Annotated in this window: 55 protein-coding genes, 1 other RNA gene and 1 riboswitch (1 of these 57 running past the window's edge); of the genes, 24 read left to right on the top strand and 32 right to left on the bottom strand. The window is 58.6% G+C overall.

The features are described from left to right. Positions 1 to 1862, bottom strand: a 1862-nt coding sequence (locus IIA05_07065) for a TonB-dependent receptor (protein MCH9026859.1), incomplete at its 3' end; no start/stop codon positions are given. A 282-nt stretch (positions 1863 to 2144) separates the two neighbouring features. Here IIA05_07065 and IIA05_07070 point away from each other — a divergent pair. Genes IIA05_07070 through IIA05_07080 form a run of 3 tightly spaced genes read left to right on the top strand, consistent with a single transcriptional unit; the run spans position 2145 to position 6789 of the window. After that, positions 2145 to 3944 (top strand): FAD-dependent oxidoreductase, encoded by a 1800-nt coding sequence (locus IIA05_07070; protein MCH9026860.1) that lies wholly within the window; start codon positions 2145 to 2147, stop codon positions 3942 to 3944. Beyond that, positions 3917 to 5737 carry a 2-oxoacid:acceptor oxidoreductase subunit alpha gene (locus tag IIA05_07075; protein ID MCH9026861.1) on the top strand — a complete coding sequence of 607 codons (1821 nt, stop codon included), beginning with the start codon at positions 3917 to 3919 and terminating at the stop codon, positions 5735 to 5737. Before IIA05_07070 ends, IIA05_07075 begins: the two co-directional genes overlap by 28 nt. Then, on the top strand, positions 5734 to 6789 hold the full coding sequence (locus IIA05_07080; protein MCH9026862.1) for a 2-oxoacid:ferredoxin oxidoreductase subunit beta: 1056 nt from the start codon (positions 5734 to 5736) through the stop codon (positions 6787 to 6789). The genes IIA05_07075 and IIA05_07080 overlap by 4 nt, the downstream gene beginning before the upstream one ends. On the opposite strand, the gene rpiA is transcribed toward IIA05_07080, so the two are convergent. The 7 genes from rpiA to IIA05_07115 all read right to left on the bottom strand — a co-directional run bounded on the left by rpiA (position 6786) and on the right by IIA05_07115 (position 10030). Beyond that, positions 6786 to 7448, bottom strand: a complete 663-nt coding sequence (rpiA, locus tag IIA05_07085) for a ribose-5-phosphate isomerase RpiA (GenBank protein MCH9026863.1) — start codon at positions 7446 to 7448, stop codon at positions 6786 to 6788. The genes IIA05_07080 and rpiA overlap by 4 nt on opposite strands. A 133-nt stretch (positions 7449 to 7581) precedes the next feature. Beyond that, positions 7582 to 7917 (bottom strand): hypothetical protein, encoded by a 336-nt coding sequence (locus IIA05_07090; GenBank protein ID MCH9026864.1) that lies wholly within the window; start codon positions 7915 to 7917, stop codon positions 7582 to 7584. 223 nt (positions 7918 to 8140) lie between these two features. After that, a complete protein-coding gene (locus IIA05_07095; protein ID MCH9026865.1) occupies positions 8141 to 8605 on the bottom strand; it encodes an EVE domain-containing protein in 465 nt (154 codons plus the stop codon). Between the two features lie 16 nt (positions 8606 to 8621). Continuing rightward, complete coding sequence (locus IIA05_07100) at positions 8622 to 9233, bottom strand: 5-formyltetrahydrofolate cyclo-ligase (GenBank protein ID MCH9026866.1); 612 nt, start codon at positions 9231 to 9233, stop codon at positions 8622 to 8624. Positions 9234 to 9251: 18 nt separating this feature from the next. Next, a non-coding RNA gene (gene ssrS, locus IIA05_07105) (6S RNA) lies at positions 9252 to 9437 on the bottom strand. A gap of 48 nt (positions 9438 to 9485) precedes the next feature. Next, positions 9486 to 9800: a cell division protein ZapA gene (locus IIA05_07110; GenBank protein ID MCH9026867.1), complete on the bottom strand. Its 315-nt coding sequence runs from the start codon at positions 9798 to 9800 to the stop codon at positions 9486 to 9488. Further along, a complete protein-coding gene (locus IIA05_07115) occupies positions 9800 to 10030 on the bottom strand; it encodes a TIGR02449 family protein (protein MCH9026868.1) in 231 nt (76 codons plus the stop codon). The genes IIA05_07110 and IIA05_07115 overlap by 1 nt, the downstream gene beginning before the upstream one ends. A gap of 153 nt (positions 10031 to 10183) precedes the next feature. Between IIA05_07115 and IIA05_07120 the strand changes: the two genes are divergently transcribed. The 6 genes from IIA05_07120 to IIA05_07145 are packed head-to-tail and all read left to right on the top strand — an operon-like array spanning position 10184 to position 15358. Continuing rightward, positions 10184 to 10741: a UPF0149 family protein gene (locus tag IIA05_07120; GenBank protein ID MCH9026869.1), complete on the top strand. Its 558-nt coding sequence runs from the start codon at positions 10184 to 10186 to the stop codon at positions 10739 to 10741. Positions 10742 to 10764: 23 nt separating this feature from the next. Beyond that, on the top strand, positions 10765 to 12075 hold the full coding sequence (locus tag IIA05_07125) for an aminopeptidase P N-terminal domain-containing protein (protein MCH9026870.1): 1311 nt from the start codon (positions 10765 to 10767) through the stop codon (positions 12073 to 12075). A 9-nt stretch (positions 12076 to 12084) separates the two neighbouring features. After that, positions 12085 to 13314: a 2-octaprenyl-6-methoxyphenyl hydroxylase gene (ubiH, locus tag IIA05_07130; GenBank protein ID MCH9026871.1), complete on the top strand. Its 1230-nt coding sequence runs from the start codon at positions 12085 to 12087 to the stop codon at positions 13312 to 13314. Continuing rightward, positions 13311 to 14570 carry a UbiH/UbiF/VisC/COQ6 family ubiquinone biosynthesis hydroxylase gene (locus IIA05_07135; GenBank protein ID MCH9026872.1) on the top strand — a complete coding sequence of 420 codons (1260 nt, stop codon included), beginning with the start codon at positions 13311 to 13313 and terminating at the stop codon, positions 14568 to 14570. Before ubiH ends, IIA05_07135 begins: the two co-directional genes overlap by 4 nt. After that, complete coding sequence (locus IIA05_07140; GenBank protein ID MCH9026873.1) at positions 14567 to 15082, top strand: GNAT family N-acetyltransferase; 516 nt, start codon at positions 14567 to 14569, stop codon at positions 15080 to 15082. Before IIA05_07135 ends, IIA05_07140 begins: the two co-directional genes overlap by 4 nt. Before the next feature lie 12 nt (positions 15083 to 15094). Then, on the top strand, positions 15095 to 15358 hold the full coding sequence (locus tag IIA05_07145; protein MCH9026874.1) for a DUF4404 family protein: 264 nt from the start codon (positions 15095 to 15097) through the stop codon (positions 15356 to 15358). Here IIA05_07145 and IIA05_07150 read toward each other — a convergent pair whose 3' ends face one another. From IIA05_07150 to IIA05_07160, 3 genes are read right to left on the bottom strand one after another with little or no spacing between them, the layout of a single operon-like run. Further along, positions 15359 to 15697, bottom strand: a complete 339-nt coding sequence (locus tag IIA05_07150) for a 4a-hydroxytetrahydrobiopterin dehydratase (GenBank protein ID MCH9026875.1) — start codon at positions 15695 to 15697, stop codon at positions 15359 to 15361. Further along, a complete protein-coding gene (gene ispG, locus IIA05_07155) occupies positions 15687 to 16913 on the bottom strand; it encodes a flavodoxin-dependent (E)-4-hydroxy-3-methylbut-2-enyl-diphosphate synthase (protein ID MCH9026876.1) in 1227 nt (408 codons plus the stop codon). The genes IIA05_07150 and ispG overlap by 11 nt, the downstream gene beginning before the upstream one ends. Positions 16914 to 16923: 10 nt before the next feature. Then, positions 16924 to 18690: a DUF885 domain-containing protein gene (locus IIA05_07160; GenBank protein MCH9026877.1), complete on the bottom strand. Its 1767-nt coding sequence runs from the start codon at positions 18688 to 18690 to the stop codon at positions 16924 to 16926. 136 nt (positions 18691 to 18826) lie between these two features. After that, positions 18827 to 18912, top strand: a riboswitch (glycine riboswitch). A 147-nt stretch (positions 18913 to 19059) separates the two neighbouring features. On the opposite strand from IIA05_07160, the gene gcvT reads away from it, so the two are divergent. The 8 genes from gcvT to IIA05_07200 all read left to right on the top strand — a co-directional run bounded on the left by gcvT (position 19060) and on the right by IIA05_07200 (position 28437). Then, complete coding sequence (gene gcvT / locus IIA05_07165; GenBank protein ID MCH9026878.1) at positions 19060 to 20142, top strand: glycine cleavage system aminomethyltransferase GcvT; 1083 nt, start codon at positions 19060 to 19062, stop codon at positions 20140 to 20142. A gap of 10 nt (positions 20143 to 20152) precedes the next feature. Beyond that, complete coding sequence (gcvH, locus tag IIA05_07170; protein MCH9026879.1) at positions 20153 to 20545, top strand: glycine cleavage system protein GcvH; 393 nt, start codon at positions 20153 to 20155, stop codon at positions 20543 to 20545. 18 nt (positions 20546 to 20563) lie between these two features. After that, positions 20564 to 21937 carry an aminomethyl-transferring glycine dehydrogenase subunit GcvPA gene (gcvPA, locus tag IIA05_07175; GenBank protein MCH9026880.1) on the top strand — a complete coding sequence of 458 codons (1374 nt, stop codon included), beginning with the start codon at positions 20564 to 20566 and terminating at the stop codon, positions 21935 to 21937. A gap of 50 nt (positions 21938 to 21987) precedes the next feature. After that, entirely contained in the window at positions 21988 to 22488 is a 501-nt protein-coding gene (gene tpx, locus IIA05_07180; GenBank protein ID MCH9026881.1) for a thiol peroxidase, read from the top strand. A gap of 18 nt (positions 22489 to 22506) precedes the next feature. Continuing rightward, positions 22507 to 23970, top strand: coding sequence for an aminomethyl-transferring glycine dehydrogenase subunit GcvPB (gcvPB, locus tag IIA05_07185; GenBank protein ID MCH9026882.1), 1464 nt, complete (start codon positions 22507 to 22509; stop codon positions 23968 to 23970). A gap of 47 nt (positions 23971 to 24017) precedes the next feature. Further along, positions 24018 to 26855: a trypsin-like peptidase domain-containing protein gene (locus tag IIA05_07190; GenBank protein MCH9026883.1), complete on the top strand. Its 2838-nt coding sequence runs from the start codon at positions 24018 to 24020 to the stop codon at positions 26853 to 26855. Further along, complete coding sequence (locus IIA05_07195; protein ID MCH9026884.1) at positions 26842 to 27786, top strand: M23 family metallopeptidase; 945 nt, start codon at positions 26842 to 26844, stop codon at positions 27784 to 27786. Before IIA05_07190 ends, IIA05_07195 begins: the two co-directional genes overlap by 14 nt. Before the next feature lie 87 nt (positions 27787 to 27873). Next, positions 27874 to 28437 (top strand): hypothetical protein, encoded by a 564-nt coding sequence (locus tag IIA05_07200; protein MCH9026885.1) that lies wholly within the window; start codon positions 27874 to 27876, stop codon positions 28435 to 28437. On the opposite strand, the gene IIA05_07205 is transcribed toward IIA05_07200, so the two are convergent. After that, entirely contained in the window at positions 28438 to 30486 is a 2049-nt protein-coding gene (locus tag IIA05_07205) for a thioredoxin domain-containing protein (GenBank protein ID MCH9026886.1), read from the bottom strand. It lies immediately after the preceding gene. 74 nt (positions 30487 to 30560) lie between these two features. Between IIA05_07205 and IIA05_07210 the strand changes: the two genes are divergently transcribed. The 4 genes from IIA05_07210 to IIA05_07225 all read left to right on the top strand — a co-directional run bounded on the left by IIA05_07210 (position 30561) and on the right by IIA05_07225 (position 34766). Next, the gene (locus IIA05_07210; protein ID MCH9026887.1) at positions 30561 to 31349 is read left to right on the top strand and encodes a prolipoprotein diacylglyceryl transferase; all 789 of its coding nucleotides are present in this window, start codon (positions 30561 to 30563) and stop codon (positions 31347 to 31349) included. Then, the gene (thyA, locus tag IIA05_07215) at positions 31349 to 32143 is read left to right on the top strand and encodes a thymidylate synthase (GenBank protein MCH9026888.1); all 795 of its coding nucleotides are present in this window, start codon (positions 31349 to 31351) and stop codon (positions 32141 to 32143) included. The genes IIA05_07210 and thyA overlap by 1 nt, the downstream gene beginning before the upstream one ends. A 6-nt stretch (positions 32144 to 32149) precedes the next feature. Then, complete coding sequence (gene folA / locus IIA05_07220) at positions 32150 to 32656, top strand: type 3 dihydrofolate reductase (protein ID MCH9026889.1); 507 nt, start codon at positions 32150 to 32152, stop codon at positions 32654 to 32656. A gap of 334 nt (positions 32657 to 32990) precedes the next feature. Next, positions 32991 to 34766, top strand: coding sequence for a S9 family peptidase (locus IIA05_07225; protein MCH9026890.1), 1776 nt, complete (start codon positions 32991 to 32993; stop codon positions 34764 to 34766). A 15-nt stretch (positions 34767 to 34781) separates the two neighbouring features. Here IIA05_07225 and IIA05_07230 read toward each other — a convergent pair whose 3' ends face one another. The 10 genes from IIA05_07230 to rsmA form a co-directional block, all read right to left on the bottom strand. Further along, a complete protein-coding gene (locus tag IIA05_07230; protein ID MCH9026891.1) occupies positions 34782 to 36143 on the bottom strand; it encodes an FAD-dependent monooxygenase in 1362 nt (453 codons plus the stop codon). Next, positions 36140 to 37426, bottom strand: coding sequence for a kynureninase (gene kynU, locus IIA05_07235; protein MCH9026892.1), 1287 nt, complete (start codon positions 37424 to 37426; stop codon positions 36140 to 36142). Before kynU ends, IIA05_07230 begins: the two co-directional genes overlap by 4 nt. Positions 37427 to 37444: 18 nt before the next feature. Then, on the bottom strand, positions 37445 to 38470 hold the full coding sequence (locus tag IIA05_07240) for an amidohydrolase (protein ID MCH9026893.1): 1026 nt from the start codon (positions 38468 to 38470) through the stop codon (positions 37445 to 37447). A gap of 16 nt (positions 38471 to 38486) precedes the next feature. Then, positions 38487 to 38999 (bottom strand): 3-hydroxyanthranilate 3,4-dioxygenase, encoded by a 513-nt coding sequence (locus IIA05_07245; protein MCH9026894.1) that lies wholly within the window; start codon positions 38997 to 38999, stop codon positions 38487 to 38489. Then, positions 38996 to 39430, bottom strand: coding sequence for a RidA family protein (locus IIA05_07250; protein ID MCH9026895.1), 435 nt, complete (start codon positions 39428 to 39430; stop codon positions 38996 to 38998). Before IIA05_07250 ends, IIA05_07245 begins: the two co-directional genes overlap by 4 nt. Positions 39431 to 39455: 25 nt before the next feature. Continuing rightward, complete coding sequence (locus tag IIA05_07255; protein MCH9026896.1) at positions 39456 to 40904, bottom strand: aldehyde dehydrogenase; 1449 nt, start codon at positions 40902 to 40904, stop codon at positions 39456 to 39458. Positions 40905 to 40922: 18 nt separating this feature from the next. Next, positions 40923 to 41708 (bottom strand): SDR family oxidoreductase, encoded by a 786-nt coding sequence (locus IIA05_07260; GenBank protein ID MCH9026897.1) that lies wholly within the window; start codon positions 41706 to 41708, stop codon positions 40923 to 40925. 83 nt (positions 41709 to 41791) lie between these two features. Further along, on the bottom strand, positions 41792 to 42625 hold the full coding sequence (locus tag IIA05_07265) for a symmetrical bis(5'-nucleosyl)-tetraphosphatase (protein MCH9026898.1): 834 nt from the start codon (positions 42623 to 42625) through the stop codon (positions 41792 to 41794). Positions 42626 to 42655: 30 nt separating this feature from the next. Continuing rightward, entirely contained in the window at positions 42656 to 43099 is a 444-nt protein-coding gene (locus tag IIA05_07270; protein MCH9026899.1) for a universal stress protein, read from the bottom strand. 284 nt (positions 43100 to 43383) lie between these two features. Beyond that, the gene (gene rsmA / locus IIA05_07275) at positions 43384 to 44184 is read right to left on the bottom strand and encodes a 16S rRNA (adenine(1518)-N(6)/adenine(1519)-N(6))-dimethyltransferase RsmA (GenBank protein ID MCH9026900.1); all 801 of its coding nucleotides are present in this window, start codon (positions 44182 to 44184) and stop codon (positions 43384 to 43386) included. Positions 44185 to 44431: 247 nt separating this feature from the next. Here rsmA and IIA05_07280 point away from each other — a divergent pair, with 247 nt between their 5' ends. Further along, entirely contained in the window at positions 44432 to 45760 is a 1329-nt protein-coding gene (locus IIA05_07280) for a DUF222 domain-containing protein (GenBank protein MCH9026901.1), read from the top strand. Between the two features lie 19 nt (positions 45761 to 45779). Here the strand turns inward: IIA05_07280 and pdxA are convergent, their stop codons facing one another. From pdxA to lptD, 3 genes are read right to left on the bottom strand one after another with little or no spacing between them, the layout of a single operon-like run. Continuing rightward, complete coding sequence (pdxA, locus tag IIA05_07285; protein ID MCH9026902.1) at positions 45780 to 46814, bottom strand: 4-hydroxythreonine-4-phosphate dehydrogenase PdxA; 1035 nt, start codon at positions 46812 to 46814, stop codon at positions 45780 to 45782. Further along, positions 46786 to 48099, bottom strand: a complete 1314-nt coding sequence (locus IIA05_07290) for a peptidylprolyl isomerase (protein MCH9026903.1) — start codon at positions 48097 to 48099, stop codon at positions 46786 to 46788. Before IIA05_07290 ends, pdxA begins: the two co-directional genes overlap by 29 nt. A gap of 9 nt (positions 48100 to 48108) precedes the next feature. Next, complete coding sequence (gene lptD / locus IIA05_07295; GenBank protein ID MCH9026904.1) at positions 48109 to 50358, bottom strand: LPS assembly protein LptD; 2250 nt, start codon at positions 50356 to 50358, stop codon at positions 48109 to 48111. 44 nt (positions 50359 to 50402) lie between these two features. Here lptD and IIA05_07300 point away from each other — a divergent pair, with 44 nt between their 5' ends. Both IIA05_07300 and IIA05_07305 read left to right on the top strand, forming a co-directional pair. After that, positions 50403 to 51410, top strand: a complete 1008-nt coding sequence (locus IIA05_07300) for a phosphotransferase (protein MCH9026905.1) — start codon at positions 50403 to 50405, stop codon at positions 51408 to 51410. Then, complete coding sequence (locus IIA05_07305) at positions 51407 to 52078, top strand: nucleotidyltransferase family protein (protein MCH9026906.1); 672 nt, start codon at positions 51407 to 51409, stop codon at positions 52076 to 52078. Before IIA05_07300 ends, IIA05_07305 begins: the two co-directional genes overlap by 4 nt. Here the strand turns inward: IIA05_07305 and lipA are convergent. The 7 genes from lipA to mltB form a co-directional block, all read right to left on the bottom strand. Beyond that, positions 52069 to 52980 carry a lipoyl synthase gene (gene lipA / locus IIA05_07310; protein MCH9026907.1) on the bottom strand — a complete coding sequence of 304 codons (912 nt, stop codon included), beginning with the start codon at positions 52978 to 52980 and terminating at the stop codon, positions 52069 to 52071. The two genes, IIA05_07305 and lipA, sit on opposite strands and share 10 nt — an antisense overlap. A 65-nt stretch (positions 52981 to 53045) precedes the next feature. After that, the gene (gene lipB, locus IIA05_07315) at positions 53046 to 53672 is read right to left on the bottom strand and encodes a lipoyl(octanoyl) transferase LipB (GenBank protein ID MCH9026908.1); all 627 of its coding nucleotides are present in this window, start codon (positions 53670 to 53672) and stop codon (positions 53046 to 53048) included. Then, complete coding sequence (locus tag IIA05_07320; GenBank protein ID MCH9026909.1) at positions 53669 to 54007, bottom strand: DUF493 domain-containing protein; 339 nt, start codon at positions 54005 to 54007, stop codon at positions 53669 to 53671. The genes lipB and IIA05_07320 overlap by 4 nt, the downstream gene beginning before the upstream one ends. Further along, positions 53922 to 54770, bottom strand: a complete 849-nt coding sequence (locus tag IIA05_07325; GenBank protein MCH9026910.1) for a D-amino acid aminotransferase — start codon at positions 54768 to 54770, stop codon at positions 53922 to 53924. The genes IIA05_07320 and IIA05_07325 overlap by 86 nt, the downstream gene beginning before the upstream one ends. Positions 54771 to 54785: 15 nt before the next feature. Continuing rightward, positions 54786 to 55931: a D-alanyl-D-alanine carboxypeptidase gene (locus IIA05_07330; protein MCH9026911.1), complete on the bottom strand. Its 1146-nt coding sequence runs from the start codon at positions 55929 to 55931 to the stop codon at positions 54786 to 54788. A gap of 105 nt (positions 55932 to 56036) precedes the next feature. Beyond that, the gene (locus IIA05_07335; protein ID MCH9026912.1) at positions 56037 to 56801 is read right to left on the bottom strand and encodes a septal ring lytic transglycosylase RlpA family protein; all 765 of its coding nucleotides are present in this window, start codon (positions 56799 to 56801) and stop codon (positions 56037 to 56039) included. Positions 56802 to 56814: 13 nt separating this feature from the next. After that, positions 56815 to 57326: the 3' portion of a lytic murein transglycosylase B gene (gene mltB, locus IIA05_07340; GenBank protein MCH9026913.1), read on the bottom strand. Its footprint extends 376 nt past the window's final position; the window shows 512 of its 888 coding nt (coding positions 377–888); the start codon falls outside the window, past its right edge; it ends in the stop codon at positions 56815 to 56817.

Below are 57326 nucleotides of genomic sequence, written 5' to 3' on the forward strand. Positions count from 1 at the left end.
AACTCGAACTGGTTGGTCAGCGTCCATACCAGGCTGACCGGCACGCTCCAGCCGCGGTTGAACAGGTCGTCGAATTCGTAGCCAGCCGATAACTCGAAACCGCTGACCACGGCCTCGCCGCCATCGAACTGGTCGCCGATCTGGCCACCGCCGCCGGTCGAGGCGGTCACGGTGCCGACCAGGTTGTCGTAGGCGTTGTAAAAATAAACCACATCGACGGAGGCCAGCCCGCCGCGATAGCGGATGCCGGTTTCAAAGTTGGTGCTCTCTTCCTCGTTGGCCGTGCTACCGGGAGCCGGCGGGTTGTAGCCGCGGTAAACGCCGGCCAGCAGTCGCCAGTCATTATTTAACAGATAGGTCGCGCCCAGTCCGGGGATGACGACCTTGATGTTGTTTACGCGCCGGCGCAGCGGGTTGCCCTGTCTGCCCGGGTCCATCGTGTCGTAGTCCAGCCGTTCCAGCTCCATGCTTTCGAAGCGCACGCCCGGCTGGAAGATCCAGTTGCCGGTCTGGATTTCGTTGTCCAGCCAGACACTGAAGACTTTCGCAGAGCTGACACGGTTGGCCTGGCTGCCGCCGGGGTTGTCGGTGGTCAGCTCAAGCATGCCGGCGGTCATCCGATAACCGTCCTGGTCCTGGAAGCGGTCTTCTTCGTCCTCGTGATAGCCGGCGCCCAGGGTCGCCTGCCAGCGCGTAGCTCCGAGCCACTGAGTTTTGGTGACCGTGGAGCGGATACCGCGCGAATAATACTGGCGATTGTTGTTGCGCAGGGTGAACGCGTCATCGGGGCTGTCGCCACCGCGTATCCAGTCCATTTCCTGCATAAAGCTGCCCGGATCGGCCAGGATTTCGCTTATTCCGATGCCGTTGACATGGCCGAGTTTGAACCAGTTGCGGTTGAAATCGTTGTTATAGGCTGTCGTGATCAGGCTCCAGTCGGCGTTGGCCGGCTCCACGGTCCAGGTCAGCCGATACTGGCGGTTACGGCCTTCGAAGTGGTCGTTTTGCGAGGCTGCGTAACGTTGCAGCGGATCGCCGGCAAAGTCATCGGCGGTCAGGCCGAGATATGTTTCATCGGCAGCCTGGTCGGTGTAACCGAATTTGAACTCCAGCGCTTGAAAAAAGGTTGCGGAGGGGTCCGATGTAACCCGGAACTTGGCCAGGTAATCTTTCAGCTGGTAACCGGTGTTGCCGTCGGCAAGTCGCTTGAACCCATCGCTTTTCTGTTGCACCGTTTCGATCAGCCAGCCCGTGCGGTCGCTGCTGCCGCCGGCATAGCCATAGAATTCCTGGTACCGGTCGCTGCCCGCCACCAGGCTCAGGAAGACAGCCGTTGCGTCTGGAATAGCGGTCGAACGCAGGTTGATCGCGCCGCCGGTGGTTCTTGGTCCCACGCTGATCGCGGCCGGTCCTTTCAATACCTCCACGCCTTTCATGCGGCGCTGGGTCGGAAAGTAATAAGCCGCAGGCGCGGCATAAGGCGCCGGCGCGATCAGGATGCCGTCTTCGAGCACGGCGATCCTGGCGCTGCGGTCGAGGCCGGATCCGCGAATACCGATATTGGGCCGCAGACCGAAGCCTTCCTCTTCCTGTACATAGACACCGGGCACCGAACGCAGCACCCGGAGAATATCGTCGTAGTCGAATTCCGCGAGTTGTTTTTGGTCCACCACGTACGCCGAGCCCGCGATATTCTCGAATCGATCGAGACGGCCGAGAATACTGAACGGGTCGAGGGCGAGCGGTCGCTGGTCAGCAGTTTCCGGCTCGCTGGGCGGGGCAGATTCGGTTGGTGGCGCTGGTTGCGCAAAAACGGGCATGGCCAGCAGCAAAAATGCCCCCATGGTGGACACACGGTGCATCGGTTTCTCCGGATTTATCGAAAGAGGGACGGATTGTATGGGCTGCAGCAGCAAATGTAAATAGGAATCATTCGCATTTAAAAGGTATTATTACTTGTAAAACGGGCCTTCTGCAGCAAAATCAAAAGCGGCTTCCACTGGCTGCCGGTAGCTGCGAAAACCATCCCCCGTTGGCCCATGAACACCCGCAAACAGGCGCCAAAATCCGCCACTTGTTTGCCTCCCGCGGATGTGGCTATATAAGGCTCCTTGACTGTCGCAACCGTTGCCGGGAAAGGGATCATGGATCCTGTCGATACCAAAAATCCGGATTATTACCACAAAGTGGTCGATTGCCAGTGGGCGTGTCCGGCGCACACGGATGTGCCTGGCTATATCCGGCTGATCGCCCAGGGCCGGTTCACCGACGCCTACATGCTGAATCGTCAGTCGAATGTGTTTCCCGGCATCCTGGGCCGAGTCTGCGACCGGCCCTGCGAGCCAGCTTGTCGTCGTGTCCGGATCGAGGAAAAACCGGTCGCGATTTGCCGCCTGAAGCGTGTCGCAGCAGACCTTCGCGACGACATCAGCGACCGCCTGCCGAAAGCGCCGCAGCAAAAAAATGGCAAAAAGATTGCCATGATCGGTGCTGGCTGCGCATCGCTGACGGTGGCCAATGACTTGTTGCCGATGGGCTACGAAGTCGTGATTTTCGAAAAATTCGACACCACCGGTGGCCTGATGCGCACCAATATTCCGACGTTTCGTCTACCGCCCAAGGTGCTGGATGAAGAAATCGACATGATCGTGGACATGGGCGCGGACCTGCGGCTCGGTCACGAGATCACCAGCATGAAAGACCTGCTCGACGAGGATTTCGATGCGGTATTCGTCGGTTCGGGCGCGCCGCGCGGCCGCAACCTGGAAGTCCCGGGCCGCTACGACAGCGACCGTATTTATATCGGTATCGATTGGCTGGAATCGGTTGCGTTCGAGCACACCGAATCGATTGGCAAAAACGTGGTAATCGTTGGCGGCGGCAATACCGCGATGGATTGTTGCCGCACTTCACTGAGGTTGGGCGGTACACGGGTCATGGTTACGGCGCGTAAGCCGCGACACTTGCTCAAGGCATCCGACTGGGAACTCGAAGATGCCGAGGAAGAGCAGATCGAATTGTTGCTGAACCATGCGCCGCTGCGGATGATTATCGAAAAGGGCAAGCTGACCGGCATGGAGTTTGCGATAGTCGAGTGGCACGAAGATAAGAACGGTCGACTGCAGTCTACCGAACTCGACCGGGTCATCCTGCCCTGCGACGATGTAATCCTCGCGGTCGGTCAGGAGAATGCCTTTTCCTTCATGGAAAGGGATATCGGCATCGAGTTCGACCAGTGGGATGTACCGGTCGTCGACCCGGTAACCTTCCAGTCCACCCGCGCAGGCGTGTTTTTCGGTGGCGATGCGGCGTTTGGTCCGAAAAACATCATCTGGGCCGTCGCGCACGGCCACCAGGCCGCGATCTCCATTCACAAGTACTGCCATGACGAGGACATGACAGAGCGCCTGCCGGACCAGGTGACGATGGAGAGCACCAAGATGGGCATGCACGAGTGGAGCTACAGCAATGACTACGATATGGGCTCGCGCAGGCTGGTTCCGCATGTCAGCCTCAAGGAGCGTTTCAAAAAGCTCGATATCGAAGTCGAACTGGGGTTCACAGCCGACCAGGCAATCGCCGAGGTCGAGCGTTGCCTGAATTGCGACATCCAAACGGAGTTCGTGGCAAAGCGATGCATCGAGTGCGACGCCTGCATCGATATTTGCCCGGTAGACTGCCTTACGATGACTGAAAACGAGCCGGAAGAAGCATTGCGAACCCATCTCACCGCACCGAGCACTAACCTGGAGCAGGCGCTGTTTGTATCCGAAGCGCTGCCGCAGACTGGTCGCGTGATGGTAAAGGACGAAGACCTGTGTATCCATTGCGGCCTGTGTGCGGAACGTTGTCCGACCGCCGCGTGGGACATGCAAAAATCCCTGATTACAATTCCACAGGCCGCGGATCAACCGGTATGTCAGAAACAACGCCGCAGCGCGTAAACGATTTCGTTGTCAAGCTCGCCAATGTTAACGGCACCGGTTCAGCCAGTGCCAATGGGCTGCTCATGAAGACCATTTTCCGCATGGGCGTGCCGGTCACGGCGAAAAACTTTTTCCCATCGAATATCCAGGGTCTGCCGACCTGGTATGAGATTCGGGTCAGCAAGGACGGTTACCAATCGCGCACCGACCGCATCGACCTGATGGTGGCGATGAATGCCCAGACCTATGCCGACGACCTCGCCGAAGTCGCAGCCGGTGGCTACCTGCTGTACGACTCTTCCTGGCCGCGCGACCGGCAACTCAAGCGGGACGATATCCAATTGTTGGGTGTACCGCTGGCCATGATGGTCAACCAGCAGTACGACGATCCACGTTCGCGCATATTGTTCAAGAATATCGCCTATGTCGGCGTCCTCAGCGCATTGCTGGATCTTGATCTGGCGGTGATCGACGAGATTCTCGATGAATTGTTTGCCAGGAAACCCGGTTTGCTCGAGGCCAATCACCAGGCGGTGGGCCTCGGCCGGGATTATGCGCTCGCGCATTTTGCCTGCCCGTTGCCGATTCGCATCGAGCCGATGGATAAGACCAAAGGTCACGTGGTTATCGATGGCAACACGGCGGCTGCCATGGGCTGTCTGTATGCCGGCGCATCCGTTGGCGCCTGGTATCCGATTACGCCGTCCACATCGTTGATGGATGCGTTCAAAGCGCTGTGCGAGCGCCATCGCATCGATCCAGAGACCGGCAAGAACCGCTTTTGCATTATCCAGGCCGAGGACGAACTCGCGGCGATAGGCATGGCATTGGGCGCGAGTTGGGGTGGCGCGCGTTCCTTTACCCCGACCAGTGGCCCGGGCCTGTCTCTGATGGGTGAGTTTCTGGGCCTGGCCTACTTTACCGAACTGCCGCTGGTGGTGTTCGATGTCCAGCGCTCCGGCCCGTCTACCGGTCTGCCGACGCGCACCCAGCAATCCGATATTATTGCGGCCGCCTACGCCTCGCACGGCGATACCCGGCATGTACTGTTGTTTCCGAAAGATCCGGAGGAATGCTTTTACCTGACGGTCGAGGCCTTCGATCTCGCCGACCGTCTGCAGACGCCGGTGATGGTGCTCAGCGATCTTGATATAGGCATGAACGACTGGATGTGTCCGGAGTTCAAGTGGGACGATAACTACCGACCCGATCGCGGCAAGGTGCTGCGCAAAAAAGAACTGGAATCCGTGGATTCCTTCTCTCGCTACCTGGATGTGGACGGCGATGGAATCTGTTATCGCAGTTATCCGGGAGATCACCCGAGAGGCGCTTATTTTCTGCGCGGTTCAGGACACACGGCCCACGCGAAGTACACCGAAGACCCGGATGAGTACACCGAACTGGTGGATCGTCTCAGCCGCAAGTGGGAAACCGCAAAGAGCCATGTGCCCGAGCCCGTATTGCTGTCCCGTAACCAGGCGGTGGCCGGCGTGATCGCGTATGGCAGCAGCGACAGCGCAATGCAGGAGGCGCTGGACCGGCTGGAGGAGCAGGGCGTGCCGATCGATTACCTCCGCATCCGGGCGTTTCCGTTCAATGAGCAGGTCGACGAGTTCCTGGCCGGTCACGATCGTGTCTTTGTCGTCGAGCAGAACCGCGACGCGCAATTGAGGATGTTGTTGCTCACTGAAAGCGCGGCGAGACGGGAGCAATTGATTTCGGTGCTGCATTACAATGGATTCCCGATGAGCTGCGACATTGTAATAACGCGAATCCAGGCCGCGATGTCTGCCCAAGGGGCTGCCGCATGAGTTATATTTCCAAACCCAGGGTTGGCCACCCGGCGCTGCAGCGCAACGAGCTTGGCATGCGGCAACGCGACTACGAAGGCACGATCTCGACCTTGTGCGCCGGCTGCGGCCACGACTCGATATCGGCGGCGCTGATCCAGACCTTTTTCGAGTTGAATATCGAACCCTACCGCGTGGCAAAAACCAGCGGTATCGGTTGTTCATCGAAGACGCCGGCCTACTTTCTCAGCCAGTCGCATGCGTTTAACTCGGTACACGGTCGCATGCCATCGGTGACGATGGGCGCGAACGCGGCCAACAGCAGCATGATTTTTGTCGGCATATCCGGCGATGGTGATTCCCTGTCCATCGGTATGGGTCAGTTTTGCCATGCGATCCGGCGTAATCTGAACATGGCCTACATCATCGAGAACAACGGCGTGTATGGTCTGACCAAGGGGCAGTTCTCGGCTACCGCCGATATCGGCAGCACCGCGAAGAAAGGCGAGGTAAACAACCAGAAACCGATTGACGCTGCGCTCACTGCGATCAACCAGGGCGCCAGCTACGTTGCACGCGGTTTCTCCGGCGACAAGCAGCAACTCGTACCGTTGCTCAAAGGTGCACTGAGACACAAAGGCTTTGCGCTCGTCGACATTATTTCACCGTGTGTGACTTTCAACGATCACCAGGGCTCGACAAAGAGTTACGCGCATACGCGTGAACACTTTCACCAACTGGAGCAAACCGATTTCGTCGCGCCGGCGGAGGAAATAACCGCGAGCAGCGATGGCAGGGACCTGACGCCAGTCACCTTGCATGATGGTAGCCGGATTCTTTTGCGGAATGTGGAAAATGGTTATGATCCGCGCGACCAGGCGGCGGCTTTTGCCTATTTGAAGAACTGTCAGTTACGCGGCGAAATACCAACGGGTTTATTGTTTATCGATGAAAACAGCATCGATTTCCACGAACGCAACAACACGATCGAAACGCCGCTAATCGATCTTGCGCACGAAGACATTTGTCCGGGCGCAGACGCGTTGGCAGATATGCTCGGCAAATACCGCTAGCGATCCATGCGCCGTACCGAGTCGCGGCTGGCGATATAGAGCGTATCCGCCGGCCGATTCGCGAAAATCCCGACCGTGACAACGCCCGGTATCTGGTTGAACCGGCTTTCCATTTCAGGCGGGCTCATGATCTTGAGATTGTAGACATCGATGATGTGATTGCCGTTGTCGGTTACAAAATCCTGCCGCCAGACCGGCTGACCGCGTGATTTCACCATCTGCCTGGCAACAAAAGAACGTGCCATGGGAATCACTTCCACAGGCATCGGGAAACTGCCCAGCAGGCCGACCAGCTTGCTTTCATCGATAATGCAGACGAAACAGCGCGAGGCCTCGGCGAGGATTTTCTCCCGGGTCAGCGCGCCACCCCCGCCCTTGATGAGATGCAGGTGTTTATTCGCCTCGTCCGCGCCGTCAACATAGAGATCCAGCGTGCCGACGTCATTGAGGTTGCTGACGGCAAACCCGGCCTGTTCCAATAGTTTTGCGCTGGCGTCCGAACTGGAAACCACGGCGTCAATATGGGATTTGACGCTGGCCAGAGCCTCGATAAAGAAATTGACGGTGGAACCGGTGCCGACGCCCAGCAGGCAGCCAGGCTTGATAAGTTCCAGCGCTGCTTCCGCGGCAGACTTCTTTAATAAATCCTGTCCATGCATAGCGGGGACAGAGTATGCCGTGGTTTGTATCGCGGAGCAAAAAAAGTGCCCGCAATGCGGGCACACTATGACAATCCTTGTCCCGGATGATGGCGGGGGTTGGCCCGCCACACCGGTTATCCATAACTACGGCTTATTTTTTCCTTGCCGCAGTTTTTTTCTTGGTCCTTCTCTTAGCCTTTTTCTTGGCTACCTTGCGTTTGGCCTTTTTCTTGGCGACCTTCTTTTTACCTCTTTTCTTCTTGGCTACCTTTCTCTTGGCCTTTTTCTTGGTGGCCTTCTTTTTACCTCTTTTCTTGGTCGCTTTTTTCTTGGTAGCCCTTTTCTTCTTGGCTACCTTCTTTTTCGCTGTCCGCCGCTTGGCGACTTTTTTCCGGGTTACCTTCTTCTTGGCAACCTTTTTACGTTTCTTAGCTGCAGAAATCTTCTTTTTTACAGAAGTTTTCTTTCTCGCTTTCTCTTTAGCCATGGCTAGTTTATCTCCGTGTCGGGTGTCCGAGGCCGAGTATAACTATAAATTTGGAAAATTCCAGTTTGTCAAAGATATTTTTCCCACTGTTTTGTTGCGTAATAACATATTTTCATTTCTTCCTGTTTTTATTACTCGATAAATAATTTTTTGTAAACAGAAAAAACTCATCACGTCACACTTTTGCAAACTGAAATTGTTCGCGTTTTTGTTTAAGACATTCTTAAAGAAGGTTGTTTATAAAGTTCCAGTGCGCTTTTTTTACGGGCATAACTGAAAGTCGATTTCCACGCATTAGTAGCTGAAACCCTTGTAGTTCCTTGTCCTGGAACTGTTTGAGAAATGTTAGCGGCAGTTCTCTGGCAAACTTTCGTTTAAATTTTACGTCGACCATAAACCAGCGTGGATTTTCGGAATCCGATTTTGCATCGAAATGTTTGTCCATTGGATCGAACGCCGTGTGATCGGGATATCCTTCACCAACAACGATTACGGTTCCGACGATAGCGGGTTGATCGCAGTTGGAATGATAAAAAAAGGCGAGATCACCTTTCTTCATTTGATCGCGCATCATGTTTCGCGCCTGGTAATTGCGCACGCCGTCCCAGTGATTTGTTTTCCCGGGGGAGTTCGCCAGGTCATCAATCCCGAATTCTCCAGGCTCCGATTTGAACAGCCAGTAATTCATCAGCTTTCCTTCGCTTTCATTTTTGGTTTGCCGCAGCGCTCGAAGTGTAAAAAGCGGTTTCGGTTGCCACGGCGCTTAGCGAGACGTCCCATTCCCGTGGTTCCAGCTCAGTTACCCGCTGAAAATCGTACGCGAGTCCGATCAAGCGTGGCTTTATCCGGTTTTTGCGATGCCGCAGGAACGAGAAACAACGATCATAATAGCCGGCCCCCACGCCGATCCGGTGCAACGAGTGGTCAAAGGCCACCAGTGGTGTCAGCACCAGGTCCAGTTGATCGGTAGCAACGTAACGGCGGTCTTCACGAGCGGGTTCCGGAATGCCGTAGTGGTTGACCAACAGACGCTGCCCGGGCTTGTAGACCGCAAATCTCATATTTTTCCCGCGGTCGACCAATACCGGCACGCACACGGTTTTGCCTGCGTCGATTGCCATGGAAATCAATGACCCGGTGTCCACTTCGCCGTCAAATGGAAGATAAGCCGCTATTTTTATGGCTTGGCGAAACAAATCCTGGCTGCTCAGCCGAGCGGTGATGGCTTGTGCGGCGGCGGATTGTTCCGCCCGCGGGAGTGATCTGCGCAGGCCGCGCATTTTCTTGCGGAGTTCAGATCGCCGGTTATCAGTCACCATGGATTCGCGAAAAAAACGCACCCCGCCTGAGCCGTCACAAACCATTGCTCTCGAACCAGAGCAAAAAGTGGGACTGGCCGTGGTGTCGCAGGCTTTCCGCAATAGGCGGCCATGCTCAAAAACACCGACAGTACCTGGTCCCAGGATTGAGTAATTAGGGTCGAGAGGTATCCCGGTCCGTGTCGAACCCCGCAGGGTGCGCCCTGAACATCAGTATACATAGAAGGACCAGCTTGAAAAGCGCCGGGATCACAAATCCATTTGCTGGCCCTTTTGCAGGGCCGTTTCGACGCGCTCTGTCAGGTTTCGCAGCCTGATGCTTACAGTTTCGTCAATCGTTGTGCCTGCGCTTTGCGCCATCAGAAAGTCGTTGGTGATATTTAACGCGGCCATGACGGCGATACGGTCCAGACCCATGACCTTGCCGCTATCCTTGATTTCACGCATTTTGTTGTTTAGCAATTCCGCGGCATCGAGCAACGCAGCGCGCTCGTCGACCGGGCAGGAAACCTGGTATTCCTTTTCCAGGATGCGCACGTTTACCCTGGCAAATGTGTCACTCATCAGCTTTGCTCCATCGCTTTAAGGCGAGTGATCATGGATTCGACACGCGATCGTACCTGCTCGTTCTTCTGAACCAGGCTGGCCCGTTCGTTGATCAGGTTGTCCTGACGTTCGCGCAGGGAGCGGTTTTCGTCCTTTAGCTGGCTGGTTATGACCACCAGCTCGTCAAGGCGCTTTTCCAGCTTGCGAAGCTCATTTTCGAATAGTTTTAACGAGTCGTTTCTAGACATGGTGCAAATATAGAACCGCCGCATAGGCGCGGTCAATCTGAATGCTTGCCAAAAGCTTGCCGAAGGCGCCAAAACAGACCCCGAATTGCCGGCGATTTTTTGGTATTGGACCGCAGATGCCTGATAATCGGTATCTTGGACAGGATCATGAGCATGCCTGACTTTCACACGCTAAACGATGCCCTGGAAAACGCCGATGCATGCTGTGGAGCAGCCGAGGCGCCCGGTATGTTGTGCGGGATTTTGTGCGCCGAGGCGCAACAGTCTGGAACTCGCTGGCTTGCCGAGATTTTCCCGGCTAACGGGCAACAGGCGCAGCCGGGAGATTGCCGCGAGCCCCTGGGCGAGTTGTTCGCGCAGACCTATCGCGGGCTCGAAGAGGGGCAAATGGAATTCATGCCACTGTTGCCGGGGGATGGCGAAGCCCTGGACCAGCGAACGGACAGCCTGGGCAAGTGGTGTCAGGGGTTCTTGAGCGGGCTTGGTCTGGGTGGTCTGGGCGATACGCAGGACCGGCTGCCTGAGAGCGTCAGCGAAGTGATGACCGATCTCGCGCAGATCGCGAAGGCGATCAACGGCGGGGGCGATGCGGAAGAAGGGGAGGCTGCATTCACCGAGGTACTCGAGTATCTTCGGGTAAGCGTTCAACTCATCTACGAAGAGCTCGCCGGCCTGCGTGGCCCCGTGGGTGAACGGCCCGTGACACATTAGAACAGGGTGAAAGGTTCCAGGGAATGACGCCAACAGAATTTGCACGCCGCCGCCGGCAGTTGATGCGGATGATCGGCAGCGGCGGGATTGCGATCCTGCCGGCGGCGCCGGAGAAGATTCGCAACCGCGACACCACATATCCATTTCGCCAGGATAGCGATTTTATTTACCTGACCGGCTTTGACGAGCCGGATGCGGTTGCGGTACTGATACCCGGGCGCGCGCATGCCGAATACATCCTTTTTTGCCGTGAGCGGGACCCATCGCGGGAGACCTGGGACGGGCCAAGAGCAGGTCCTGAGGGCGCGCAGGCCGACCACGGCGCCGATGACGCGTTTCCGATATCGGATATCGATGAGATTCTTCCCGGCCTGATGGAACACTGCGAGCGTGTTTATTACACGATGGGCGCACACCCGGATTTTGATACGCAGGTTATGGGCTGGTTCGACGGCTTGCGCAATCGCGGGCAAAGCGACGGGCTGATACCGCGGGAATTCGTCGCGCTCGATCATCTGTTGCACGATATGCGCCTTTACAAGAGTCGCCGCGAAATCAGCGCATTGCGCAAGGCCGCGCGCATCGCCGCCGCCGCCCACAAAAAACTGATGGCAGCGTGCAGGCCCGGGATCATGGAATACGAACTCGAGGCAGAACTGCTCCACGAGTTCAAGCGGAACGGATGCGAAACGGCTTATCAGCCCATCGTCGGATCCGGGCCAAACAGCTGCGTTCTTCATTATGTGAAAAATAACCGCCGCATGGAGGACGGGGAAATGCTGCTGGTGGACGCCGGCTGCGAGTATCGCGGTTATGCGTCGGACGTTACTCGCAGCATGCCTGTCAATGGCCGCTTTTCGATCGAGCAGAAGGCGGTCTACCAGATAGTCCTGGACGCGCAAAAGGCCGCGATCGAAAAAGTCTCACCGCGCTGTCACTGGAACGAACCGCATGACGCAGCAATCAAAACCATCACCCGCGGCCTGGTAAAGCTGGGCCTGTTGAAGGGGCGTGTACCCTCGCTGATCAAATCCGCTGCCTACAAGAAATTTTTCATGCACCGCACCGGCCATTGGCTGGGAATGGATGTCCACGACGTTGGCGATTATCGCGTCGGTGAAGAGTGGCGTCACCTGGAGCCCGGGATGGTCATGACCGTGGAGCCCGGAATTTATATCCCGCCCGGGACCAAGGGGGTCGCCAGGAAGTGGTGGGGGATCGGCGTGCGTATCGAAGACGATGTCCTGATAACCAAGGACGGTTGCGAAGTCCTGAGCCGCGATGTGCCCAGGGAAATTGCCGACATCGAGGCCTTGATGAGCGGCGGGATCTGAGCACGGGTCATGCAAATTGAGCAGACAGAATTTGATGTCATTATTGTCGGCGGCGGCATGGTCGGTGCATCGCTGGCGGTCGCACTGGCGCCGTTGCCGTTGCGGATTGCAGTGATCGAAGCATTCGATCCGCGACAACGCGGTGTTTCCCAGCCCAGCTATGACGATCGCTCGACCGCAATAGCGAATGGATCGCAGCAAATACTCGAGACCATCGGTGTCTGGGCGGGCATGGCTCAGGATGCGACCGCGATTACCGATATACACATTTCCGATCGCGGTCATTTTGGTATCGGCCGCATCAGCGCCGCGGAAGAAAAGGTCCCGGCTTTGGGATATGTCGTTCCCAACCGTGCGCTGGGCCGGTCGTTGTGGGCGGCGCTCGAGTCTTTTGACAACATCCGGGTGTTCTGCCCGGCGCGTCTGGAGTCGCTGGTCAACGAAGGTGATTCGGTTCAGGTTGCGCTCATCGAAGAAGACGGCAAGACCATCCAACTGCAGGGGCGGCTGGTCGCCGCCGCCGATGGCGCACAATCGGTGGTTAGAAAAATACTCGGCATCGATGCCACTGTCTGGGACTATGACCAGACTGCGATCATCAGTAACGTGACCACGGAAAAGCCGCATCGAAATGTCGCCTACGAACGGTTTACGGCGCATGGGCCGATGGCGGTGTTGCCGATGACCGAAGGCCGCAGCGCGCTGGTATGGACCGTACCGAGCGAGCAGGCTGAGGAAATCCTGCAACTGAGCGACCGGCAGATTCTCGACCGCCTGCAGGAACTGTTTGGCTATCGTCTCGGGCACTGGCAAAAAATCGGCGCGCGGGTCTCCTATCCGCTGAGCATGAGCAAGGCAAAAGAGCAGACCCGGCACCGGGTGGCGATTATCGGCAACGCGGCCCATGGTCTGCACCCGATCGCCGGGCAGGGATTCAATCTCAGCTTGCGGGATGTCGCGGTCCTGGCCGAGGTGATCGCGGGTGCGGACGACCCCGGTGGCCCGCAGGCACTCGAAAAATATCGCCGCTTGCGCGCGGGCGACCAGGCCAGAGTCATGAGTTTCACCGATGCGCTGGTCAGGGTGTTCGGTAACCCGCTGACCTCTGTCCAGCTCGTACGCAACCTCGCGCTGCTCATGTTTGATTTGTTGCCCGGTGGCAAAAGCCTTTTGGCCAGGCATACCATGGGCCGCGGCGGCGATCTGCCCAGGTTGGCGCGGGGTGTCCCGTTGCTATGAAAACGCCCACGGTCTGCATTGTTGGCGGTGGCATGGTCGGTTGCGCGCTGGCCGCGTTGCTTGGCCGCGATCAGCGCTACCCAGGCACCGTGGTGTTGCTCGAAGCCGGCGATCCGCCGGTGCTAAACGACGACTACGATCTTCGCGTCGTCGCGCTTGCCACCACTTCTCAGCGCGTACTGGAAGCCGCCGGGGCCTGGCGAGAGATCGCCGCGACGCGCATTTCACCCTATCGCGAGATGCAAGTCTGGGATGCCGGCTCGAAGCCGGGGTTCCCCGGTTCGGTGCATTTTTCCGCCGCCGAAGTGGGCGCGGCAGCGCTTGGCCACATCGTCGAGAATCAGTTGATTCGCCACGCCTTATGGCAGTCGCTGGCTGGCATGGAGCGGGTCATTGTTCGTTCGAACTGCCGGGTCGGCGATCTGCGGCTGGGCGATGAGACAGCCAGATTGGTGTTGGCTGACGGGGAAGTGATGGATTGCACATTGGTGGTGGCCGCTGACGGCGCTTCGTCGCCGATCCGCGAAATGGCGGAAATCGAAACCACCGGCTGGTCTTACCGGCAAAAGGCGGTCGTTACCCACGTGCAAAGCCAGCTCCCGCATCGGGAAACGGCCTGGCAACGATTCCTGCCATCCGGTCCGCTGGCTTTTTTGCCGCTGGCAGATGGGCGCAGTTCCGTGGTTTGGTCGAATACGGTTGACGGCGCCGATCGGCTGCTCGGGTTGAACGACCGGCAATTTCTTGGCGAACTCGAGGTCGCCAGTGACGGAACTTTGGGCCGGATGCTGGCCTGCGGTAAGCGGGCCGCGTTCCCGCTGCGTTTGCTCCATGCACGAAACTATTGCCGGCAGAGGCTGGTATTGATCGGCGACGCGGCGCACGCGATTCATCCGCTGGCCGGACAGGGCGCCAACCTGGGATTCCTCGATGCGGCGGCGCTCCACGAAACATTGGTCAAGGCGTTGCAGGCCGGGGAGGATCCCGGGGACCGTTCGGTTTTGCGCCGCTACGAGCGCTGGCGTAAGAGCGACAACCTGGCCATGCTGGCGGCGATGGATGGTATCAAGCGACTGTTTGGCAACGATCTGCCATCGCTGGCGCGGATTCGCAGTCTTGGGTTGAGCCTGGTCAACGCCTTGCCACCGGCCCGCAAGGCCTTTGTCCGGCGGGCGATGGGAATGAGCGGAGATCTGCCGGAGTTGCTCACCAGGCCGGCACATTCCGGGCGCGGATTAGGCGAGGAGATTCGATGAGCGCGGGTCGTTTCCGGTTGCGCGCGGCCGAGCGGAAAGATGCTTCGTTGATCCTCGCTTTTATCAAGGAACTGGCCGATTACGAGGAACTGGGCGACCAGGTAAGCGCCACCGAGGAAAAACTGGTGGCCAGTCTGTTTGCCGAGCCAGCTTTTGCCGAAGTGCTGATTGCCGAGGCGGTTGCGGATAAAGGCACCATGGAGGCGGCTGGCTTCGCATTGTATTTCTACAATTACTCGACCTTTCTCGGCCAGCCCGGCATCTTCCTCGAGGATTTGTTTGTTCGCCCGGCGTTTCGCGGCCTCGGGATCGGCATCGGCCTGTTGCGCGAGCTGGCGAAAAAAACCATCGAAGAAAATTGTGGGCGTCTGGAATGGATGGTGCTTGACTGGAACGAACCCGCCATTGATTTTTATCATTCCATCGGCGCGCGGCGGGTGGATGGATTCGTGCCCTACCGGCTTAGCGGAGACGCCTTGCAAAGGCTGGCGCAAAGCGGGCAAGATGGATAAAGGAGCAACAGCATGCCGCACGCCGAACTGGAAAAACTACTCGATGAGTTGCAGCAGGAGCTGGCCGAGGGGAGCAGCCTGGATGACGATGCGAAGGCTCAGCTGGCAGAGTTGCATGCCAGCATTGGCCATCTATTGGCCGAAGGCGCGCAGGAAACGCCGGCCAACCTGGCCGAGACGGTTAGCGGAAATATCGATCGCTTTGAAACCAGCCATCCCGCGCTGACGATGGTACTCGGTAGGATTGCCGATATTCTCAACAAGCTCGGTATCTGATCAGGCTCCTAGCGCGTCTATTTTTGCCGCGCAAATAAAATCATTCTCAGAAAGGCCGTCGATCGAGTGGGTCGTGTAGCGTACCAGGCAATGGCCATAGCCGAGTTCGAGGTCCGGGTGGTGGTTTTCCGCATTGGCGATCCAGGCCACGGCATTGGCAAAGCTCATGGTCTGGTAAAAGCCGCCAAAGGAATAATCGCGGCGGATTTCCTTGCCATCGGCTGACAACGCCCAGCCATCCTCAAGTTGCCCGACCATCGCGGTCGCGGCCTCATGCGACAGCGGTTCCACCCCGCCTTCACAGGGCTTGCAGTGCCTGTTTTGCAGCTTATTGTCCATGTTTTTCCGAGTAGTGACTGCGAATATAGTCGGCTACCAGTCCCTTGAATTCCCCGGCGATATTATCGCCTTTAAGCGTAACCGTTTTCTTACCGTCTTCGTATACCGGCGCCACCGCTTTTTCGCCGCTGCCCGGCAAGCTGATGCCGATGTTGGCGTGTTTGCTTTCGCCAGGGCCGTTAACGACGCAGCCCATCACCGCGACGCTCATGTTTTCTACGCCAGGGTAACGTTCCCGCCATTCGGGCATGCGTTGCCGGATATCGGCCTGGATTTCCTGGGCCAGTTCCTGGAAAATCGTGCTGGTGGTGCGTCCGCAACCCGGGCAGGCGATGACCACCGGCGAGAACGCGCGCAGGCCCATGCTTTGCAGTATTTCTTGTGCGACCTGGACTTCCCGGGCGCGCGAAGCGCCCGGTTCCGGCGTCAGCGAAATACGTATGGTGTCGCCGATGCCTTGTTGCAGCAGCACGCCCAGCGCGGCGGTCGAGGCAACTATGCCCTTGCTGCCCATGCCTGCCTCGGTCAGGCCCAGGTGCAACGGATAGTCGCAACGTCCCGCCAGGTCCTGGTAAACCGCGATCAAGTCCTGAACGCCCGACATCTTGCAAGACAGGATAATCTGTTCGTGCCCCAGGCCGATCTCCTCGGCACGGCTGGCGCTGCGCAGGGCGGATTGCTGCATGGCCTCCAGCACGACCCGGCGCGCATCCAGCGGCTCGCGGCGGGCCGAGTTTTCGTCCATCAGCGAGGTCAGCAAATCCTGATCCAGGCTGCCCCAGTTGACGCCGATGCGCACCGCTTTGTTTTTCTTGCAGGCGACTTCGATCATCTCGGTGAACTGGGGGTCGCGCTTTTTGCCGCGGCCGACGTTGCCGGGGTTGATGCGGAACTTGGCGAGCGCATCGCCGCAGGCGCCGACTTCGCGCAGCAGCTTGTGGCCGTTGAAGTGAAAATCGCCGATCAGCGGCGTATCGCAATCGAGTTGATCCAGGCGCTCGCGAATCTCCGGCACGGCTTTGGCTGCCTCGATATTGTTGACGGTGATTCGTACCAACTCGGAACCGGCCTGGGCCAGTTCAAGAACCTGGCTGACCGTCGCCTCGATATCGGTGGTATCGGTATTGGTCATGGACTGGACCACGATCGGCGCGTCACCGCCGATGCTTATTCCGCCGACCCGGCAAACCGTGGATTTTCTACGATCGATACTCATGCTATGGCTTTCATTGCTTTAGCGAGTTTCGGCCAAAGCGGTTTTTCTCCGCCGTTATCCAGGCGTCGATCTGGCTTTCCAGCACATCGAGCGGTACCGCGCCCTTTTCGAGCACCGCGTTGTGGAAGCGCTTGATATCAAAATCTTCACCCAGCGCATCCTGGCTTTGCCGGCGCAGTTGTTTGATTTTCAGCTCGCCGATCTTGTAGGCCAGGGCCTGACCGGGCATGACGATATAGCGATCTATCTCGTTGACGATGTCGAACTCGGTTTTCGCCGCATTGTCCTTGAAAAAAGTTATCGCTTTTTGCCGGCTCCAATGCTTCGCATGCATGCCGGTATCGACGACCAGGCGTACGGCACGCCACATTTCATAGGTGAGCTGACCGAACTCGGAATAGGGGTCCGCGTACAGCCCAAGGTCTCCGCCCAGGCTTTCGCTGTACAGGCCCCAGCCCTCGATGAAGGCGGTAAATCCACTATAGCGCCTGAACGCGGGCAGCTCGCCCAACTCTTGCGCGAGCGCGATCTGGAGGTGATGGCCGGGTACCGCTTCGTGCACGCTCAATACTTCCATTTCGTATTTCGGCCGAACTTCCGGGCGGTACAGGTTGACAAAATATGTGCCCGGCCGGCTGCCATCGGCGGCCGGCCGCGAGTAATACGCGGTCGTGGTGTCAGGCGCGATCGCGGCAGGAATTGCTTTGACCACGTAAGGCGCTTTTGGCAACCGGCCAAACAACCGTGGCACCTCCGGATCGATCCGTTTGGTGATCGCAATGTACCCGGCCAGCAGTTCGTCCGAACTGTCATAGTAAAATTGCGGATCTGTGCGCAAAAATTTAAGAAAATCGTCAAAACTGCCGCTAAAATTCAAGTTCTTGATGATTTCCATCATTTTGCCGCGAATTCTGGCGACTTCCCGCAGGCCGATTTCATGGATTTCATCGGCGCTTAAGGATGTGGTTGTGTAGTGCTCGACCCGGAATTGGTAAAAGGCCTCGCCATCGGGCTGTGCATCTGCGCCGACCTGGTCGCGGGTCACGGGCAGGTAGTCATGGTCGATGAATTTAGCCAGGCGCTTGAAACTCGGCAGGACTGCGCGCGCGATCGCCTTGCGCGCCCGGGCTTTCAGCTTGCCCTGGCGGTGCTCGGATATGCTCTCGGGCATATCGTTGAAGGGTGCGAAAAACGAGCTGGCGAACGGATCGTCAACGAGCTGGGCGGTGATCTGCGCCGGTAAACGCTGCATGATGATGGTCGGGTGGACCCGGCCCTCCTTGATCCCCCGTCGCATCAGCTTGATGGTCTGGTCCATGTAAACATCAAAGGACTGCAGACGGGCTATCCAGTCTTCATAAGCCCTTGCATTATCGAATTTCAGGCGGTCGGCGAGCTGATCCGCGGTCTGGATACCGCCACGTTGATTTAACGGCAGCAGGAATTGTCTGAACCGGTAGGCTTTGACCTGGTCCTGCGTCTGGCGCATGAACAGGTCATAGTTGATCCGGTCCGTCTCAGACAGCGCCGAACGGTCGATCTGCCTGATCCTGGCCAGGTCGCGCCGGTCCTCGGCGTGAGAAACAGCGATGGCGCCGAGGCTGCGATCGGGCCATTGCCGGTTATAACGCAGATCGCCAAAGCTGGATGCGACGGTGGGGTTTTCGCGCAGCGTCCGTTCCCAGGATTCCGCAAACAATTGATGCAGATCGGAGCTTGCATCGGCTTTGACCCAGCCCGGCTGGCCGGCCAGCATGAAGGCAGCGGTGGCGATCATGAAAACTTTGCCTGCGATCACGTAAATCTCCTGTCCTGGTGCGCGGATGGCTATTCTCGCCGCTAGCGGATGCGATCGGCAAGTCCGGATCGATTACAATCGACGGGGCGATGGGCTATTATTCTCAGCCCGATTCAAAGTATCCGCTGGAGAGAACCCGACAGGGTCGCCGAAGGCGCAACTTGCCCGGAAACGCTCAGGCACACGGACAGTGGGTACGTATCGGCTCTGGAGAGCGGCCGCGATGCGGTCCACCGAAGGGGTGCGGCCAGGATTTTCCCGGCCCGATCTCTCAGGTCTAAGGACAGAGGGGCGGCAGATTTATGGTCTGCCGCCTTTTTTTATTGCCAGGGCTACGAGAGGAGTGGCATGCCAGACCAGACCCCATTATACGACGCACATGTCGCTCTCGGCGCCCGGATCGTCGATTTCGGCGGCTGGAACATGCCGGTCAATTATGGCTCGCAGATCGAAGAACACCACGCGGTGCGCAACGATGCGGGTATGTTCGACGTGTCGCACATGACGGTCGTCGATCTGCAAGGCGCGGCGGTGCGTCCTTTCCTGTCCCGGCTGTTGGCCAATGACGTCGGCAAATTACGCGAGCCGGGCAAGGCCCTGTATTCGTGCATGCTGAATCACGATGGTGGCGTGATCGACGACCTGATCGTGTATTACCTGGCCGAGGACTGGTTCCGGATGGTGGTCAACGCGGCTACCCGCGACAAAGACCTGGCCTGGATCATGGCACAGGCGTCCGCTGACGGGCCGACGGTCAGCGAGCGCGACGACCTGGCCATGATCGCGGTCCAGGGGCCAAACGCGCGGCAAAAAGCGGCGGGGGTGCTGCCACCGGAACAGGCGGCGGCGGCGCTGGCGCTGAAACCCTTCAGCGCAGCCGGGATCGGTGAGTTGTTTATCGCACGGACCGGTTATACCGGTGAGGACGGTTGGGAGATCATGCTGCCGGCGGCTGCCGCGGCCGAATTCTGGGGCAGGCTGAACCAGGCTGGCATCCATCCTTGTGGTCTGGGCGCCAGGGATACATTGCGTCTGGAAGCCGGCATGAACCTTTATGGAAACGACATGGACGAGAGTACGACACCTCTGGAATCTGCGTTGTCCTGGACGGTCGCGTTCGAGCCGCGAGACCGTGATTTTATCGGTCGCGCCGCGTTGGAAAAACAGCAAGCCGAAGGCGTGGACCGGAAGCTGGTTGGCCTGCTGCTCGAAGGCAGGGGGGTACTCCGGGCGCACCAGAAAGTCACTTGTGCCGCTGGCGAAGGCGAGACCACCAGCGGCAGTTTCTCGCCGACGCTTGGCGGTTCGATCGGCATGGCAAGAGTGCCGGCCGGGTGCGGCAGCGAATGCGAGGTCGAAATTCGCGGCAGAGTCTTGCCTGCGAAAGTCAGCAAAACCACCTTCGTGCGCAATGGCAAGGCAGTTGTATAAGGAGTACACGATGAGCAATGTACCTGCGGATCTCAAATACAGTAGCGACCACGAATGGGTGCGCGTGCAAGACGATGGTTCTGCCGTTATCGGCATCACCGATCACGCCCAGGACGCGCTCGGCGACCTGGTCTTTATCGAGGCGCCGGAGGCTGGCAGCGTCTTTGCCAGTGGCGACGCCTTCGGCGTCGTCGAGTCGGTGAAGGCTGCGTCCGATGTACTCAGCCCGTTCAGCGGCGAGGTGCTGGGAGTTAATTCCGCGCTGGACGATACGCCGGAATTGGTGAATACGGATCCTTACGGCGATGGCTGGTTGATCCGCATGCAGCCTGGCGACGCGACCGAGCTGGATGGGCTGATGGACGCGGCGGCCTATGAGCAGTTCCTGGAAAAAGAAGCATAAAGGGCGGCCGGAGCAAAGATGCCATTCATACCGCACACCGATGATGACGTCGGCAAAATGCTCGCTGTAATCGGCGTCGAGTCGGTTGAAGATCTTTTTGACGAGATTCCTGACGAGCTGCGGATAAAGTCGCTGGATCGCGTGCCCGAGGCCGTCAGCGAAATGGAAATTGCGCGCCTGATGCAGGATCGGGCACGGATGGATAGCGGCGCGCTGAATTTCATCGGCGCGGGCGCTTACGAACACCATGTGCCGGCGGCGGTCTGGGAGATCGCCACCCGCGGCGAGTTTTACACCTCATATACGCCGTATCAGGCCGAAGCCAGCCAGGGGACGCTGCAGCTTATTTACGAATACCAGACCATGATGACCGGCCTGACCGGCATGGAAGTCTCCAACGCTTCGTTATATGACGGCGCCTCTGCGCTGGCGGAAGCCTGCCTGATGGCGGTGCGCGCCAACCGTGCGTCAAAATCCCGTCGCATTCTGATCGCCGGCGCCTTGCACCCGATGTATCGGCAAGTCGCCGAGGCGATCTGTGCCGCTCAGGAAATCGAGTTCATCGGTCTGCCGTTTTGCAGCGAAGGCGGCCACGCCGTCTTGCAATCGCTGGACGAATACAGCGGCGAAGACCTGACCGCCGTGATCGTGCAACAACCGAATTTCTTTGGCGTGCTGGAGGAGGTCGACGCGATCTCCGACTGGGCCCGGGCGCAAAAGGCGCTGACCATCGCGGTCGTCAACCCGACTTCGCTGGCCTTGCTGACGCCGCCCGGTGAATGGGGCGCAAAGGGTGCGGATATAGTCTGCGGCGAGGGCCAGCCGTTGGGCATTCCGTTGTCATCGGGCGGGCCATATTTTGGTTTCCTGACGACGCGCCAGGCGCTGGTTCGCCAGATGCCGGGCCGCCTGGTGGGGCGCACCGTCGATCTCGATGGCAAGCGCGGATTTACGCTGACCTTGCAGGCCAGGGAACAGCACATAAGGCGTTCCAAGGCTACCTCGAACATCTGCACCAACCAGGGGCTGATGGTCACCGCCGCGACCATATACATGAGCTTGCTGGGTGCGGAAGGCCTGGCCAGGGTCGCCGGCGCTGCGCACCGAAGAACTGGCGAGCTCTGTGCTGCATTGTGCGAACTGCCAGGCGTGGAACGCGTATTCAACAGGCCGTTTTTTCATGAAGTGGTCATTCGCCTGGACCGCCCGGTCGCACCGCTGCTGGACATCCTTGCGGAACAGGGAGTTCTCGGCGGACTGGATTTGAGCGCGTCACACCCGCAGCTGGGCAATGCCTTGTTATTGTGCGCGACCGAAACGAAAAGCGAAGCGGACATCGTCCGCTACCGCGATTTACTCGCGGAAATTATCGACCAGGAGTGTGCCGCTTGATTAAAAAGCACGCAAACCTGGCGAGTGTCGGATATTTTAAGGAGAGAAAAATGGCAACAATTACATTGAAGGGCAACGAGATTCATACCGCTGGCGATTTTCCGGTGGTTGGCGGCAAGGGTCCGGATTTCCACCTGACCAACGGTGACTTGCAGGAAGTATCGGTAGCGGATTTTTCGGGTTCCAAGAAATTACTCAATATTTTCCCGAGCGTCGATACGCCGGTCTGCGCAATATCGACAAAGAAATTCAATGACTATGCGCGTGAGCACGAGGACACTGTCATGCTGATGATTTCGGCGGACCTGCCGTTCGCGCAGAAAAGATTTTGCAGCAATGAGGGTCTGGAAAATGTCGTGGTGCTTTCGACGATGCGCTCGCCGGATTTTGCCAGGAGCTATGGCGTCGAAATGATTGACGGCCCGCTCCGCGGGCTCACTGCGCGCGCTGTCGTGGTACTGGATGAGAACAACACGGTGCTGCATGCAGAGCTGGTCGCGGAAATCGCCCAGGAACCCGATTACGAAACGGCGTTGAAAGCGCTAGGCTGAGCAGAGGCAAACCGGGGTATGAGCGACAAACTGATTTTCGAACACTCACGCAGCGGCAGGCGGGCAAGCGCTCAGGCGCCCCTGAGCTCATCGGCAAATGATTTGCCGGAGAAGTTTCTTCGCCGGTCGCCGCCGCTGTTGCCCGAGGTGTCTGAATTGCAGACCGTGCGTCATTATACGCGCCTGTCGCAGAAAAACTTTTCCATCGATACCCACTTTTACCCGCTGGGCTCGTGCACGATGAAGTACAACCCGCGTGCCTGTAACCAGCTTGCGATGCTGCCGGGCTTTTTGTCGCGTCACCCGCTCGGTCCGGAATCCCACGGCCAGGGTTTCATGTCGTGCATGTATGAACTTCAGGAAATGCTGAAAGCGGTTACCGGGATGAAAGAAGTATCGCTGACGCCGATGGCGGGCGCACAGGGTGAGTTCGCCGGGGTCGCGATGATCCGCGCGTATCATCGCTCGCGGAACGACAAAGGTCGCAGCGAGATCCTGGTTCCCGACGCGGCGCACGGAACCAACCCAGCGACTGCGACCATGTGTGGTTACAGCTTGCGCGAAATACCCACCGGCAAGAACGGTGACGTCGATATCGAGGCGCTGAAAGCGGTGGTTGGACCGCAGACGGCCGGCATCATGCTGACCAACCCATCGACGGTCGGCGTGTTCGACCGAAGTATCCAGGAAATGTCGCGCATCGTTCATTCAGCGGGCGGCCTGCTGTACTACGACGGCGCCAATCTGAATGCCATCCTCGGCAAGGTTGCCCCGGGCGACATGGGGTTCGACGTGATCCACATGAACCTGCACAAGACCTTTTCCACGCCGCACGGTGGTGGCGGGCCCGGCTCGGGCGCGGTTGGCGTCGGCGACCGCCTGAAGGAATTCCTGCCGTTACCGGTGGTCGGAAAGGATGGTGACCGCTACCGTTGGCTCACGGAGCCAGATTTTCCACGAAGCATCGGTCGGCTGTCAGCCTTTATGGGAAATGCCGGCGTGCTGCTACGCGCTTACGTTTACATGCGTTTGCTGGGTCGCAATGGCATGCAACGAGTGTCGGAAAATGCCGCGCTTGGCGCCAACTACCTGATGAAAAAACTGCAGGACGCGGGTTTTGAACTGGCCTACCCGGAAAGACGTGCGAGCCATGAGTTTATCGTGACATTGAAGAAAGAAAAGAGTGAACTGGGCGTGACCGCAATGGATTTTGCGAAATGCCTGCTCGATCATGGTTACCATGCACCGACCACTTATTTTCCGTTGCTGGTGCCTGAATGTCTGTTGATCGAGCCGACCGAAAGCGAGGCAAAAGAAGATCTGGATGGCTTCGTTGCAGCCATGATTGCGATCCGCGAGCAGGCGAAAACCGACCCGGAAAAAGTGAAGGGCGCGCCTTATACCATGCCGGTCCGGCGTCTCGACGATGTGCGGGCGGCCCGCCAACTCGATTTGCGCTGGCAGCCAGGCGCAAAGCACTGAAGCCGGCGCAGGCGTCTGCGGGGCAGATGCGGATAAACAGGAGTTTCATGAGACACAGGCCTATAGTTGTGCTGACCCGGGTGTTGGCAGTATTCGTGCTGGCCGGCGCCGCGAACGCCCAGGACAGCGATCAGTGGAAAAATACGCTGGGCAAAGTCAGTAGTGGGATCGTGTCGATCCGCATTGACGGAACCCGGGCATTCGACACCGAATGGAACATGTCCAGCCAGGCCACCGGTTTCGTCGTGGACGCGAAACGCGGCCTGATCCTGACCAACCGCCACGTGGTGACCGCCGGACCGGTGACCGCCGAAGCGGTCTTTGCCAACAACGAAGAGGTCGAGCTAAAGCCGGTATACCGGGACCCGGTCCATGACTTCGGGTTTTATCGCTACGACCCGGATCAGCTCTCCTATATTCAGCCCCACCAGTTTTTGCTGGCGCCCGAGTACGCGCAAATCGGGCGGGAAATCCGGGTCGTCGGCAACGATGCGGGCGAGCAGCTTGCAATACTTGCCGGCACCATCGCGCGGCTGGATCGTGCCGCGCCCGATTATGGCCGTGGCAATTACAACGACTTCAATACCTTTTATATTCAGGCCGCCTCCAACACCTCCGGTGGCTCGTCGGGTTCCCCGGTGATCGACATCGATGGGCGGGTGGTTGCACTCAATGCTGGTGGCACCAGTTCCGCTGCCTCGAGCTTTTACCTGCCGCTGGATCGCGTGCAACGGGCGCTGGATCTTATCCGGGCCGGTGCCGCGGTTAGCCGCGGTACGCTACAAACAATTTTCTCGAGTAAGCCTTACGACGAGCTGCGTCGCCTCGGTCTAAGCCCGGATATCGAGGCCGAGGCCCGCCAGGAGTTCCCCGGCCGGACCGGCATGCTGGTCGTCCAGCAAGTCGTGCCGGGTGCGGGTACGGAGGTAGTCCTGCAACCCGGCGACATCCTGGTTCGCGTGAACGATGCGATGGTTACGGATTTTGTGACCCTAGAGGAAGTTCTTGATTCCAGCGTCGGCGAGCTGGTCAAATTATCGATCAGCCGTGGCAGCAAGGTGCTGACATCGAAGCTCGAGATTCAGAATCTTCACGACATCACCCCGGATCGATACATCGAATTTGGCGATGCGGTTATCCACGATCTTTCCTACCAGCAGGCGCGTCATTTCAATATGCCCCCGCGTGGTGTGTATATCGCGAATCCAGGCTATGTATTCGGTACCCAGGCGATACCCCGGGCGTCCGTGATTACAGAACTGGGTGGCACGCCGGTCAGCAATATAGACGAATTCGAGGCGGTGCTGAATGAGCTGGCGGATGGCGAGCGGGCCAGCATCCGCTTTATTACTTTCGAAGACCCGACCAATTCAACCTTGCGCGTGATGCGCATGGATCGGCGCTGGTTCCCGGCGCAGTATTGCATTCGCGATGACAAGCTGGGTGTGTGGCCCTGCCGTGACCTGGCAAGCGGCCCGCCGGCAAAGCCGCTGCAGCCGGCGAGTACCCGGATCGCCGGTAACGGCGACCCGCGTTCACGGCGGCTGGCGCCCTCGCTGGTCATGGTCAATTTCGATATGCCATACACAGTTTCCGGCGTCGCCGATCGCTTTTATCACGGCACCGGCCTGATCGTCGACACCGAACGGGGGCTGGTGGTCGTCGATCGCAATACCGTCCCGGTCGCGATGGGCGATGTCAGCCTGACTTTCGCCGGTAGCCTGGAAATACCGGGTCGCGTCCTCTTTATCCATCCGCTGCACAACTTCACCGTGGTTTCCTATGACCCTGCGTTGATTGGCGACACACCGGTCAAGGCGGCGCGTTTCAGCGAGCGGGAGGTGGCCGCGGGAGACCCGGTCTGGGCGGTGGGTCTCAAGGGCGATCACAAGCTGGCCGTGCAGGCCACCGAGGTCGCTTCGATCGATGCACTGGTTTTGCCGTTGTCGCGCACGATGCGTTTTACCGACAGCAACCTGGAAACGATTTCGGTGGTCAATCCGCCGAGCGAATTCGATGGCGTGCTGGCCAACCGCAAGGGCGAAGTGGTGGCCATGTGGTCGAGCTTTGCATATCAGGCGGGGCAGGAACTCGGCCAGCGAGCCGAGGGCGTATCCGCCGAGCTGATCCTCGAAACCGTGGAACTGGCACGCAGCCAGCGGCCGTTGCATTCGCTGGAAGTCCGGTTCAACCTGATACCGCTGGCCAGCGCACGCAAGCTCGGGCTGCCGGATGGTTGGGTATCGCGGCTGGAAGCGCATGACGGCAAGAGGCGGCAGGTACTCAGCGTCAGGCGTACGGTTGCGGAATCGGCGGCCTCGGAGCTACTGAAACCGGGTGATCTGTTGCTCACGGTCGATGGCCGGATGGTCAGCAGTTTTCGTGAAGTCGAGCGGATGGTTCGGCAATCGCGGGTCACCGTCGAAGTCTGGCGCGACAACGAACTGCTCGAACTTGAACTACAGACGGCGGCGTTGGACGGGCGCGGCCTCGACCGGGTCGTGATGTGGGCGGGCGCCTTGTTGCAGGCGCCGCACCGGGCCATGTCGGTACAACGGGGCATATCGCCGGATGGCATTTATGTCGCTTTTTTTGCCTATGGTTCCCCGGCGAACCGCTTTGGCCTTTGGGCCGGGCGCAGGATACTGGCGGTCGATGAAATCGAGACGCCGGACCTGGACAGTTTTATTGCCGTTGTCAGCGGCAAGAAAGATCGGGAAGCCGTGCGTCTGAAAACCGTGACCTGGAACAACCGCATCGAGGTCATTACGCTGAAACTGGATAACCGCTACTGGCCCGCATACGAGATCAACCGGACGGAACAGGGCTGGCGACGCAGCCCGTTACCCGCCACCGGCGAGGAGCACCAACATGCGGGTCGTTAATTTTCATCGCGCGCTCTGGCCATTGGCATTGCTGGTTTTGCTGGCGCCACTTTTGGCTGCGACCGAGTTGTACCGCTATAAGGACGAGCAGGGCAACTGGGTCTATTCGGATCGGCCGCCGCCCGGACGGCAGGACGTAATCAGCCAGGAAATGAGGGTCGAGCGCCCGCGGCCGACGATCCGGATGACCGATAGACGACGGGCCGGTGAAGTTGACCTGGTCGCGATCAATACTTTTGAGGTTCCGATCGAAGTGATCCTGCAGATCACCGAGGCTGACAACCTGAACCACAAGGTTGGCGACGTCATCCGTCATGTGGTCGCCGCGACGGCCGATGAAGTCGTCGCTACGGTTACCTCCGCTCAACCCGGTGGCTGGTCGTTTGCCTACCAAACCCGTTTCGTCATCGGTGACCCGCAGGCCAGGCACCGGCCGCCGGTACCGTATCGAGCGCCTTTTGCGGCTGCTTCCCAGTACCCGATCAGCCAGGCTTTTCCCGGGAAATTGTCCCATTTCGATGCCGCGAACCGGTATGCGGTCGATATTCAAATGCCGGTCGGCACGCCAATCTACGCAGCGCGTGGCGGCACGGTAATCGACCAGGCGACGCATTTTTTCGCCAACGGCACGGATCTGGAAAAAGACGGGCCCAGGGCCAACCTGGTGCGTATCGTTCACGACGATGGCAGCATCGCGGTCTATGCACACCTCAACTGGGACTCGATCCGGGTCCGCATCGGCGATGAAGTGGACGAAGGTGAGTACATCGCAGATTCGGGCAACACCGGTTTCAGCACCGGGCCTCATTTGCATTTCGATGTGCAGCTCAACCGCGAAATGGAACTGGTGTCGGTGCCGTTCCGGTTTCGCAACGAAAGGGGTGACGGCGAAGTACCCCGCGCCGGCCAGATGCTGCAGAACCTTCCCTGAACTGCCGGCGCCGCCGACAGCAAACGGCGAAATACTGAACTACACTAAGGCACGGCCAATAAAAAAAGATCAAAACGGAGGCCTCCGATGAAAGAGCTTTTGCTGGGTAGCGTGATCGCTGCGGTCGCGTTATTTTTCTGGGGTTTTGTCTATTGGGCCGTAAGCCCGCTTCCCTATACCGCGCTAAAAACAGTGGCCGACGAGCCGGCGGCGGGGCAGGCCCTGCTGGAACATTTTCCGCAATCGGGAACTTATTACTTGCCTGACCCGCAGAATCCGGATATCGACGAAATGAACGCGCTGCACCGGCAAGGCCCGGTCGCGATGGTCGATATCGATGTCGATGGCGCCGTACCCCAAAGCCCGATCATGATGCTGGCAGGCTTTGCGCACATGTTGATAACGACCCTGATGATAGCGCTGTTGATGAGGTTGACCGGCAACGCGCTGGCTACTTACGGCGACCGCGTGTTGTTCGTGTTTCTGGCCGGTGTGATCGTGGCTTTCTGGACGCGGATCTCGGGTGTCATCTGGTGGGGTCTGGGGCTCCCATGGCAAATGTATAACGCGATTTACGATGTCAGTTCCTGGCTGATTGCCGGGTTGATACTGGCGAAGTTTGTCGGGCCAAAACCAGCGCCGGCTCTTTGACTAGCCCTGGGCGATCGCTGCCAGCATTGCGTCCATCGTCGTCAGCGGTTCGCTGCACACATGGCCGGTGCAAAGATAAGCGATGGTGCCTGGCCCGGCCCGCTTATCGGCAAACGCATCCGCTAATTCCTCGTCGTCCCCGGTCAGCAGATAGACCTGCCTTTTTGGCGCATAAACCAAGGTGGCAGCTTTGCGCCAGCGGGCTGCATCCTCCGCTTCGCCCCGGATGACGATGGTCTCGCCGGGCTGCAAATGTTCCTCGAGGGCGTCCAGCATGGTCGCGTGGCCCGACGGGAATCGTTCAATCGCCGTCTTGCCGCTTTGCAGCGTATTTAGCGCCGCTTGCAGGAAACGGGGGTCCCCCAGCAGATAACCCAGGCGCTGCAGCGCGAACGCTGCGACGCCGTTGCCCGCGGGTATCGCCTCGTCGGCAAAGGTCTTTGGCCGGAACAACAGTTTCTCGTGCTGGTGGGCGGTGAAAAAGAACCCACCGCGATCGCGGTCTTCGAAATCGTCGACCAGTCGCCGGGCCAGCGCCAGGCAGAAGCTGAACAGTCGTGAATCCCAGCGAGTCTGCAACAATTCAAGCAGGCCATTGAGCAAGAAGGCGTAGTCGTCGAGGTAGGCGGGGAAGCGCGCTCGGCCATCTTTGTACACGGACAGCAAGCCGGCTTCGTCATCCCAGAGTTTCTCGCGCACGAAATTCGCGGCGCGCATGGCCGACTTCGCCAGTTCATCGCGGTCGAGCGCGCGAGCGGCGATTGCCAGGCCCTGGATCATCAGCCCGTTCCAGCTGCAGATGATTTTTTCGTCGCGCGCCGGCCGGGTTCTTTGCCCGCGCGCCTTCAGTAATTTCTTTCGTGCGTCGGCAAGCAAACCGGCGTCGTGCGAATGGCCCTGCTGCAGGTTCAAGTGCCAGCGGCTGTTTTCGAAATTGGGCGGCTGGTCCAGGCCATACGCGGTCTCGATCGCCAGGAATTCATCGTCATCCAGCAAGCCCTGTATTTCGCCGGGTGTCCAGGTGTAGAAAGCGCCCTCGGTTTTCTGGCCATCGCCGTCTTCGCTGTCGGCATCCAGCGTCGCGTAAAAACCGCCATCGGGCGATTGCATTTCGCGTATCGCCCAGTCCGCGGTTGCGCTGGCGATATCCCGGTAGTACGGGTCGGCGCTGGCCTGCCAGGCTTGTGCATACAGCGATAACAACTGGCCGTTGTCATAGAGCATTTTTTCGAAGTGTGGAATCGCCCAGTAAGCATCGACGCTGTATCTGAAAAACCCGCCCCCCAACTGGTCGTAGAGGCCGCCGCGGGCCATTTGCCCCAGCGTGTGGCTGACCATGTACAGCGCCTGCACATCCGGATTCGGGTCCTTGGCCGTGGCGCGCCAGTGGCGCAATAATCTCTGGCAGAAGCTTGGGTGCGGGAATTTCGGCGCCTGGCCAAAGCCGCCGTAGCGCCGGTCAAAATCCTGCTCCAGGGTTTGCCGCGCCTGCGCAAAAACCGTCGCCGCCGGCAGGTCTTCGCCCGGCGGCGCCTCGATCCGCGTCAGGACCTCCTGCAAGGATTCCGCTTGTTCGCGCAGGCCCTCGTGTTCCTTGCGATAAAACTCGTCGATGCGCATTAACACATCGGCAAACCCCGGCATGCCTTGGCGGGTGGTTGGCGGGAAGTAGGTGCCGGCGAAAAATGGCATCTGGTCTTTGGGGTCGAGGAATACGGTCAGCGGCCAGCCACCCGCCCGTTGCGCCAGGACCTGGTGTGCGGTCTGGTAAACGCGGTCGAGATCGGGTCGTTCCTCACGGTCCACCTTGATGTTCACGAACAGCCGGTTCATTTGTTCCGCGATCTGTGGGTTTTCAAAAGACTCGTGGGCCATGACATGGCACCAGTGACAGGCCGAGTAGCCGATCGAAAGCAGGATCGGCTTGTTTTCTTTCCTGGCTTTGGCCAGCGCTTCGTCGCCCCACGGGAACCAGTCCACCGGGTTGTCCGCATGTTGCAGCAGGTATGGACTGGTTTCGCCGCCCAGCTTGTTTTGCCCAGGTTTCATGATCTCTTTTCCATGTCGGTGCCTACCTTATCATCGCGAATCCCCGGGTCCATCCTTTGTTACACTTACACCCCATGTGGACTTATCCTGGTTTCGATCCCGTCGCCCTGTCCCTGGGCTCGCTCAAAATTCGCTGGTACGGCCTGATGTATTTGCTGGCGTTCGCGACCGCCTGGTGGCTGGCGCGGCGGCGGGCCAAAAGGCCGGACTCCGGCTGGACGCCGGTACAGGTCGATGACCTGATTTTCTATGGCGCCATGGGGATCATTCTCGGCGGCCGCATCGGTTACATGCTGTTCTACGGCGGCGCGCAAATCCTGGAAAATCCGCTGTCGATACTCAAGATCTGGGAAGGCGGCATGTCTTTCCACGGCGGTCTGCTCGGCGTAATCATCGCGCTGATGCTGTTTGCCCGGAAAAGCGGCCTTGGTTTCTGGCAAATCGGCGATTTTACCGCACCGCTGGTGCCGCTCGGGCTCGGCTTTGGCAGGATCGGCAATTTTATCAACGGCGAACTGTGGGGCGGGCCGGCCGACCCGAGCGCGCCCTGGGCGGTCATGGTCAACGGCCAGGCGCTGCACGCATCGCAACTCTACGAGGCTTTCCTGGAAGGATTCTTGTTGTTCGGCATCCTCTGGGTTTATACGGCAAAACCGCGGCCGCTGATGGCGGCCGGCGGCCTGTTTTTGCTGTTGTATGGCAGTTTCCGCGTCCTGATCGAGTTTGTGCGCGTGCCTGACGAGCACCTGGGGTACCTGGCTTTCGGTTGGGTCACGATGGGGCAGATTTTATCCCTGCCGATGATCATAGCGGGCGTCGCTATCGTCACAATTGCCTACACCCGCAACCGGGCGGCCGCCTGATGAAACAGTACCTGGATATGCTGCACCTGGTGCGCGACCACGGCGCGGTCAAGGATGATCGTACCGGTACCGGTACCCTCAGCATATTTGGCCACCAGATGCGCTTCGATCTTGGTGCTGGCTTCCCCCTGCTAACGACCAAGAAGCTGCACCTGAAATCGATCATTCATGAGTTGTTGTGGTTTTTGCAGGGTGACACCAATGTGGCTTACCTGAATAAACATGGTGTGAAAATCTGGGACGAGTGGGCCGATGACAACGGCGATCTCGGCCCGGTGTATGGCAGGCAATGGCGCTCCTGGCCCACGGCGGGCGGTGGCGAAACAGACCAGATCAGCAAAGTGGTCGAGCAAATAAAAAATGAGCCGGATTCAAGACGAATCATCGTTTGCGCGTGGAATGTCGGCGAGCTCGAGCAAATGGCCCTGTTGCCGTGCCATTGCCTGTTCCAGTTCCACGTCGCCGATGGCCGTCTGTCCTGCCAGCTCTACCAGCGCAGCGCCGATATTTTTCTCGGTGTGCCATTCAACATCGCCTCTTATGCCTTGCTGACGCACATGCTGGCTCAGCAATGCGATCTCGAACCGGGCGATTTCATCTGGACCGGTGGCGACTGCCACCTGTACAGCAATCATCTCGAACAGGCGGACCTGCAATTGACACGCGAGCCCTTGCCCCTGCCAAGGCTGAAAATCAAACGCAAGCCGGCCAGTATTTTTGACTATCGTTACGACGATTTCGAAATAGAGGGCTACCGCTATTACGAGCGTATTCCTGCAGCCATCGCTGTCTAGGCGATTATGAAAATCTCCCTGATACTGGCGATGGGCAGAAATCGAACGATCGGCCGCGACAACCAGTTGCCATGGCATTTACCCGCCGATCTCGCCCACTTCAAAACGACGACCCTGGGAAAACCCATCCTGATGGGGCGCAAAACCTGGGAGTCGATCGGCAAGGCGCTACCGGGTCGGCTGAATATCGTGCTGACCGGGCAAGCCGGTTACCAAGCCGATGGCGCAACCGTCGTCCACAGCATCGACGATGCGATTTCAATCTGCGGATCGGCGGACGAGCTGATGGTCATCGGCGGAGCCGGCGTGTACGAGGCGTTTCTGCCCAGGGCGCAGAAAATCTACCTGACCCTGATCGACGAAGATTTCGAAGGCGATACATTTTTCCCCGAGCTCGATGAGCAAAAGTGGCGCGAAGAAGCCCGCGAGGATCACCTGGCGGGTGACAAGAACCCACACGATTATTCTTTCCGGGTCCTGAGAAAAACGGCCGGCATTAATCCATATCCTTGACAAAGGCGCAGGTGAGCATTGCAAATGTTGACTCGCGGGCATCCAGTTGCCATGGTATTGGCTGGCTGTGGTTTGACCAGCCCATCTCCGGGCATTATCCGGATGGACTGGCAAAGGGTATCGCTCAGGGGGTGTAATGATCCGGTCAATTTTTCTGCCGCTTATTGCAATGATTGCAGGGTTGGTTGCCACGACCGGCATTGCGGACGCAAACACGATCGAAGATTTTTTCCGTAACAGGGAAATCAGCAACGTACAGTTGTCACCTGACGGAGCATACCTGGCCGCGCTTGTCAGAACGGAAAAAGATCCGGATGCGAAAAACCTCGTGGTAATGGACGTCGTCACCGGGAAATCGGAGGCCATTACCGGGTATAAAGTAGCAGATATTGTTTGGTATTACTGGGCCAGCAAGGACCGAATCATTTTCAGGCTCACCAGCGATAGTGATGAGCCATTCGTAAGATCGACTGGCAGGGGCGTTTTCAGTATCAGCCCAGATGGAAAAGATTTCAGACAGTTATACGGCTCGGGCGTCGCGCAAATCAAATATGAGCTCGGAGGACTTGACAGCTTGCCGAACGACGATGATCACATCCTCGTTCAACGGCGGGGCAATCGACCTGCGTTTCCCGACGTTTATCGGATGAACATAAAAAACGGAAAGCTCAAAAAGATCATTCGAAACAAAAACCATGTTTTTACTTGGATCACGGACAATAAAGGAGTCGTGCGTGCGGGTATATCCGCTGGTTCCGTGATCGAGGATCTGAACTACGAACTGATCTACAGATCAGACGCGAAAAGTCCCTGGAGAACTCTGCTCGAGTTTTATGACAGTGATACTTTTACGGTTTTCGGCTTTGATGAAACGAACAGCAAAATGTTTGTGGCCGCCCGCCTGGATGGTGGTCGCTACAAACTCTATGCGATGGATCCCGAGACCGGGCAACTGGGTAAACCGATCCTCGAAGATGCTGAGTACGATATTTACTACGAGTATTCAAACACTCCCCACCTGGTGACGACGGATGAGGGCAATCCTGTCTATTTCGAATACATGCGGGATCGCCCAAGACGAAAGTTTTTTGATGCGAAATGGCAAATGCGTCAAAAAACAATCGATCAGGCCTTGCCGGGGTTAGAGAATCGAATGGTGGGTTGGGACCGGGATGAAACGCGGTTCCTGATTTTTCGATACAGCGATCGCGACGAAGGGTCTTACTATTTGTATGACGAAAAAGAAAAGAGCATCAGGTTCCTGCTTGCGATCTCCCCGTGGCTGAACAGCGAGAATCTTGCCAGTACGAAACCATTTGAATATGAAGCGCGCGACGGCTTGAAACTGCACGGATATATCACCAGAAAGACGGGTGACTCAGAGGGACCCGCTGCGACCATAATACTGCCGCATGGCGGTCCCTGGGGCATCAGGGATCAGTGGGGTTTTGACAGGGAGGTCCAGTACCTGGCCAGCCTCGGATACACCGTGATCCAGCCCAATTTCCGCGGGTCCGGTGGCTATGGGTACGACTTCGAGGTTTCCTCTTACCGCCAGTGGGGTCTGCAAATGCAGGACGACTTGACGGATGCGACTTATTGGGCGATTGAAAACGACATCGCGGATCCACAGCGCATATGTATTTTTGGGGCGAGTTACGGGGGTTATGCCGCGCTGATGGGTGTGGCGAAGGAACCGGATCTGTATGCCTGCGCTATCGGTTATGTCGGTGTCTACGATCTCGAATTGAAAGTGCGGGGGCTTACTCGCGGACGCAGATTAAAAGGTTACGGACGTATCAAAACATGGGGCAAGGAAGCATTTGGTGATTATAAGAAGGATGTCGAACGATTGAGAAGTACATCGCCTGTTTACCTGGCTTCAGAAATCAAAGTGCCCGTATTCATTGTAATAGGGGACAATGATCGTGTTGTTTCGGCTATCCATGGCTATAACATGATCAGTCAGTTAAAACGCTACAAAAAAGACTATCGGTTTATGATACGGAGGACGGAAGGCCATGGCTTTTTTGCGGAACAAAACGTGATCGATCTTTATTCTGCGGTCGGCGATTTCCTTGGCGCCAATCTTGATAACGATGGGCAATAGGCCGGATTGGCTCCTTCACTCCATACGCTCCAGTTTCTCCGATATCAGCTTTCCCGCATGCTCAAAATCCACTTCGTCCAGCGAAGTCTTGCCGGCGGTCAACTCACGCAGGATCCTTGTTTGAATTTCGCCGCGGCGTTTGGCTTCGGCGTAAGGTATTTCATGATGGAACATGACCATCGAGTAGCGCGGTACGAACCGGTCCGCGTATTTGTTTTCCAGTTCGAACGACAGTTTTTTCTGTAGCAGGAAAATCGGATCGGTCACGCTGTCGCGCATCTCCAGGTAGTTTTCCAGCGCCATGTCGGCAATCGCATCGCAATTGGGTTTGCGTTGCTTGCTAAACGCGGCGAACGCATCGCCCCAGTCGTCGTTGCACTGGTCGAGTATGCGGTCCAGCTCCAGACAATCTTCGAAGGCGCAATTCATGCCCTGGCCATGGAAGGGCACCACGGCGTGCGCGGCGTCGCCGAGCAGCAGGATTTTGTCCTTGTAGTGGTAGGGGTAGCTTCGGATCGTGCCGAGTTCTCCGGCCGGGTTGGCGAAGAAATCCTTTTCCAGGTCCGGCAACAACTCAACGGCGTCGGGAAAATGCGCCTGGAAAAAAGCGCTGACTTCCTCACGCCCATCGAGTTCGACAAAGCTGATTGGTCCTTCGCTCGGCAAAAACAGCGTTACCGTGAAGTCGCCACCGGGATTGGGCAGCGCGATCAGCATGAACCCGCCGCGGGGCCAGATGTGCAAAGAATTTCCATCGATCCGGTGTTTGCCGTTCTCATCCGCCGGTATGCGCAGCTCCTTGTACGCGTGTGGCAGTATTTCCTCGTGCGAATCGTAGCCGGTGTAAGCCGACATCGTGCGCCGGACGATGGAACCGCCGCCATCGGTCGCCATCACCCGATCGGCCGCCACCCGAACGATGCTGTCGTCATGCGACCTTTTGAATTCCATTTCGCAGCTCTCTGGCTGAAGCGCATGCAAGCGGTGATCGAAATGAAATTCGACGCCGTGGTCTTGCTCGGCCAGGTCCATCAGCCGCTTGTTCAGTTCGCCGCGCGATACCGAGTAAATGACCTCGCTCTCTTTTTGCCCGTACGGTTGCAGTATCTGGCTGCCATCGTGGTTGTGAATCATGCGCCCGCGCATGGTGATCAATTGGTTTTCAATCAGGGACAGTGCACCCGCTTCGCGTAGCGCGTTGATGCCGCGTTCGGCGAGCGCCAGGTTGATGGAACGACCTGCCGGTATATCCCGTTTGCGCATATCGGCGCGCAATTCATAGACTGCAACCTTGTGCCCCCGTCTTGCCATGTAAATCGAGAGCAACGGGCCGGCCAGACCGGCGCCTACAATGACCAGTTCCTTGCGCTCGCTCATTGCAGGCATGCTTCCAGGCGTTCGACGAATAGCCAGACATCTTCGTGGCTGTTGTAAAGGGGAACCGGCGCGGCACGGATCACATCGGGTTCGCGCCAGTCGCAGATAACATCTTTTGCGGCCAGCGCATCGAAAACCTCGCGCCGGCTCTCTCGGTCGTTGCGCTTACCGGTCAGGCGAATGGAAAGCTGGCAGCCTCTTTGCCGCGGATCATCCGGCGTCAGAATCTCCAGCCGGCTGCCGAGGCGTTCGTGCAACAGTCTTGCCATCAACGCGGTCAGCGACAGGGACTTCTCGCGCAACCTCCCCATACCGGCTTCGTGGAATATTTCCAGCGAGGCGAGTACGGGCGCCAGCGCCAGTATCGGCGGGTTGGACAATTGCCAGCCCTCTGCGCCGGTCATCGGCTTGAATTCCGGCCCCATCTCGAAACGCGATTCCTGGTCGTGACCCCACCAGCCGGCAAAACGCGGCAATTCCCGGTCGCTGGCATGTCGTTCGTGGACAAAACAGCCGGCGACCGAGCCGGGCCCGCTGTTGAGATACTTGTAGCTGCACCAGGCGGCGAAATCGACGCCCCAGTCGTGTAATTGGCAGGGTATATTGCCGGCCGCGTGGGCCAGGTCGAACGCCGCCAGGCAGCCCTTCTTGTGCGCCGCTTCGGTGATCGCCGCCATCTCAAAAACCTGGCCGGTGTAATACTGCACGCCGGGCAATAGGATCAGCGCGATCTGCTCGCCTTGTTCGTCGATGATGCGCAGCAGGTCATCATCGCGAACGGTGTACTCGCCGTCGCGGGGCGCGATTTCCAGCAGGTCCGTGGCCGGGTCCAGCCCGTGAAACAACACCTGCGATTCCACGGCGTGACGGTCGGAGGGGAAAGCGCCTTTCTCGATCAACAATTTGCGGCGTTCGCCCTGCGGCCGGTAAAAACTGACCATCATCAGGTGCAGGTTGACGGTCAGGCTGTTCATGTTGACCACTTCGGATGGCAGCGCGCCGACGAGCTCGGCCGTGTACTCGGTCAGGAAACGGTGATACGGCATCCACGGATGCCGCGAGCGGAAATGGCCCCCGACGCCCAGCCGTTGCCAGTCATCCAGTTCGTCGGCGACAACTTGCGCCGTGGTCTTTGGCTGCAGGCCCAGCGAATGCCCGCAGAAATAAATCTGCGGTTTGCCGTCTTTGCCCGGCGGCAAGTGGAACCGGTCGCGAAATGCCGCGAGCGGATCGTCGGCATCCAGTTTCCTCGCGTCATCGACGGTGAAAGACTGCTTTTCCATTGGCGGCTGTGCCTTAGGTTATTGTTTTCCGGCGGCTTGCAGGAATTGTTTCTGGTCCAGGTTGAGCCAGCGCAGTGCGGTGCCATGCAGCAGCCTCGCCGCGGTTTTTTCGTCGAGGCCCATCGATTCGATCATGCTGCCGGGCACGTGCTCGCCAAGCGGGAACGGGTAATCGCTGCCGAGCGCTATTTGCTCGGCGCCCATCAGCTTGATCATATAGCGCAGCATCTCGGGATCGTGCACCAGCGAATCGATAAAAAACCGGTCGATGTACGAGCGCGGGTTGATGTCGTTATCGACCGCGACCAGGTCCGGTCGTACATTGAAGCCGTGCTCGATGCGGCCAAGCGTCGCCGGGAAAGCGCCGCCGCCGTGGGCAAAGGCGACCCGCAGGCGGGGCAGCCTTTCGAAAACGCCGCCGAAAATCATCGAGCAGATGGACAGCGAAGTTTCCGCGGGCATGCCGACCAGCCACGGCAGCCAGTACTTGGACATGCGTTCCCGGCCGAGCATCTCCCAGGGATGGACGAAAATCGCGGAGCCCAGTTCCTGGGCTGCCTCGAAGATCGGGAACAGCCGCGGGTCGTCGAGGTTCCAGCCGTTGATGTGGGTGCCGATTTCAATCCCGGCCAGCCCCAGTTCTTTCACGCAGCGCTCCATTTCACCGATCGCCAGGTCGCAATTTTGCATCGGCACGGTACCCAGGCCGATGAAACGCGCCGGGTTGCCGGCAACCACGCCGGCGATGTGATCGTTCAGCAGGCGGGACAGGTCGAGGGTGTCTTTTGGCCGCGCCCAATAGCTGAACATGACCGGAACCGTGGACAGTACCTGCACATCGACGCCATGCTCGTCACACTCGGACAGCCGCTGCTCTGCACTCCAGCAGTTCGACTCGATGTTGCGAAACGGCTTGCCTTCCAGCAGCATGCGCGCACACCCGGGGCCATGGTGTTCGAGCTGCACAAAGCCACCGTAGCCATACCGTTCCTTCAGGTCAGGCCAGTTCTCCGGCAGCACGTGGGTGTGTATATCGATCTTCAGCATAGTCGCCGGGGCGTCATGGCTTTTGCATAACCGTGCCGCATTGATCGCAGGTACGGTTTTTTTCGTTCGACCAGAAGCGGTCGAATACGGGCGTGAGCTGCGTCTCGATATTGCTCACGTGCAGGTATTCTTCGTATAACTTGTGGTTGCATTTCTCGCAAAACCACATGAAACCGTCCTTTTCTTCCCTGTGGCGCTGGCGTTCGATGACCAGCCCGATCGTGTTTGCAAAGCGCTGCGGCGAATGCGGCATGCGTGCCGGGAGCAGGAAAATTTCACCCTCGCGAATCGGGATATCCACGGGTTGCCCGACCTGCATGGTTTTCAGCACCATGTCGCCTTCGAGCTGGTAGAAAAACTCCTCGCTTTCGTCGAAATGGTAATCTTTGCGGCTGTTGGGTCCGCCGACGACCATGATGATGAACTCACTGTCGCTAAACACCTGTTTGTTGCAAACCGGCGGTTGCAGAACCTCGCGATGCTCGTCTATCCATTGCTTGAAATTGAAAGCGGAAAGCTGGCTCATGCTGGTCCTCCGTGGTTACCCGTGGTGGCGATGCATTTTAGTTCAATGGCGATCGGCGTGGGCAGGCGGTTGATTTCGACCGTCGTGCGGCAGGGCTGATTGTCGCTGAAATACTCGGCGTAGACCCGGTTGAAGGTTTCAAAATCCCGATCCATGTCGGTCAGAAAGACCGTGACGTCGACCAGATCGCCCCAACCCAGGCCAGCCGCTTCGAGCACGCTACGGACATTGGCAAAAACCGCGTGGCACTGGGCGGCCATATCGTATTCGAGGATTTCACCATTGCCGTCGAGCACCAAGCCGGGTATTTCGTCGGTTACCGGGTTGCGCGGACCCAGACCAGATAAAAACAGCAAATCGCCCACCTTGCGCGCGTGCGGGTAGGCGCCGACCGGTTTTGGCGCCCCGCTGGCTCTGACGACATCGCTCATTGCATTATCCTTTGGCCCATTTTCCCTAGCGATACTTGATGCAGACGTTGCGCGGCTCGGTGAAAAAGCGCATCGCCTCCAGACCGCCTTCGCGGCCGACCCCTGAGTTCTTGACGCCGCCCATCGGCGTGCGCAGATCTCTCATCATCCAGGTATTGATCCAGATCAGCCCGGCTTGCAGTTGTTCCGCCATGCGGTGGCAGCGCCCGATGTCGCCGCTCCACACCGACGCAGCCAGGCCGTATCGCGTACCGTTGGCGATGCTCAGCGCCTGCGCCTCATCCGCGAACGGGATCAGGCTGACCACCGGGCCAAAGATTTCTTCCTGGTTACAGTCGCTTTCCGCCGCCATGCCGTCGATAACCGTCGGCTCGATGAACCAGCCGTCGCGGCACCGTTCCGCATCCGGTTCGATCGCGCCGCCGCCGGTCAGGATCTTGCCGCCCGCCTGGCGGGCTTTTTCCACGCACTCGAGGATCTTGTCGCGGTGGGCCAGCGAGACGACCGCACCTTGCTCGGTGTCTTCGTTTAGCGGGTCGCCGATTCGCAGCGCGCCGACACGGGCCACGAACTCGTCGCGAAATTTTTCATAGACCGATGATTCGACCAGCACGCGAGAACCGCACAGGCAAATCTGCCCCTGGTTGCTATACCCGGCCCGCACCACGCCAGCCATCATCGACTCCCAGTCGGCGTCGGCAAATACGATGCTGGGATTCTTGCCGCCCAGTTCCAGCGATAGCTTGCGGAACTCCGGGGCCACCGCACTAGCGATGGATGCGCCGGTCGCCGTGCCGCCGGTAAACGAAATCGCGCTGATACCCGCGTGCTCGACGATGGCCCGGCCGATGCCGGGGCCATTGCCGTGGAGGATGTTCAGAACGCCTGGCGGCAGGCCGGCTTCCTGGCACAGGCGGCTGAACAGCCAGGCCGTGACCGGCGTAATCTCGGATGGCTTGGCGATGACGCAATTGCCGGCAGCCAGCGCCGGCGCGATTTTCCAGGTCAGCAGGTACAGCGGCAGGTTCCAGGGCGAGATGCAGGCCACCACGCCCAGAGGCAGGCGCAGTGTGTAATTGATCGCGCCCGCTTCCATGTAATGCGATTCGCTGGCGAACTGGCTGGCCGCATCGGCAAAAAAGTGCAGGTTCCGCGCTGCCCTGGGAATATCGACCTTGCGGGTCACCGCGATCGGCTTGCCGGTGTCGATCGATTCGGCCAGCGCCAGCGGCTCGCACATTGCCTCAATTTTTTGCGCCAGGCGGCGCAGCATCCGGCCCCGGTCCTCCGCCGGCGTCTGGCTCCACGCGGGGAACGCCGATTGCGCGGCGGCAACGGCGAGTTCAAGATCCTCGTCGCCGGAGTCGTTGAGTTGCCCATAGGTCGTCGCGGTCGCCGGTTCGATGACATCCAGCCAGCGTCCGGTGGTCGAAGCCAGCAGATCGCCATTGATGTAATTGAGAATTTTTTCCATCGGTATTCGCAATCCCGCCTACAGGCAATCGGTCCGCCCGCCATCGACCGGCAGGTTGATGCCGTTGATGTAGGCGGCGGCGGGGGAGGCCAAGAACGCAATGGCGCAGCCAATTTCACCGGGTTCTGCGAACCGCGCCATCGGGACCTGGGCGAGGGCGGCGGCGCGCACCTGCTCGAAACTTGCCCCTGATTTCTCGGCCCGGTTGCGGAACAGGTAATCGAGTCTTTCCGTCGCGGTGAAGCCGGGTAATACGTTGTTGACGGTTATCCCCTCGGGTCCGAGTTCCGCCGCCAGGGTTTTCGCCCAGCTCGCGACGGCGCCGCGAATGGTGTTGGAAACGCCGAGACCCTTGATCGGCTGTTTGACCGAGGTCGAGATGATATTGATAACCCGTCCGTAGCCGCTGTCGCGCATGCCGGGCAGGGCGAGCCGCAAAATGGTCTGGGCCGCGACCAGGTGCTGACGAAAAGCCTGTTCGAAGGCATCGTTGTCGGCGAGATGGGCTGGGCCGGCCGCCGGCCCGCCGGAATTGTTGACCAGGATCTGGACCGGCTGCTTTGCCAGTTCCGGCTGCAGCTTTTCTTCCAGGCCGTTGGTATCGGCCATGTCGGTTGCGAGGTTGCGGTGCGCTTGACCATCGCCCGTCGGCAGAGAGTCGCGGGCCGCCGCCAGGGCCTCTTCATCGCGCGCCAGCAGCAGGATGTTGCAACCCAGGCCGGCCAGTTCCTGCGCGGTGGCCAGGCCGATGCCCCGGCTCGCGCCGCAGACGAGGGCGTTTTTTCCGTGTAAGTCGAGATTCATGCTCTGGTTCCGCCGGCCTTTTCAGCCATTGATTATTCTGTCGGCAAAGTATCGGGTTTGCCCGGTAACGGTCAAGCGCCGCGTCAGCCGGGCGCCTGGTATGCCGGGCATTGTACGCTGACCGCGGGCCCGGACCGGTCCATGCGCACGGCACTGAGCTGCCCGCCCCAGACACAGCCGCTGTCCAGGCACTGCACGCCGTCTTCTTCGGCCAGGCCCAGCGTCGACCAATGGCCGAATACGATGCGCGACCCCCGGCTGGCCCTGCTCGGTACGCGGAACCAGGGCAATATCGATTCGGGCAGGCCCGCCGGCGATTCCTTGCGTGCCAGCAGCAAATGACCCTGCCGGTCACAGTAACGCAGCCGGGTCAGGCAATTGACGATGAACCGGATCCGCTCGTGGCCGGCCAGCCCAGGATCCCAGCGGTCGGGCAGGTCACCGTACATGTTGCGGAAGAATTCCCGGTAGTCCGGTCCGCGCACTACGGCCTCTGCCTCCGCAGCGAGTTGCAGCGCCAGTTCGACGTTCCATTGCGGCGCCAGCCCCGCATGTATCAACAGTATGCCGTTTTCGTGGTGAGCCAGCGGCCGGTGTCTGAGCCAGTGCAGGAGCGTCGCGGCATCGTCGGCATCCAGGATTTCCCGCAGACCGGGATCCATGGGCTTGCTATCCTGGTTCGGGACCGCACCATCCGCCAGCGCCAGGAAATGCAGGTCGTGATTGCCCAGCACGCTGACCGCGGCGTCACCCAAAGAGCTGACGAAGCGCAGGCACTGCAGCGATTCCGGTCCGCGGCTGATCAGATCGCCGGTGAACCAGAGGTGGTCGGCGGCAGGGTCGAAGTCGATTCGCTCCAGCAGGCGGCACAGGTCTCGATAACAACCCTGCAAATCGCCGATGGCATAGATCGCCATCAGCGCGGGTATCCAATGGTCAGGGGGCGGTTACGAATCTTTGTGACCCAGCCTGACCGCGAGTACGTCACAGGGCGCGGCATGCAGCATCGTGTCTTCGGTGAAGTTGATGATGATCGCCAGTCCATGGCGCTCGCGGCAGCCGAGTACGATCAAGTCACATTCCTGGTCCCTGGCCACTCGGATGACCTCGGCCTTGATGTTGCCGACCTCGACATAGCGCGGCGTGTCACCCAGACCCAGGCTGGCGGCCAGCGCCTCGAACCGGGTTTTCGCGGATTTGACCAACTCGTCTTCGATCTGGACCGAGGGCAAAAGCGCCTCGCCCATGGGTTCGACCGGGACATACTCGACGACATGAACCAGGCAGAGATCCGCCTGGTAACGATTCGCCATGTCAACAGCGCGCTTGCCGATAATTTCACTATCGTCCGACAGATCAACCGCCAGCAGAATTTTCCTGTAATCGCTCATGTCTGCACCCCGTTTACCACCCGCTCACGGTCCCGTTATTGTGGTGACGCCATATTGATTATAGATGAATGGCTTTAACTTGAAATGACCTAGGAGTCTGCGCGGTAGAAATATCCGTAGCGAGAAAGTGTCACAGCGAGGACAGTTTTTCGATCTTTTGAGGCGCATAGTGGGACTACGCAACGAAAAAGATCGGAAAAATGGACCGCTGTGGCGCTTTCGCACGACTGCAGGGACGCAGGAGGTAGAGCAACGCAGGAGCGGTTGCCGAGTAGGAATACTTTCTACCGCGCAGACTCCTTGCTCAAAGCGGCCAGGGCCGCGAACTGGGCCGGTGACAGGTTTTCCGGACGCAGGCCCGGGTCGATACCCAGACCGCCGATCTGCTCCACGGAGACCATCCCCCTGAGCGCGTTGCGCAAGGTTTTGCGGCGCGCGCTAAAAGCCTGGGTTACCAACTGCCGAAAGCGTTCGGGGTCGGGAACCTCGAATGGGCGTTGCGGCCAGGGGGTCAGTAAGCAAAACGCCGACTCGACCGCCGGTGGCGGCTTGAATGCACCGGCGCCGATAGTGAACAGTTTCTCGACTTTGACGGACGCCGCCAGCATCACGGTCAGCCTGCCATAGCGTTTGTTGCCGGGCGCGGCCGCCATCCGCTCGACGACCTCTTTCTGCAGCATGAAATACATCACGGAGACGCAGTCAATCTGCCCGAGCAGATGAAACAGCAGTGGCGTGGAAACATTGTAGGGCAGATTGCCGACGATTTTCAGCGCGCCGCCAGCCTGTTTGCGCTGGCGGAAATCGAACTTCAGGGCATCGGCCTCGTGGATCAGCAACTCGCCGTGACCGGCGGCTTTTTCCCGCAGCAACGCCACCAGGTCGCGATCCAGTTCCACCGCCTCCAGCGCGCCATGTTTTTGCAGCAGGGGCAGGGTGATCGCGCCCTGGCCCGGGCCGATTTCGATGATGGTGTCGCCCGGCCGCGGGTCGATCGCGCTGACGATGCGCTCGATGACAGCCGGGTCATGGAGAAAATGCTGACCGAAACGTTTGCGGGGGCGGTGGGTTATGGGGCGGCTCATTTTTTTCTCAGTTCCCTTGGTCATTCCCCTTGATCAACGACATGGGAGTCGGGGGAAATTCATAATATCAGGCTGCCCGATTTTTGAAGTTTCTGATTCTCAAGGATGCCCGTTGACGCGCAATCTGCAGCCCATTTACAAGCCCGGTTTCTGGGCAAATCAAGACGATTAAAGCTTTATTTTTCAGTAAGATAAGCCTATACTACTGGGATTAAGAACAGCATCGATTCAACCCCCGGAGCCCACCATGTACTTGTCCCATGCCCAGCGACTACAGAACCAACGACACCGCAAAGAACTCGGTGCCGAGATCACCAAACTGTGCGGTTATCTGAATGCCGCCGAGTACCGGCTGCTGAAGCTGATCCGCGAATTCGATGAAGCCAATGGCTGGCATGAAGAAGGTTTGTATTCATGCGCCCACTGGCTGAACTGGCAATGCGGCATCGGCATGAACGCAGCCCGAGAGAAGGTCCGCGTGGCGCATTGTCTGGCAGATTTACCAAAAATCAGCACGGCTTTAGAAAAAGGCGAGATCAGCTATTCGAAGGTGCGGGCCATGACCCGGGTTGCGAATAGTGAGAACGAAGTTTTTCTGCTGATGATCGCCAGGCACGGCACTGCCAGCCACATGGAAAGACTGATCGCCAAGACCCGCTGGGTCAAAAGACTGCAAGACGCCCAAAACGCCAACCAACAGCATGAACAGCGCAAATTGACTTTTGCCTCCGATGAAGACGGTTCGTTAGTGATTCGTGCCCGATTGCCCGCCGAACAAGGCGCGCTGGTCCTCAAAGCCCTGGAAATGGCGATGGACCGGGCCAAGGCCGAAAGACAAGAACCCGATGTTTCCGCGGAAACATTCAACAACCCCAATCCTAAATCAAGGGTCCCGTTCAGCGTCCACCGGGCCGATGCCTTGATCGAGCTGGCCGAGACTTATTTGAGCCATGGCGCCAAGACCTCAACCACCGCGGAGCGTTACCAGGTCGTCATCCATGTTTCCGCGGAAACACTCGAAGACGGCAGCGGCGAGATCTGCGAACTCGAACACGGCCCCAATGTTTCCGCGGAAACATCGAGACGCATCAGTTGTGACAGCAGTGTGGTCAAGCTTTTCGAGGACGAAACCGGCGAACCGATCAATATCGGCCGCAAATCCCGGGTTATTCCATCGGCCATGCGGCGAATATTAAAAGCCAGGGACAAAGGCTGCCGCTTTCCCGGTTGTACCCATCAATATTACATCGATCGCCACCACATCAAGCACTGGGCCGAGGGCGGTGAAACCAGTATCGACAACTTGGTGCAGCTATGTCGTTATCACCATCGATTGGTACATGAAGGCGGTTTTGGCTGCGAGAAGACCGCCGATGGCCGCATTGTTTTCAAAAACAAAGATGGCAATGTCATCCGCCGTGCCGAATATTACCCCCCGATCCCGCCAAAAACCGACGCGGCGGACTTGCTGAGCCATGAAATCCCCGGGATCGACATCGACTCCAAAACCTGCGTGACCCGGTGGGAAGGCGAGAAGATGGATTACAGTGTGGCGGTCGAGGCGTTGTTGGGGTAGCGGTGAGGTAGCGCTGCTATCAGTCTTTGGTTCGCCTCTCAACCAACTCTATCGCCAGTCGTAACGCCGCCTGCAAACTTCCGCTGTCGGCTTTACCCGTTCCGGCCAGGTCCAGTGCCGTGCCATGGTCCACCGAGGTGCGGATCAGCGGCAGACCGAGACTGATGTTGACGGCCTGGCCGAAGCCGGCATGTTTTAGCACCGGGAGGCCCTGGTCGTGATACATCGCCATGACCGCGTCGCACTGTTCCAGTTGTTGCCGGGTAAAAGCGGTATCCGCCGGTAACGGGCCGCGGATGGCCAGGCCTTCTTTGCGCAGCCGATCGACCGCCGGTGCGATGATTTCGTCGTCTTCGCTGCCCAGGTGACCGCCTTCGCCGGCGTGCGGGTTGAGGCCGCAGACCAGGATTCTCGGTTCCTCGATGCCGAACAGATCATGCAGATCCCGGTGCAGCACCCGCAGGCTGTGCTCCAGTTTGTCCCGGGTAATCGCATCGGGGACCTCACGCAACGGCAAGTGGGTGGTCGCGAGCGCGACCCGCAGATCGCCGGCCAGCAACATCATGACGACATCGGACGCATGGCCTGACAACTCGGCGAGCATCTCGGTGTGACCGGAAAACCGGATGCCCGCTTCGTTGATGATGCCTTTGTGCACGGGTGCGGTAACCAGCGCATCGAAGACGCCGGCCAGGCACTCCTTCGCCGCGTGGCCGATGCACTCGACGACCTGGGCCGAGTTGGCCGGGTCAAGCTCCCCTGGGGTCGATGCCTTGCTCAGGGGAATGGACATGCACGGCAGGCGGCCGGGCTCGTGGGTTGCCGCCGCGGACGGGTCGTAAGCGCTGATCTCGACGGACGAGCCGACCTGAGCCGCCCGCTGCCTGAGCAGTTCGGCGTCGCCGACGGCGACCAGCAGCGCGGGCCATTCCAGGCGCGCTATGTCCAGGCAAAGCTCCGGGCCGATGCCGGCGGGCTCGCCAGTCGTCAACAGGATGCGGGGATGAGCCAAATCAGAGGCTTGCTTACAAGCGGTATTCCACGAACGCTTCATCGCGCAGGCGCTGAATCCAGACCTCGGTTTCCTCGGACGCCCTGGCGGTGCGAATTTCCTGGACAGCCTGTTGCCGCCTCAGGTCATCGGTGTTGTCGTACTCGCGGTGCTCCAGCAATTGGACGATGTGCCAGCCGAAAAAGCTCTTGAAGGGCTCTGATATTTCGTCGATCTGCAGCGTGGTCAGCATTTCCTCGAATTCCGGGACGAAGGAGCCGACTTTTTGCCAGCCCAGGTCGCCCCCGTCGCGTGCCGAAAGCGAGTCTGCGGATACGGCGATTGCGATGGTGGCGAAATCCTCGCCGTTGATGATTCGCTCCTTGATATCGACCAATTTCTTCCTGGCCGTCTGGTCATCGACGATGGCGTCCGTATGAATCAGGATGTGCCGGCTGCGGTGCTGGGAGACTATCGATCTTTGAATTTCCGTGCCGCGGATTTCGTTTACCCTGATAATGTGAAAGCCGCTCGGGTTGCGCGCCGGTTCGGAGACATCTCCGGGCTTCATATCGATGACCAGTTCATTCAGAAAACCCGGTAACTGGGCGCCTTTGCGCCAGCCCAGATCGCCGCATTCCAGCGCTTGCTGTCCATCCGAATATGCCAGCGCCAGTTCACAGAAATCCTCACCGGACTGGAGCCGCCGGTAAATATCGGTGGCCTTTTTCTCCAGTTTTTTCACAATTTCGGGTGTCGAGGATGGTGAAACCGAAACCAGGATATGCGACAGCAGGAATTCATTGCTGGCGCTCTCGGCCAGTCTCTGTGCTTCCAGATGCTGGTCCAGCTCTTTCGGCGAAACCCGGATGCGGCGCAGGACGTCGCGCTGCTTCAGCAGGTCGATAATTATCTCTTCGCGCATTTCTTCGCGGAACACGCGGTAATTGATCCCGGTTTTTGCCAGTGCCTCCGGCAGCTCGGTAAATGAAACCTCGTTTTGGACGGCGATCCTCTCAAGATAAGAGTTCAGCATCTGGTCGGAAACGGCGATGCCGGTCTTGGCCGCAAACTGGGACTGAATTTTTCTGACTACGAGCCGGTCCAGCACCTGCTGCTGGATGATATTCATCGGCGGCAGGTTGGTCGTTCGTTCCCGTAGCCGATCTATGATCAGGGTCACTTGCCGGTCGAGTTCGCTCTTCAGCACGACACCATCGTTGACCACGGCCACGATGCGGTCGAGAAGCTGGCCTTGATCGCTGAGCTCTCGGTTCTGGGCCTGAATCGCGATAGCCGGCATCAGGCAGGCGATGCTGGTCAGGGCAATAATTTTCTTGGAAAGCATTGTTGATTATCAATTGCCGGGGTAGCCAAGGATACCATTTTTCAAGACGTTGCTGGCGCGGCTGCCAATTTTACTGAGCCCCTTGAGTTCGATCTGCAGGATAAACGAACTGTCGGATTCTCCCGATCGCCGGGAAATAAACTTTCGCGAAACCAGTTGCAGTCCCCAGCAGCAGCTTTGGTATTCCAGCCCGACCAGTCGTTCCAGCGTCGTGTTGTCCCGCAGAGAGTAATTGAGGCGCCCGAGCAGGCTCCAGCGGCTCGTAAAAGGCAAGACGAACGAGAAATCCGCTTCTTCGAACACACCCTTCTGGTATCGATGCATCACATTGATCACGCTGGATTGCGTGGGCAGGTATTGCACACGGGTTCGCGAGATCGCGGTCGCATTTGTTTCCGGGTCCCATTGATAAACAAGGTCCAGGTTCCACTGGCGATACAACGCCAGGTTCAGTTCGGCGATAAGCTGCGAGCTGCTGGATGTGAGGGGCGCCTGGCCGGGCAGCGTGATCTGGCGGTCGCTGAGAAAAAAGGCCTGGCCCAGCGTGGCCGATAAAACCTGGCGACCCTCGCTCTCATCCAGGATGCGGGTGGTGACACCGATACTGACCTGGTCGGTTTCACCCAGCCGGTCAATACCGATAAAGCGGTTGGCTCGAAACAGTTCGATGGTGTTGAAGGTCGGTAACTCACTGTCAAATACCGGCAGGTCATTCTGATTTCGAAACGGAATGTGCGCATAGAAAATCCGCGGCTCAAGCGTTTGTACGAACGCCCTCTTGCTTTTCACGGTGCGCTCAAAAACCAGGCCGCCAGCCATGGTAAATATGGGCGTTGAGCGAGTCGGTTTCCGCTCCTGTCCCGGTGCGGTGTTATCGAGATCGTATGTCGTGTAGTCCCAGGCCACGCTTGGGGTCAGGTAGTAGCTGGGACTGCCCAGCGTGAAAGACAGCCCGGGCCGTAAATTCATCCGCTTGCCGGTCACGCCGGTATCGCGGTGGAAATTCACCAGTTCCAGATCCAGTTGCCAGTCCAGTGCCGACAGGCCGGTATGACCCTGCCCGCGAACGAGTATCTGGGGTAGCCGTTCGTATGGCAGTTCATCATCGGCCAAGGTCGGATCGATGGTGCGAAAATTCTGTGCGCGGGTGGATATCCGCCAGTTGTCGTTGACGTAATCAAGCTGAACGTTGCGTTCGAGGTGGGTTCTGCTGGTGGTGTCGATGTCGCGGCCAAAATCCTCGAAATATGTCCTGTCGGACACATCCTCAATGTGGGTGGTTGCCCGCCAGCCGTTGTTCCAGGTTGTATTGTGCTTCCACAAACCGTAACTGCGCTGGGTTCGCAAGCTCTTGTCCTTGCCCAGGTACTCGAGCTCGATCGTCCCCCGGCTTTTGTTGCTCAGGTAGCGAAAATCCACGTTTTGTTGCCAACCGCGGGTACTCATGAACATCGGTGTGTAGGTGAGGTCATAATTTGGCGCGATGTTCCAGTAATAAGGCAGTCCAAATTCAGTGCCGCTGCGCTCGGTACGACCAAAGGTCGGCAGCAGGAATCCGGACCTGCGTTTGTCGGAGACCGGGAAAGACAGGTACGGGAAATAAAATACCGGGATTTTGCCGAATCGAATCTGTACATTGCGGGCTACGCCCCAGCCCTCCTCCTGATCGATTTCCATCGATTTGGCCCGCAGTGTCCAGTCGTTGGTGCCTTCCGGGCAGGTCGTATAGACGATGTCCCGCAAAAGCAATTGGTCCTCGCTTATGTTTATCTCACTGGCTGAACCGCGGGCCGGTCGTTCGGTGAGCACGAATTCAGAGCCTTTAAATTCGATGTTTTTGCCGGTCCCGCTGATGCGTCCCTCGGAACCTGAGATACTGAGGCCTGGTTCCAGGTACTGGAAGTCGCCGCTGATGCTGAAAGATTCTGTTTCCGGGTCGTACTGGGCCTGGTTGGTGCGGACAAATCGCTCCCCCATCCTGACTTCGACGTCGCCGGTAACGGTGATTTTGCCATCGCGGTTGACGCGGCCTTCGCGGGCACGGAATTTGACCTGCCCATCCATTGGGTGACTATAGACAGGCGCTTGCGATTCCGGCGGGGAATCCAGCGGGGGAATAATGCACAGGCTCTCGTCGGCGGTGGCAGCAGTGGCCAGCAACATTCCCAACCAGGCCAGGTGCTTGAAGCCGATATTCAGAATCTCAATGCTCCGCGCTTGGGCGGCCGTTACAATGGCACAGATGGCTATGGCCTTCAATTACAATGCCGGGTCAAAGGTGTGGACCGCAGCCAGGAGATTTTGTGCCCGAAAGACTGGACCTATTGAGACTATGGCTGGGCCGGCAAACCGCAATTGCGGGGATCGATGCCCGGACCATCGAACCGGCAAGCCGAGACGCCAGTTTCAGGCGTTATTTCAGGGTGTGGTCTGGACAGAACAGCTATATCGTTATGGATGCACCGCCTGCACAGGAAGATTGCCGGCCGTTCGTACAGGTTGCCAAAATGCTGGCCGATGCCGGCGTCAATGTGCCTCGCATTTTTTGCACCGACCTGGATCAGGGCTTTCTGTTGCTCGGTGATCTCGGTTCGGAAACCTATCTGCAGAGGCTGCGTGGCGATGTTGATCCCGATGCGCTGTATCAGCCGGCGATTACAGCGCTGGTCTCCATGCAGTCCGTTTGCCACGCGGGGCTCGATCGTCTGCCGCCCTATGACCGGGCTCTGTTGATGCAGGAAATGGCGCTGTTCAAAGACTGGTTGCTCGCGGCCCACCTGGGTATCAGCCTGTCATCGCGGGCATCGGAAAAACTGCAGGAATGCTTCGACTTCCTTTGTGCCTCCGCGCTTTGCGAAGAGACGGTTTTCGTGCACCGGGACTTCCACTCGCGAAACCTGATGTGGTGCGAACAGCCACCGGGCGTGCTGGATTTTCAGGACGCCGTTCGCGGTCCGCCCACTTACGATCTGGTCTCGCTATTGAAAGACTGTTATCTGAGTTGGCCGCGCAAGCGGGTGTCGGGCTGGATCGCAGACTACCGGCGCCAGGCGGCCGAGCGAGGGATACCTTTGCCGCGATCGGCTGAATTTCTGCATCGCTTCGAATTGATGGGTGTGCAACGGCATCTGAAAGCCAGCGGTATTTTTGCCAGGCTCTGGCATCGTGATGGCAAGCCGTTCTACCTGGACGACATACCGCGTACGCTGAGTCACATCATCGAAGTGGAGTGCGGCGACCCGCAGCTCGTATTCCTGCAATCCTTGATTCGCGAGCGCATTCTGCCGGCGCTGGAGACGGCGGCCTCATGAAAGCGATGATTCTGGCCGCGGGTCGCGGCGAGCGGATGCGCCCGCTGAGCGACCGCACGCCAAAACCGCTGCTCGAAGTAGCCGGTCGTCCATTGATTCATTACCACCTGGAGGCGCTCGCAAGAGCGGGTGTCAATGATGTGGTAATCAACCTGTCCTGGCTGGGTGAGCAGATTCGCGATGCGCTGGCCGACGGTCACGATTGGAATCTGACTTTGCATTTTTCGGAGGAGGGGCATCCGCCGCTGGAGACCGGTGGCGGGATTTTCCGCGCTTTGCCCATGCTGGGCCCGGACCCGTTCCTGGTGGTCAATGGCGATGTGTGGAGCGACTTTCTATTCGATACCCTGGCGCTGGCGGACCGCGACCTGGCGCATCTGGTGCTGGTCGATAATCCTGCGCACCACCGGCAAGGCGATTTCGTGCTTGCCGAAACGCGGATCCGTGACGATGGCAGCCAGGGGCCGCGACTGACGTTTTCCGGCATCGGCGTGTATCGGCCGGAGTTGTTCGTGGGCTGCGACGGTGGTGCGTTTTCCCTGATCCCCGTATTAAAGGCGGCGATCGCCAGGGGCCTGGTATCCGGCTCGCATTATTCCGGCAAATGGCTGGATGCCGGGACGCCCGAGCGGTTGAGCGTGCTCGAGCAATTGATAGCTCAAAATTGAGCGCTGGCGAAGGTTCCATCCGCCTGCAGGTCGGCGTGGTATGAAGACCTGACCAACGGTCCGCTGGCGATGTGGCTAAAGCCCATCGCATAGCCGTCTTTTGCAAGTTCCTGGAACTCCTCCGGCGTCACATAGCGGCTGACCGGCAAATGATACCGGGTCGGCTGCAGGTATTGGCCGATCGTCAGCATCTCGCAATCGTGCGTGCGCAGGTCGCGCATCACATCACGTACCTCGTCCAGTTCTTCACCGAGACCGAGCATCAGTCCCGACTTGGTGGGTATCTCCGGATGCGCGGCCTTGAAGTCGCGGATCAGGTTGAGCGAATGCTGATAGTCGGAGCCCGGTCTGGCCTGCCGATACAGGCGCGGAACGGTTTCCAGGTTGTGATTGAAAACATCCGGCGGGCTGACGTGCATCAGTTTCAGCGCGACCTCCATACGGCCGCGGAAATCCGGGACCAGGATTTCGATCCGGATGCCCGGGCATTTTTTGCGGATCGCGCGGATGCAGTGAACGAAATGTTCGGCGCCGCCGTCGCGCAGATCGTCGCGATCCACCGAGGTGATGACCACGTAGCGCAGTTTCATGTCATGGACGGCTTGCGCCAGGTGCTCCGGTTCCTGCCGGTCCAGCGGCGCCGGCCGGCCGTGACCGACATTGCAAAACGGGCAGCGCCGTGTGCATACATCGCCCATGATCATGAATGTCGCCGTCCCGTTGCTAAAGCATTCGGCGAGATTGGGGCAACTGGCTTCCTCGCACACGGTGTGCAGGTTCTGGTTGCGCAGCATGGTCTTGATTTTTGCGACCGCATCCGAGGTCGGCGCCTTGACCCTGATCCATGACGGCTTGCGCAGCGGCGTCACCGTCATTTCGATTTTCACGGGGATGCGCGCCATTTTTTCCTGGGCGCTGAGTTTCTGCCCTGGCTCTAGCCGGGGGCGTCTTTCTGTGCTGGGCTGGTTCACGAGGCGTATTTTAGGTTTTTTAGCAAATAATGTTCAAGCTCAGCCGCAACTTTTTCGAGATCGGCGGGTCCGCCAAGGTCTTTCAGTTGAATCACTTCGAGGTCGGCAAAGCCACAGGGGTTGATGCGGCTGAAAGGCTCGAGATCCATGTCGATATTGAACGCCAGCCCGTGGTAACTGCAGCCGCGGCGAATCCGCAGCCCGAGGCTGGCGAGTTTACGGCCATCGACATAAACCCCCGGCGCGTCGGCCTTCGACTGTGCTTCGATGCCATAATCCGTGGCCAGGTCGATAACCGATTGTTCCAGCGCGCTGACCAGTTCGCGGACCCCGAGGCTCTGTCTGCGCAAATCGATCAGTGGGTAAACCACGAGTTGCCCCGGGCCGTGATAGGTGACCTGCCCGCCGCGATCGATGTTGATGACAGGAATATCGGCCGGCGCCAGCAGGTCTTCGCGGTTGCCGTTCAGACCCAGCGTGTAAACCGGCGGATGCTGCAGCAACCAGATTTCATCGGTCGTCTGCGCATCGCGACGATCGGTAAAGGTCTGCATGTCGCGCCAGGTGGGCTCGTACTCGACCAGCCCCAGCCGCTTGATAACGACATCGGCACGCTGGCTCATAATGCCATCAGGACTCGTTCGGTGGAGGTCAGTTCCAGATACAGCTCATCCAGCTGCTGCTTGCTTTGCGCCCTGATCACGATGGTGACCGAGACAAACCGCCCGTTGCTGCTTGACCGCGAACTGACCGCTCCCTCCGGCAGTACGCCGACATGGCGCTCGGCAATCTCCTTGACCAGGGCCTCAAAATCATCGGCATACTTTCCCATGACCTTGAGCGGAAAATCACAGGGAAACTCGAGTAACGTGTCAGCAGGTTTTTTTGGCAATTTGAAAAGCCCGATAAACTTTTTTCCACACCGGTCCCGGCAATCCGTCTCCGACCGCCCGGCCATCCAGCCGGGTAACCGGCAAAAGCTCGCGCAACGCGCTGCAGATCCAGACTTCGTCTGCCTGGTATAACTCAGCCTTGCTGAATCCCTGGCTGACTACCGTTATTCCCTGGTCGCGGGCAACATCGATGACCCGGTCGCGCGTTGTTCCGGGCAACAACACGGGTGCGTCCTCGGGTGTGCGCAAGGTGCCGCCGATCAACGCGAATACACTGCTGGACGAGCCCTCGGTAATCATCCCGTCTCTTTCGAGTATGGCTTCATCCGCATCCTCATCGGCCGCCTGTTGCCGGAGCAGCACATTGGCCAGCAACGATGTCGCCTTGATGTCGCATCGCTGCCAGCGAAAATCCTCGCAGATTGCTGCCGATAGCCCGGTTTCTATTGCCTTTTCCGATGGCGCCGGGAAGGCTTGCGTCATCGCGAAGACGGTTGCCTCGATAGCCGCCGGAATCAGGTGGTTTCTTTCCTTTGGCGCACCGCGGCTGACCTGGAGATAGATTGCCATATCGCCGCCGCCATTTTGTTCGATCAGCCGTGCAACCAGGCCGGCAAAATCGAAATCGCAGCGCATATGCACCGCGGACAGGCTGTTGGCCAGCCTTTGCAGATGGGAGTCGAGGGCGAACGGCTGGCCATCGTAAACCGGAATGACTTCATACACGCCGTCGCCAAACAGGAAACTTCGGTCGAGCACCGAAACCTTCGCTTCGGCCAGCGGCAGCATTTCGCCGTCAAGAAAACACAACCGATGTCGATCGCTCATAGGCTGCGTTCCCAATCAGTAGAACCAAAGCTTGATTTCATCAATTGTCCGGTCGAAAAAACCGCCCAGAGGGATATTGACCAGCGGGTACAGGGGTTGTTGCGCGATCAGCTGCTCGTCCAGCGTGACCCGTATTTCGCCGATTGCCTGTTCGGTGCTAAGCGGAGCCAGAATTTGCGGCGGCAGGTCAATCTCCGCTCGCAGGTCGTCATAGCGGCCTCTCGGGATAGTGATGAAAAGTCCCTGCTTTACCCCGAGGCCGGCGGTTTCCCGGGTTCCCTTCCAAACCCTGATATCGTTGACGCTCTGCCCGGCGACATACAATTCATGAGTTTCGAAAAAGCGAAAGCCATAGTTGATCATCGCCTGGCTGGCATCGCTGCGCGCCCTTGAACTGGTTGTGCCCATGACCACCGATATCAGTCGCATCGTGCCGCGGCTTGCCGACGTTACCAGGCAATAGCCGGCCGATTCGGTATGCCCGGTCTTGATTCCGTCGACCGTCGCATCCTGCCACAGCAGGGCATTCCTGTTGCGCTGGGTAATTCCGTTGTAGGTGTACTCTTTTTGCGAATACCAACGGTAGTAATCCGGAAACCGCGCGATCAGCGCCCGGGCCAGTATCGCGATGTCGCGTGGCGAAGTGTAATGGTCCTTCGCCGGCAGGCCGGTGCTGTTCCGGAAGCTGGAATTGACCATGCCGAGTTGTACCGCGTACTGGTTCATCATTTCGGTAAAAGATTCTTCGCTACCGGCAACGAATTCGGCAAGCGCCACACTCGCGTCGTTCCCCGACTGAACGATCATCCCCTGCAACAGTTCCTCGACGGAAACCTGGCTGTTTACCTCGATAAACATCCGCGAGCCAGGTGTGCGCCAGGCTTTCTCGCTGACCTGTACCTTGTCGGCAAGGGAAATATTGCCATTCGCCAGTTCATTGAAAACCGTAAACGCGGTCATCATTTTGGTAATGCTGGCTGGCTCGATATGCTGGTTCGGATTTTTTTCACCGAGCACGAACCCGGTATGCGCTTCCATCAATATCCACGCAGTCGCGTTGATCGCCGGCGGCGCGGGGATCGGCGTGTTTTGCGCTGCGACCGGCAATGCGATCAGCGTCAACAGAACGAATGACAGGAGTCCTTGCGATTTGCTGTTCATGGGTTCTTCCGGGAAACAGTGTATGTCTGGTGAAAAAACGAATTGTAATTCGGCTGCGGCAGAGTTGACAGCTTTGCAGGCGAGCCGTACAAAAAAACCGCCGGCCTATTCGCTCGCAAGATAGGCATCGCTGACGCCGAGCTTGCCGACCCGCGCAACAGTGGCATCAAATTCCTCCACACTTGCGACCGGGCCTATGCGGACGCGGAAAATCCGCTCGCCGTCGACGCGATCCTTGCGGATGACCACATTCTTCAGGCCTGCTTTGCGCAGCATGGATCGCAGGCGGGACGCGTTGCCGCGGTCGGCAAACGCACCAACCTGTACAAAAAGTGCGCCGGCGACCATTGGCAGCCGGCCGCCGCGTTGTTTCCGGCCACTGGATCTTGGGGTAACGACCTCGACTTCGACAAAACTTGTGCCGTTTCTGATCATATCCAGCTCCACGGCGGCGCCGTAGGAAAGGTCGATCAGGCGGTTGGCTACAAAGGGTCCGCGATCGTTGATCCGAACGATAATGTTGCGGCCGTTTTCCAGGTTTGTCACCCGCGCGTATGCAGGCAGCGGCAGCGTTTTGTGCGCGGCGCTTGCCGCGTACATATCGTATCGCTCGCCGGTCGCGGTCAGGCGGCCATGGAATTTTTTTCCATACCAGGACGCCACGCCCCTTTCCCGGTAACCGATTGCATCATTCAGCACATAATAGCGTTTCCCACGAACTTCATAGAATGCCGGGTTGCCGCTGGCGCTTCTGGGCTCCGCTTTTGGAATGACTTCCCGCATCTGCCCCGGCGCCGCTGGTGTGGACGGCGCGCTGTCTTTGCGCGCCGCACAGGCAGAAAGGGCCGGCAAAATAGCGGCAATCAACAATATTTTCGTTACCCTATTCAGCGTCTGTCTGCCGGCGTTTTTTGATTTCACTGGCAAGCTCGAATACGGCCATCGCATACATGCGGCTGCGGTTGTAACGGGTAAGCGCATGGAAGTTGGCAAACCCGACCCAGAAAACCGGCCCATCTTCGCTTTCCAGCTGGATCAGCACGGCCGGCGTATCGTCATCCATCTGCCCGCTGTCGAATTGCACGCCTTGTGCGCGGAGCTGACCCACGCTGGTGTCCAGGCCAAGCGCATTGCCAGGCGCCGTGGCCGCCATTGCTGCCGGGACTTGCGCCGGCACCGCAACGGTGGCCTCACTTTTCCAGCCGTGATGTACCAGGTAATGGCCGACACTGGCGGTGACATCGGCGATGTTCTCCCAGATGTCTTTCTTGCCGTCGCCATCGCCATCCTCGGCATAGGCCAGGTAACTGCTGGGCATGAACTGCGGCATGCCCATGGCGCCTGCATAGGACCCGACAGGTGCGAGCGGGTCTAATCCTTGTGCGCGGGCCAGCT

This window comes from Pseudomonadota bacterium, from assembly GCA_022572885.1.
In the GTDB taxonomy this organism is placed as follows: domain Bacteria; phylum Pseudomonadota; class Gammaproteobacteria; order Steroidobacterales; family MnTg04; genus MnTg04.

Coding starts and splice junctions, on each gene's coding strand:
- IIA05_07070 (MCH9026860.1), top strand. CDS start 2,145: ATGGATCCTGTCGATACCAAAAATCCGGATTATTACCACAAAGTGGTC.
- IIA05_07075 (MCH9026861.1), top strand. CDS start 3,917: ATGTCAGAAACAACGCCGCAGCGCGTAAACGATTTCGTTGTCAAGCTC.
- IIA05_07080 (MCH9026862.1), top strand. CDS start 5,734: ATGAGTTATATTTCCAAACCCAGGGTTGGCCACCCGGCGCTGCAGCGC.
- rpiA (MCH9026863.1), bottom strand. CDS start 7,448: ATGCATGGACAGGATTTATTAAAGAAGTCTGCCGCGGAAGCAGCGCTG.
- IIA05_07090 (MCH9026864.1), bottom strand. CDS start 7,917: ATGGCTAAAGAGAAAGCGAGAAAGAAAACTTCTGTAAAAAAGAAGATT.
- IIA05_07095 (MCH9026865.1), bottom strand. CDS start 8,605: ATGAATTACTGGCTGTTCAAATCGGAGCCTGGAGAATTCGGGATTGAT.
- IIA05_07110 (MCH9026867.1), bottom strand. CDS start 9,800: ATGAGTGACACATTTGCCAGGGTAAACGTGCGCATCCTGGAAAAGGAA.
- IIA05_07115 (MCH9026868.1), bottom strand. CDS start 10,030: ATGTCTAGAAACGACTCGTTAAAACTATTCGAAAATGAGCTTCGCAAG.
- IIA05_07120 (MCH9026869.1), top strand. CDS start 10,184: ATGCCTGACTTTCACACGCTAAACGATGCCCTGGAAAACGCCGATGCA.
- IIA05_07125 (MCH9026870.1), top strand. CDS start 10,765: ATGACGCCAACAGAATTTGCACGCCGCCGCCGGCAGTTGATGCGGATG.
- ubiH (MCH9026871.1), top strand. CDS start 12,085: ATGCAAATTGAGCAGACAGAATTTGATGTCATTATTGTCGGCGGCGGC.
- IIA05_07135 (MCH9026872.1), top strand. CDS start 13,311: ATGAAAACGCCCACGGTCTGCATTGTTGGCGGTGGCATGGTCGGTTGC.
- IIA05_07140 (MCH9026873.1), top strand. CDS start 14,567: ATGAGCGCGGGTCGTTTCCGGTTGCGCGCGGCCGAGCGGAAAGATGCT.
- IIA05_07145 (MCH9026874.1), top strand. CDS start 15,095: ATGCCGCACGCCGAACTGGAAAAACTACTCGATGAGTTGCAGCAGGAG.
- IIA05_07150 (MCH9026875.1), bottom strand. CDS start 15,697: ATGGACAATAAGCTGCAAAACAGGCACTGCAAGCCCTGTGAAGGCGGG.
- ispG (MCH9026876.1), bottom strand. CDS start 16,913: ATGAGTATCGATCGTAGAAAATCCACGGTTTGCCGGGTCGGCGGAATA.
- IIA05_07160 (MCH9026877.1), bottom strand. CDS start 18,690: ATGATCGCCACCGCTGCCTTCATGCTGGCCGGCCAGCCGGGCTGGGTC.
- gcvT (MCH9026878.1), top strand. CDS start 19,060: ATGCCAGACCAGACCCCATTATACGACGCACATGTCGCTCTCGGCGCC.
- gcvH (MCH9026879.1), top strand. CDS start 20,153: ATGAGCAATGTACCTGCGGATCTCAAATACAGTAGCGACCACGAATGG.
- gcvPA (MCH9026880.1), top strand. CDS start 20,564: ATGCCATTCATACCGCACACCGATGATGACGTCGGCAAAATGCTCGCT.
- tpx (MCH9026881.1), top strand. CDS start 21,988: ATGGCAACAATTACATTGAAGGGCAACGAGATTCATACCGCTGGCGAT.
- gcvPB (MCH9026882.1), top strand. CDS start 22,507: ATGAGCGACAAACTGATTTTCGAACACTCACGCAGCGGCAGGCGGGCA.
- IIA05_07190 (MCH9026883.1), top strand. CDS start 24,018: ATGAGACACAGGCCTATAGTTGTGCTGACCCGGGTGTTGGCAGTATTC.
- IIA05_07195 (MCH9026884.1), top strand. CDS start 26,842: ATGCGGGTCGTTAATTTTCATCGCGCGCTCTGGCCATTGGCATTGCTG.
- IIA05_07200 (MCH9026885.1), top strand. CDS start 27,874: ATGAAAGAGCTTTTGCTGGGTAGCGTGATCGCTGCGGTCGCGTTATTT.
- IIA05_07205 (MCH9026886.1), bottom strand. CDS start 30,486: ATGAAACCTGGGCAAAACAAGCTGGGCGGCGAAACCAGTCCATACCTG.
- IIA05_07210 (MCH9026887.1), top strand. CDS start 30,561: ATGTGGACTTATCCTGGTTTCGATCCCGTCGCCCTGTCCCTGGGCTCG.
- thyA (MCH9026888.1), top strand. CDS start 31,349: ATGAAACAGTACCTGGATATGCTGCACCTGGTGCGCGACCACGGCGCG.
- folA (MCH9026889.1), top strand. CDS start 32,150: ATGAAAATCTCCCTGATACTGGCGATGGGCAGAAATCGAACGATCGGC.
- IIA05_07225 (MCH9026890.1), top strand. CDS start 32,991: ATGGACGTCGTCACCGGGAAATCGGAGGCCATTACCGGGTATAAAGTA.
- IIA05_07230 (MCH9026891.1), bottom strand. CDS start 36,143: ATGAGCGAGCGCAAGGAACTGGTCATTGTAGGCGCCGGTCTGGCCGGC.
- kynU (MCH9026892.1), bottom strand. CDS start 37,426: ATGGAAAAGCAGTCTTTCACCGTCGATGACGCGAGGAAACTGGATGCC.
- IIA05_07245 (MCH9026894.1), bottom strand. CDS start 38,999: ATGAGCCAGCTTTCCGCTTTCAATTTCAAGCAATGGATAGACGAGCAT.
- IIA05_07250 (MCH9026895.1), bottom strand. CDS start 39,430: ATGAGCGATGTCGTCAGAGCCAGCGGGGCGCCAAAACCGGTCGGCGCC.
- IIA05_07255 (MCH9026896.1), bottom strand. CDS start 40,904: ATGGAAAAAATTCTCAATTACATCAATGGCGATCTGCTGGCTTCGACC.
- IIA05_07260 (MCH9026897.1), bottom strand. CDS start 41,708: ATGAATCTCGACTTACACGGAAAAAACGCCCTCGTCTGCGGCGCGAGC.
- IIA05_07265 (MCH9026898.1), bottom strand. CDS start 42,625: ATGGCGATCTATGCCATCGGCGATTTGCAGGGTTGTTATCGAGACCTG.
- IIA05_07270 (MCH9026899.1), bottom strand. CDS start 43,099: ATGAGCGATTACAGGAAAATTCTGCTGGCGGTTGATCTGTCGGACGAT.
- rsmA (MCH9026900.1), bottom strand. CDS start 44,184: ATGAGCCGCCCCATAACCCACCGCCCCCGCAAACGTTTCGGTCAGCAT.
- IIA05_07280 (MCH9026901.1), top strand. CDS start 44,432: ATGTACTTGTCCCATGCCCAGCGACTACAGAACCAACGACACCGCAAA.
- pdxA (MCH9026902.1), bottom strand. CDS start 46,814: ATGAAGCGTTCGTGGAATACCGCTTGTAAGCAAGCCTCTGATTTGGCT.
- IIA05_07290 (MCH9026903.1), bottom strand. CDS start 48,099: ATGCTTTCCAAGAAAATTATTGCCCTGACCAGCATCGCCTGCCTGATG.
- IIA05_07305 (MCH9026906.1), top strand. CDS start 51,407: ATGAAAGCGATGATTCTGGCCGCGGGTCGCGGCGAGCGGATGCGCCCG.
- lipA (MCH9026907.1), bottom strand. CDS start 52,980: ATGGCGCGCATCCCCGTGAAAATCGAAATGACGGTGACGCCGCTGCGC.
- lipB (MCH9026908.1), bottom strand. CDS start 53,672: ATGAGCCAGCGTGCCGATGTCGTTATCAAGCGGCTGGGGCTGGTCGAG.
- IIA05_07320 (MCH9026909.1), bottom strand. CDS start 54,007: ATGGCCGGGCGGTCGGAGACGGATTGCCGGGACCGGTGTGGAAAAAAG.
- IIA05_07325 (MCH9026910.1), bottom strand. CDS start 54,770: ATGAGCGATCGACATCGGTTGTGTTTTCTTGACGGCGAAATGCTGCCG.
- IIA05_07330 (MCH9026911.1), bottom strand. CDS start 55,931: ATGAACAGCAAATCGCAAGGACTCCTGTCATTCGTTCTGTTGACGCTG.